The following is a 57,671-nucleotide window of genomic DNA, read 5'->3' on the forward strand; positions in this document are numbered from 1 at the left end:
AACTAGCTAAGAATCCCAGTCCCTTTAGTGACCTTGCCCCTTTAGGGGTGGGAGTGTCAATTATGTAACGATTATGGGCATTATAAGCGTACTTATCGGCATGTTTTTCGATGAATCTATGCGTTCCCAGTTTTATATGACTTCGCTGATTACGGTCTTTGTTATTGTCTCGTATTTTGTAAGGAAACGAAAGTTCATGTACATTCAATCGAAGAAGGAGTCAAAAATAAAAAAAGTGTCATAAAAAAGAAAATAGTAAGATGAATCTCACGACTGTTACGTTTATCCTCCTTAAAGAACCAGCTTCGTATCAATCCGCATGACACCCCCGCTAAAATCGAAACTGCCCGATTGCTTATGGAGAAACGGCAATTCAGTGAGGCATTATCCTATCTGGAAGGAATTTCATCATTGATGCAGGATTCTCCTGAATATTTGTACGACAAGGGCAGCTGTCTCCTGAAGGTGGGCAGCATGGAAAGGTGCTGGGCTCTTCTGGCGTGGTTGAAAAAATGATCACTAGCGGGAATATCGTTGGCAACTTCACATGAGATCTGGGCGATATCCGGAGAACAGCATGAGAATTCTCCTTTCAGGTAACGAAAAATCAAGTAGATGATTCATTAAAAGGATTCAACTAACAGGGATCGGATAGTTGAATAACAGTTCAAAACCAAAGCTGCCTTCATGGGCAGCTTTATTGCTAAGCTAACAGGCAGTTAGATAGTGGAATAGACAACTTCAATAATTTGGATAGATGGAAATGTAATTAATGGTAAAATAAAGGAAACTCGGAGGTTTAGTCTTTCCCAGCGGGATTCGATTGTTCGATAAGAGGTTGTATTCGGATGATTACAGAGCGAAAGAGGAGGAATTAAATGGAGATAAATGTAAATTATAATGCGATCGAAGCATTAAGTGTAATTTTAGGGTGGGTTGTTATTGTTTTTTTTGCCTATAGAATTTATCAAAAACATATTGTAAAACCGAAAGTATGGAAGATTCCACTAATAATACTTGCCGGTCTTTTTTCCTTTTCAATTAATTGGAATATGTTTGATACGATATTTAAGTTGCCAATTTTACCTCTTGGTGTATGGATCTTGTATTTTGTTTTTAAAGGAAAAGATGAAAGGTGGCAGACTTATCGATCTTTTGCTTGGTTAGGCTTTGGGGCGAATTTTATTTTCTTTGCATCAACTTTAATAACAATACCACTCCATCATGTGATATACCCCAAAGACGAGCTATCAGTCTATATCTCAAATGTTGAGAATGCTTCCATTATAAATATTCACCCATCAGCTAAAGACAGATCACTAAATAAAGATAGCCTTCTAAAGCAACTCGATACATTGAGACAGGAAGCAATTTATAGTGATCAGTGGTACAAAGAGACCTATATTAATACTGAATCGAATAAAAGAAACGAACGGTTTCCATATCAACTCATTGGAACTTCATCAAAATGGGGTAGTGGTCTTCATACATTGATTTATATTGAAGACGATGGTAAAGGAATTTTATTATCAACACCGAAGAAGCAACTTTATTTTCGCTCCAATGATTCGCTAATAGAGGGGGGAGAATAAAAATGACGAAAAAAAAGTTGTGGTCTCTTGGTATTTTTATTATATTGCTATCAATCATTGTATACTGGTTCTATTTTTCGATGCCTACTTCTTTTCCAACAAATGAACAATTGGTTGAAGAGATGAATAGTATCTTTCCAGAAGCGACCGCAAGTATCATTCAAGACACGATTCCTGTTGACGAACGCCACGTGTTAGTGCCTTTTATTTCCAAGAAAGATGACTACGGTCTTAGCTATTGGGTATGGAAAAATCATAAATGGAAGGTTGCCTCGATTGATACAAAGGGGGAACCAATGCTATGGAAGTTTAATATAAACGATCCTTCATCGTTATATCTCGTGTGGAATATTCACCCAAAAGATCAATTGAGTTCTATTCATTTTTATTTAATTAGAGACAGAGGATATCGTATCACAGAAGGGATAGAGCATTACGATCCAAGAGTACAAATGGAGAAGAGAGTCTTTGCTCAAGAGAAATCTTATGGATTGATGCAACTGTCCGACGATTGGGTAACATTTATGAATGCATACATAAAAGTAGAATCAGCAAAACAACCAAATTTGTTTATTAATAATTTTTCTCCCAAACAAGATATGTTTTTTGGTTGGATTCCATATGATCAGACGAATAAAGAAACCTTTCCAGAGAGTTCTGTAAATGGAACTAGGTATTCAGATGGTGAAGTGAATTTGGAATATGTGATGATATTAGATAAGGGAGACATCGAGATTCCAAGATAGCAATGATGAACTAGAAAAAGACTACTGGTTCGTGTTGACTGAAGAAGGGAAAAACAAGCTGAATAGAGGATAGCGGAACAAACCGAGGTTTAATACTGGTAGCCTTTGCTAAACTAACGGGCAGTTTAGTTAATAAGAAAATAAAACCACAATTTTACCATATATTGTGATACTGTTTTTGGGGGGATTAATAATTTTGAAAAGGTGGGGTGTACATGGGATGGGTTATACTCGTTGTTATTGCATATCTGCCAATCATATATAGAATACACAAACGTTTAAATTATTTAGAAAACGAGGTCAAAAGATTAAACCGTGACCAGGACATTATTTAACTAAGTTGAACAACTGTTCCGTGAAAATAAAGTTGTAGACTGAAATATAAAGTATTAGACCGAAAAATAAAGTGCTAGACTAAGAAATAAAGTGTTAGACTGGCGGCCAGTTATTCAACGATTGGGCAGGATATCGCAGCAGAACGAAGCCGCAATAGTGGAAAAACTGCTAGGGAAGCTTTACACAGTAACTAATGTGGCTCAAATGCTAGGCATCAACGTTAAAGTTATCTACAAGTGGATTAATGAAGGTAAGCTAACCGCTATAAAGTTAGGCGGCACAACATGGAGAGTCAGGGAGCAGGACTTAAAGCTGTTCAGTATGAACAGTATTACATACGTGGTTGAGAACATAATTATAGTTGTAAATATGTTTGATACAAAGGCCAAGGTATGTTACCGTCAATGGTAATAATTGTTAAATCGGGCGTTTTTTGTGAGTAAACAAATGTTAACAAAGGGCAATTTATTAAAGGGAACTCGCATAGCTAGCCCTCTAAACTGCGAAATCCCCTATTTCTGAGAGGGGTATTATTTTGAGCCAATCATCAACAGAAATTTTCATACGTAATTTCCAACATGGAGACATGCCATTGCTTGGCGAGTTGTACCAATCAGTAACAGCAAAAGAAAATGCAACATTTTGGTGGGTCGGGGACGAAGATAATTGGGGTAACGTTTATTGCGCATTTGAAGATGGGAAAATGGTCGCTAAGGGGCAAGTTAGCATCATTAACGTTGTACCTCCTGGTCGTTCAAAAGAGAACAATCACTCTATATACATCAATCTTAAAACCGTTCCCGAAAGAGAAAATGACATTTCTTTGCTCGACAACGTCTATCAGTATCTTTTCATAAGAGCAAATCATTTAAAAGAAACTTTGCCTAAAGAATATGGAACAATACTTTGCGTTGGTAACGATTCGACAGAAACAGCAAACAATCAGTTTTTTATCCAAAAAGGATACCTTCATCTGAATAGTTTGTATCGCATGAAACGAGATTTGAATGAACCGATCCCTGAGTTAAAGCTACAAGAGGAGTTTCATTTCTCATACTGGAAGATGGAGACATCTAGCGAAGAAAGAGATTACCTTGACGTAGAAGCCGAAATTTGGCCTGACACTCCACTAGGACTTAACAGGTTATCTGAGTACAAGAATAACAAACTATGGACATCCATGGTAATACGACAATTTGAAACCATTGTTGGTGGATTGATGTCGTGGCAAGAGGAAGACCATGGTGTAATAGAAGATGTTTATGTGCGTGAAACATGGAGGAAGCGAGGAATTGCCAAGTTTTTGCTTACACAAGCTTTGAGATATCTCAAAGCTAATCAGCTACAATATGCTAACCTCATGGTATTAACTACAAATAAATCCGCCTTGTCTCTATACGAATCGGTTGGGTTCTGTGCGGATAAAGAAGAAATAAGGTACTTTACAAAACTGAATTAGGCAACAAAAAAGAGGGGTTCTCCGCCCCTTTTTTCTAATTCCGCCAATACTTCTCCGAATTAATTGTCTTTCCTCACCAACAGTGAACAGCACTCCACATAACTGGACACGGTATGGCTTTTCGTACCCTTATTGGTGAAATAGCAGCTAAACCACATGCCTCAATAACTGAATTTACGAGAAAGAACATAACATGTTAAGCTAACTGAGAACGATAGCCCAATAAGATAAGGTGCAGTCTACAACTTTATTTTCTTAGAACAACAACAACAGCGGCAGTCTAAGACTTATTAACAAGGTCTTAAACCACCGCTTTTTCTTTTATTGGAACAGTCTATAACTTATTTTCAAAAGCTACAAAATTATCAATCGAAGAACGTTGTAAGATCAACGATTCCAGTCTAAAACATTATTATTGTCAGACACAGTTCAGTCAGTTGTACGGAAACATTAGAAAAAGTTCCCCGTCTAATAAGCATATGAAAGGTGGGGGGATCAAAATAGATGTCGATTATAGAAAAAGGTAGGCTGCATATGGTGGTTATTCTGCTAGTTATGTTTGTGACTGCGTGCAATCACTCTTCTGCAAAGTTGATATCTTTGGAGAATCGCCAAGCGCTGGCGGCAGAGGTTGATGCACGTATCGTGAAATCAAGCAACGATTTCGGGATGCAGCTCTATCAGCAACTTGTACAAGCAAAAGAGAAACAGCAGAAGAACATAATGATTTCGCCGATCAGCATTTCAATGGCGCTCGCCATGACTTACATCGGCAGTAACGGGGAATCACAAACTTCGATGGCCAAAATAATGGGTTGGCGAGACATGTCTCTTGATGAAGTGAATCGGGGTAACAAGTCGTTCATATCTCTTTTGAATCAGCCGAGCAGTGGCGTTCAAATGAGTATTGCCAATTCACTTTGGTTACGTCATGGAACATCGCTCCACAGTGATTTTACGAAAGCAATTCAGGAGTATTACTATGCCAAAGTAACCGAACTGGATTTTAATGATCCCGAAGCGCCAAATACAATTAATGATTGGATAAACAAGAATACAAACGGAAAAATTCCCAACCTTATCGAATCTATCGATCCCATGGAAGTCTTGATCCTGATGAACGCGGTCTATTTCAATGGAGGTTGGAAAAAAGAGTTCCAACAATCCGCAACGAAAGAAGAAAGCTTCAGGCTGCCTGACGGTTCCACTAAGCAGGTGCAGATGATGGTCCAGACAGGCACCTACGAATATTTAAGTGATGAGGAATTTCAAGCCATTCGCTTGCCATACGGAGAGGGGCAGATGGACATGCTGATCATTGTTCCAGCCGAGACTTCATCATTGGATGACCTCCATAACAAGCTTTGGTCGGATCACAATCGCTGGCGACAACCGTTCCAACAGAGCCAGGGCGAGATCAAGCTTCCCCGGTTCAAGGTCGAATACGAACAAGAATTGAAAGAACCGCTTAAGTCCATGGGCTTGACTGTCCCTTTTGACGAAGTAGAAGCAGACTTTTCCAGTATTGCTCCTGTTCCACCGAATCTGTTCATCAGTGCGATAACACATAAAACGATCGTCGAGGTCAATGAAAAAGGAACTGAGGCGGCTGCAGTCACTTCCGTTCATATGGCACAGGCTTCCGCTCCGATCGATACGCCGTTCCAAATGACGATAAACCGACCGTTCTTCTTCGCAATTGAAGATCGTCAGACAAACGCATGGCTTTTTGTAGGGTCAATAGTTGAACCATAAGGTCAGTGTAATCAGAGAAAATAAAGTATTAGACTGGCTAAGGACAAACCCTGTTCAAGAATTCTGGCGGTGTACAGGGTCCCGGCCAAGTTCGATTCTGGGACAATAAAGTGTTTCGAGGACCGAATGGCAGCGGAGCAACGATTTATCAAGGGCCGTGGCCTTGGTTAACGGCCGTTTGCCCAGATATGTTCAGCTATGAGGAATACGGGAACCTCGAAAGTTTCAAACCCGTCCCGGGTGGCGAGCATGTTTGGCAAAATTACCAGTACGCTCAGGAATGCACCTACAAGCCGAATGGTACCGGAAGTATTCTGGCGACATGTGAGCGCGTGCATCCTGCGCCGGCGCCGCCCGGAAGTCTTTTCGGCAACAACTGCGAGGGCGGACCGAACTATACGAAAGGCAATGAATGCCTACGCATTCCCGCGCATATGCCCGGGGGATCGATCAAACTGCGGGGCTTCAATTTCATCACGCCGACGGTCAAAGTCCGTCTCGTCCTGACGACCGATCCGAGTGTTATCATCGAGCAGGAAGCTGCCGTATGGGGCGATCAAGAGACACCTTTGAAGGATGCGACGGATCATTTTATCGTGGACGAGCGCGTCTACGATTGGATTGACCTCCCAATTCCCTCCAGTCATCCTGTGATCCCGGGCGCACCGCTTCCGCCGGGTATTTATGAAGTTTCGGTCATGGTCGCGAACGTCACCAACGCTATTTACGACAGTAGTACACCCCCTGTGCTAATATCCAATAAGCTCCTGCTGCGGATCGAGGCAGACCCTAACGTTTGTTATCAGATGTGGAGCGAGCGCGGGCGATGCAATCGCGAAACGCCGGGCTGGGGCTCCGATGAAATTTGGTGGGACGCTTTTATCGGACATATCGTTCCAAACGCCGTGCCCGTACCGCCTGCTGGAGCCTCAGGGCTTGAAATAAAAATGATCGACCGCAAGTCCTTCCCGCGTCCTCCTTGGGAGGACATGGACGATGGGGAGTCTTCAGGAGCTTATAATCGCGACATATTCGGACCGGCGTCATTCGAGCTGTATGGTGTAAGAGTAATCGCTATACTCGGCTTTGAGGTAGACAGCGAGTCAGCCGCCCGCGATCAACTTCAAGGATTTTGGGACGCTTGGGTTCACGTCTTGAAGGATGTCGTCTCACTTGCCGTTTCCGGTGAAGGTCTCGTTGCCGCATTGGCCAAACTTGTAAATGTCGCTTTATCCACTGCGCTCATTGCTCTGGCGGTGGTAGCCGCGTTAACGCTCATCTCCACCGCGCTTTGGGCTGCCTGGGCACCGGCCGATCTGATTGCCCTTGATATTTTTCATCTGGACGCCCTTACGGCTTGGAACAAAACGGACCCAGGGAAGCCGCTCCCTGCGGAAGCGGTGCGTCAGTTCACGGATAGCAACGATTCGGATAACGTCGTAACGGTGACGGAACGCGCGCTGACAAAGCTTCATAACCTGGGAGACGCAGCGGCAACCTGGGTGCAGGAAAATCAATACGACACCCCAGAAGATGGCGAGGATGCCAGCTACACGCTTGAATTCCGATTGGCCAGAAGCTAGCGGGTATTGAGACGCTACCAAATGTCGCGATCTATAGCGCTAAGCACATTGACGCGGTAGTGGCTCGGGTGGCGTCCCTTGTAGCTAATACTCAAATTCTAGTGATTTAGAAGACCGGAACTCCTTGTACCATAAGGGGTTCCGGTCTAATACTTTATTTTCACTGAACACCATTCTAAAGAGGGGACTCTCTTTTCGTTACTACTAACGGGAGAACAACAAGTTGTAAGGTTTTGCAATACAGACAAAAGAAAAAGGGCGTCGATAGCATTTCAAGAAGCTTATTTGTAACGATCGCCCGATTATTGCCAATTGATAGTAAATAATTGCTGTCTCCATTGTGTCGCACATTTTTCTCGCTTCCATATACACGTCCAAGCGGTGGGAAACTTCTTCTCATAACCTGTCTACATAAAAGAAAGGGGGGAGTATTTCTTGAATCAGAAAAATCAGGGATACAACAATGCATATAGTGGTTCGTCACAATATACCAATAAGCGTGTAGGTGGATATCCGGGGCCATATGGATCACAAGGGTCATATGTAGCTCAAGGACCATATGGAGGACAAGGCCCATGTGGAGGACAAAGACTATATGGAGATCAAGGAGCATATGGAGCACAACAAGGAGCACATGGAGGACCACAAGGAGGACAAGGTGCATATGGAGGACAAGGACCATATGGAGCACAAGGAGCATATGGAGGACCACAAGGAGGACAAGGTGCATATGGAGGACAAGGACCATATGGAGCACAAGGAGCACATGGGCCACAAGGAGCATATGGACCACAGGCAGCATATGGACCACAAGGAATGGCTGCGCGTCTAAATGGGGAGTGTATCTGCACGAATAATCGAGCAACCACAAAGAGAAGACGCAAACTAAAAAAACGAAATCTAAAAAAACGAAATCTAAAAAAACGAAATCTAAAAAGACGAAATCTAAAGAGACGAAATCTACAAAATCAAAATATAAAAAGACGAAATCTAAAGAGACGAAATCTACAAAATCAAAATATAAAAAGACGAAATATAAAAAGACGAAATATAAAAAGACGAAATCTTAAAAATCTACAGCAGGGTTAATCGCCCTGCTTGTTCGTTGATATATTCAGGAAGTCGATCCGCACGACCGTGTCTCGTGCTTGTCAATTGTAGGCAAAACGAACGCACTCTGTAGGGGTCCCGGCGAGGGGAGACGAGATAGATAATGAAGCTCTATCCATGCGCAGCACGGAAAACGCCTCTTATGCACTCTCAGGGTGGTACTGAAAGAAGCTTTCTACAAAGCCAGGCAGAACCCACACAGGCAGCTGTACAATTCCCAGCTGTCCAGAGATAATAAAGTTTTAGACTGGGGCCAAGTTAAACTCCCATGAAAATAAAAACGCAAAAAGGCAATAAGAAAGTGGACCCAGCTTAATGGTTTTTAAAAAAAGCTGTGCCTATTCCAAGCATTAAATTAGTCGGCATAAAAATCGAGTTTGCTTTAAACATAAAAAATGGGCTTGGCTGGTGCAGCAACCAAAAAGGATTAATCTCCCATACGTGCTACTCAAAATTGAGTGCGACAATCTGTGATGCACCGTGGTCGCCGTAGTCAGACTAACGGGTGGGCACTAGGCACCATGTTGAAACGACCTTCTTCGCCAGCTTATGCATTGAACCATTTTCATTATCTGTGGTGTAGCAGCGCTGCGGGAACGAGATATCGATTACCGTAATATCGGAGCCAGTCATTATCCGGAAATTTCCTTTGTGCTCTATAAGAGAAAGGATGAAAGCATATATCGGATGAAGAAAGATGCTATACCGAATACGTAAAAAAGAAGTCGACCATCTCGCTGGTCGGCTTCTAATTATTCTATTGCTCCGTCAGGATTTGTGGACCTTCAGCCGTGATGGCGATCGTATGCTCGTATTGGGCAGCGAGCTTGCGGTCCAGCGTCCGCGCGGTCCAGCCGTCCGGATCGATTGTCATGTAGTAGGTGCCTTCGGTGATCATGGGCTCGATCGTGAACACCATGCCTTCCTTGATGCGGGGGCCTTTGCCGGGATTGCCGACATGCGTATAGTTCGGATCCTCGTGCAGGTCCCGGCCGATGCCATGAGCGAGAAGGTCGCGCACAACGCCGAAGCCGTTCGATTCGGCATGCCGCTGGATCGCGCTCGTCACGTCGCCGAGCCGATTGCCGGGCTGCGCCTGCGCGATGCCCAGGTCAAGGCATTCCTTCGTGACGCGCATCAGATTCTCAGCCGTAGGCGAGATCTTCCCGACCGCATAGCTCCAGGCCGAATCGCCGAGCCATCCGTCGAGCTCCGCGACCGTGTCGATCGTCACAATATCGCCTTCCTCGAGTGGCTTATCGCTAGGAAAGCCATGCGCGATCACGTCGTTGACGGAGGCACAGGTCGCATATTGATAGCCCATGTAGCCCTTCGTGTATGGCTTGGCGCCGTGCTTTAAAATAATATCCTCGAATATGCGCTCAATATCGTTCGTCGTGATGCCCGGTTTGATGAGCGGGGCGATCGTGCGATGACATTCGGCCACTACTTGGCATGCGTTGCGGATGGCCTCAATTTCATGCTTGCTTTTTAGGATGATCATGTTCGTATTAGGACTCCTTCGTAATAGCTTGCATTGCGAGGTGGGCGATTCGATCGACGTCCAGCTTGGAAGTGACCGCATAGTAGTGCAGCCCGTAGCAGCCAACCAGCACAGCAAGCATATGGTCGACGCTGTCGTCTTCGCGCTGGGCGATCGATTGGAGTGGAACGTACAGCCGTTCCATGAATCGTCTCTTGGCGGGGTGCCGATCCTTCTCAGGCAAGCCTGCATAATGTTCCGCCGCCATTTTGTAGACTAGATATGCGCGGGCGTCCGACTGCCACAGCCGGAGCAGCGCTTTGCAATACGTCAACAGCTGCTTGTCATCCGGGCTGCCGCCGCAGATGTTTGCCCATTCTGCCAGGGCTTGCTCGCATCGCTCGAAGCCGCTGCCCAGCACATCTTCTATTAATAAATGCCGGTTGGGGTAATAATGGTATACCGTGCCGTAACCGAGCTCGGCCCCACGGGCGACGTCGCGAATATCAAAGCTGCCACCCGTGCGGAAGTAGGCGCGCGCGGCGGCGTCCAGGATCTGTTCTTTGCGCTGCATGCGGATGAGCTCATTTTGTTCTTTGGTACGGGGGCACATGGGCGTGTGATCCTCCTTGTATAGACCTGCAAATTTGTCGATGTAAAAATGGTAACGCATGGGGCGTGGATATGCAAATTATTTTATCTGGTGGCGAAAGAAAATAAAGTTCTTTAATTGAAATAAAGTTGTTTAGTGAACTGAACAAAGCCATGCCTCCAGGCAGGTAGTTTCGGAGGCGGCGGTTTTCTGGGAGTGGCGATCCGTGGTGATTTAGAATCACCGCGGGTTATGTTTTATCGCAAGAAAAAGGAGATACATGGTAAAGTGGAGGAGGTGGGTGCGCGACGGTAGCAGCATTAAGCTCCTATGAAAATAAAAACGCAAAAAGGCAGAATAAAATGGACCCAGCCAAAGGGTTTTAAAAAAAGGGCTGTGCCTATGCTAAATATCAAATTAGTCAGCTTTAAAATTGCGCGTTCCTTCAACATAAGAAATAGGCTGAGCTGGTGCAACAACCAAAAAGGATTAATCTACTATACGTGCTACCCATAAAGGGTGCTACAATCTGTGATGCACCGTGGTCGCCGGAGTCAGACTAACGGATGGGCTCAAGGCACCAAGTTGAAACGACCTTCTTCGCCAGCTTATCAATCATTATGGACGCACTAATCCATTTTCATAATCTGTGGTGCAGCGAGCTGCATGATTGGCTAACGGGATCGATAGCGTAATACACACGTAGAACAGCAGCCGCTGTAATTGGCTGCTGTTTTCAAAACTAACGAGCAGTTATCTTCAACTATTTATATTAAAATATGTGAGGTCAACTATACGGACATAATAAGTAAAATCTATAATTTTATGATGGAGGGATAACATGAGTACAGACACGGTTGTGACACATGACTTACTCCGTATAAGTCGTTGATATCCATTAAACTTATACGGAGTTAAATGAGAATAGATGGATATGTACCGACTTTTTATAAAGAAGTATTGTGTTATAAAAAGGAGGAACTTCACATGTCAATGATTCAAGTACAAAACCTGACTTTTTCTTATCCAAGCAGCTTTGATAATATTTTTGAAGATGTTAGCTTTCAAATAGATACGGATTGGAAGCTTGGATTTATTGGTCGAAACGGACGAGGCAAGACAACTTTTTTTAATCTATTATTGGGAAAATATGAATACAGCGGAAAAATTGTTTCTTCGATAGAATTTAATTATTTTCCATATCCAGTCTCGGATAAAAGCAGATTCACACATGAAATATTAGAAGAGATATGTCCCCAGGCAGAAGATTGGGAGTTTCTTCGTGAATTATCTTATTTAGATGTCAATGCTGAAGTGATGTACCGGCCATTTGAAACATTATCGAATGGGGAACAAACGAAGGTTCTACTTGCTGCACTGTTTTTGAATGAAGGGCAATTTTTATTAATTGATGAGCCGACCAATCACCTAGATACTCCTACACGAAAGATGGTTTCAAATTATTTAAAAAGAAAAAAAGGATTCATTTTAATATCACATGATAGAAATTTCTTGGATGGCTGTGTTGATCATATCTTGTCACTAAACAGAGCCAATATAGAAGTTCAAAGTGGTAATTATTCTTCTTGGAAACTGAATTTTGACAGGCAGCAGGAACATGAGAAAGCAACAAATGAGCGTTTGCAAAAAGATATTGGGAGGCTGCAACAATCTTCAAAGCGTTCAGCCAATTGGTCTGATCAAGTAGAAGCTTCCAAAAATGGTACAACAAATTCTGGTTCTAAATTGGACAAGGGCTATGTAGGACATAAAGCTGCGAAAATGATGAAACGTGCAAAGAACCTGGAGTCAAGGCAACAGAAAGCTATTGAAGAAAAGTCAAAGTTGCTAAAAAATGTGGAAAAAACGGAGTCATTACTGTTAGAGCCATTGGAATACAAATCTAAAGAACTAATTCAGTTAACGGATGTGTCTGTTATGTATGATGGTGAATTAGTTAATACGCCAATAAGTTTTCATGTTGAACCAGGAGACCGAGTTGTTCTTGTTGGAAAAAATGGTAGTGGAAAAAGTAGTATCTTAAAACTAATCCTAAGGAAGCCACTCCAGCATACAGGTGCTTTGAACGTTGATTCAAGCCTTGTCATTTCTTATGTGCAACAAGATACCTCTCATTTAAAGGGAAAGTTATCTGACTTTATTGAAGAAAATCAGATTGATGAACAGTTATTTAAATCTATTCTACGAAAAATGGATTTTGACCGTATCCAGTTTGAAAAAGATATATCCCACTATTCTGGTGGACAAAAGAAAAAGTTGCTTATAGCTAAAAGTTTATGTGAAAAAGCACATTTATATATTTGGGATGAGCCACTAAATTTTATTGATGTTTATTCACGTATGCAAATTGAAGAGCTTCTTCAAAGCTTTAATCCCACAATGGTTTTTGTTGAGCATGATCAGGCATTTCAAGAAAAAGTGGCTACGAAAACGGTAGCCTTATAGATATTCTTGGAGCATTGCATATTATTATCATTTAGATACTGAAAAGTAAACCCGCTTTCCATTGCTCTGGAGCGGGTTTTTTAATATTTCCTAATGGATTACACCTGGAAAAGGATGAGTTATGAAAGAAGCCTATATGCCGGTCACTTGAATATTTCTGCCCTTTTGCGAGTTTCCCGAACATTAGCAGACATGAGGACGGGATAAACGGGCAGGATCGAATAATCATTTCGGCGAATAGCTCGTATGGAATCTCTGGAATAGATGACCATTATGCTCCCATGAAAATAAAAACCAAAAAAGGCAATAAAAAAGTAAGCCCAGCCAAAAAGTTTTTAAAAAAAGCTGTGCCTCTACTTCATAATTGAAATAAACAACCGACAAAATAACTCACTTCATAAATGAAAAGGCAGGCTGGTGCAACAACCAAAAAGGATTAATCTCCCATACGTGCTACCCAAAAAGGGTGCGACAATCTGTGATGCACCGTGGTCGCCGGAGTCAGACTAACGGTTGGGCTCAAGGCACCATGTTGAAACGACCTTCTTCGCCAGCCTACCTGTCATTATGGACACACAGATCCATTTTCAAAATCTGTGGTGCAGCTGCGCTGCATGGTTGGCTAACGGGGTCGATAGCTTAGCAAAAAAATTAGAGGCTGCTTGATATGATCTGGCGGCATCGTTTACTATTTGGCAGGATAATTGAAATTGGGTATCTATGACATGGCGGTTGATACTTCGCTTCTTACCGCCGAGAAGTGTGCCAGACTGATCCGTCAGCGCCTCAAAGAGGGGGCCGTCGTTCTCAGCTTTCCAACGTCTTGATGTAATAAAATTTGTGGCGTTACACCTGTGAAACTTCTCATTAAACGCAAAAGTACCGAATCTGCTATGTGGTTAGAAATCAATTTAGAAAATTATAGAGAGGTATTCAGGAGCTAAAAAACACATTCCTGAATACCTCTTTTTTTTAGGGCGCTTATTATGACCAAGCCTTTTTTAAAAGTTGTACGCCCAACTTGATTTCCTCACAAGTAAGATTACTAAATCCAAGTTTAATTATGGGTTCATTGGAATGATTTTTTATGAAATAGATGGAGGTAGGATACACTTTAACCCCGTAAAAGGAAGCACGCTCGATTAACCATTCTTCTGATCGTTTTAGATGCACCTTAACTAATAAGTACAACCCAGACTGCTCCCCAATAATAGATACATCTTGACTGAATTGTTTTTTTAACTCTGAAACTATACAGTGCATTTTTCGCTTATAAACAAGACGCATCCGTTTAATATGGCGATTCCACTCCCCTTCTTCCATAAATTTAGCCATTGTGAGCTGGCTAAGGAGTGAAGTGGTACTTTCGAAATGAAGAAATTGATTTTTATATCGGTCTAATAGTAGTTGTGGAAGCACCATATAACTTAGACGGATTCCTGGAAGAAAGGACTTTGAGAAATTCCCTAGATAGATAACTCTAGTTGAATCAATGGAAGCGAGTGCTGGAAATGGTTGTTGCGTATAGCGAAATTCACTATCATGATCGTCTTCGATAATATATCCATGCCTCTTGTTAGCCCAATGAATAAGCATTTGCCTTTGCCCAATGGACATGCTTACTCCTATTGGACTCTGGTGTGAAGGTGTTACATAGATTAAACGTGACCTCATTTCTTCTAAACATGAAAAATCAGCACCTGTTTCATAAACCGGTAAAGTTTCAAGCATGAAACGATGGAAATGAAAAGCTTCCCAAGCTAAATCATACCCTGGGTCCTCTACGATAATGCTAGGGAAATCATCCTTTAGAATTTGCCCAAGATGAATCAATATTTGTTGGGTACTACTGCCGATAATAATCGCATTTGGATCAGTTTTCACACCACGAGATTGAAGTAAATATGTGGCAATTTGCTCACGCAAGCACAGTTCACCGAAGGGTTCCCCGTAACCAAAGCTCTCTTGTAATGTTAAAACTTGGTTGGCTATTCTCCTCCAAATTATCAGGGGAAAATGGGTTTGATCTACGGCACCTGCTCTGAAATTAATGAGGACTGGTGTCACCGACTTTGTTTGATTTTTTTTAGGAAGAACGAAAGCATCTTGAAATAAAAGCGGCTCTAATTCATTTACAAAAAACCCTTTTCTACCTTCTCCACGGATATAGCCTTCAGCAACAAGTTGCTCATATGCCGTTAATGTCGTATTGCGGCTTACTTGAAGGGAGTCTGCAAGTTGACGTATGGAGGGCAATGGATCATTAGCTGGAATGTCGCCACGCTCAATAAATAATTTAAACTGCTCGTAGATTTGTTTGTATTTGGGAGAGTCATCTTTAAAAGCAAAAATGGTATTCTTCATGTCAGTCACCTTTGACACGTTCATTTTTAAATAATTGTACCTTTTTAGATGTCAGAATGCATTATACAATATCTCATATCCATCAATCACATAGGCTTAATCAAAGAGGAGCAAAATTATGAGGGATACAAAATAGATTCCGGCTTAAATAAATGGAGGTGTGTAATTGGAATGTCGGAATGGAAAGAGTACCACCCAGTAGTGAAAATCATGATAATAGGAGCTTTCTTAACTCATTTAGTGGATGGTATGATCGTTCCTTATTTCGCTATTTATCTAGGGAAATATACCAACCTTTCGATTGCAGAAATTGGTTTTATCATAGGGGCTAGTTCTATAACAGCCATGTTTGGAGGGTTTTTAGGAGGGACTTTATCGGATCTAATTGGAAGAAAAGTAATGATCTCATCCTTATTTCTTTCCGCTTTTATCCTTCTTGGCTTTGCATTTCAATCCTTCGGTATTTTGCTTATCATATTAACTGTTGTAAAAGGCTTTACGCTATCGCTTTTTGATCCATGTTCTAAGGCATTGATTGGGGATCTTACAGAGAGCGATAAGCGGATGAAGGTCTTTTCAGTGACATATTTTTGTAGGAATTTGGGTTTTGCAATCGGACCGATAATCGGCATCATTTTAGGATTACAAGTTACCAGTGCAGCACCATTTTATATTGCTTTTGGTATTTTTCTATCCTATAGTCTTATTTTAAATATTTTGCTAAAGAAATATAATATTCAACGTATTTCTGGACAGCAGGAAAATTCATCAATTAGATCATCTATTAAGGCTGTTTCGAAAGACAAAGTTCTTTTACTCTTTCTTATTGGTGGTTTACTGTTTACTACAGTATATGGCCAGTTTTCGGTCACGCTTTCCCAGTATTTTTATCAGGATTTTAAAAGCGGAATCGAATTCTTAGGGATTTTATGGTCCGCCCATTCCCTGACCATTATTGTATTAAGTATTCCTTTTTCAAAATTTATGGAAAAAAGAACACCGTTACAATCAGTTGTTATTGGCACCCTATTGTCTAGTGCAGGAATTATTGGTTTTGCCTTTTCCTTGAATTTATTTACATTTATATTATCGATGGTTGTTTTTACGATGGGGGAAATCTTCCTTATTCCAGCCCAATATGCCATCATTGATGAAATAACTCCTAATCATATTCGAGGAACTTATTATGGAGCTGTAAGCCTTACCTCATTAGGTTCATTTTTTGGTCCTTGGCTATCAGGTTTTCTATTGTCCGAATTTAATAGTTATATCATGTTTTTATTTTTAACAGTTATCTCACTAAGTAGTGTTGTGTTTTATTATTGGGGTAATCGATTAAATGTTACTGAAAAAACAATAAAGGAGACAAAAATTAGTATGTAACACTAATCCAAGCGGTTTTCCACTGAATAGTTAGAATCCGTAAACTTAGTTATCACTTATTCATACGAATAAAAGAGACTAACCAAGGTATACTCACTATCCTGCCCGTTACTTCAATAACTGGTGTCTAGTGTTCTAGTTGATTGATTCAGACTTGTATTCCAGTTTTGGTAATGATAAATTCACAATTGTATCAGCTATACTACTGAGTCTAATGTGAAAGCCATTTTTTATGGACTCCTATTTCTTGGACTTTTTATAAAGAATTGGGGCACTTAACCAATATGGATGGCACTGCACTATAACTTAATTAACTTAGACAGGCATTTGCCTGTCTTTTTTTAATTTTCTTGCAAAAATATCTTAAAGCATTATAAAGAGCAGTAAACTTATTGTCTGTGCAATGACCGTATATCTAGAGGTGCAAATAATAAAGGTTACGAACTTTACCAAGTAGAAAACAAAGCAGTAAAAGATTTTCGAGAAAGGCAGCTCGGTATTACAGAAAAATCAGATGACATAGACGCTCGGATAATGTCTTGGCTGGCTATGGATTGAATCCGGAAGATACGCATTTCATAGAGGCCACGCTGAAAGAATTGTTGAACATCTAGGGTAATAAAAGAGAATGTAAGTGCCTCTATGCCGACACTTACATTCCGTGTTTTTTCTAAAATTTCGATACCCGATAACGAATCCACGACTGAACGAAAAAGATCATTACCGTCCCTGCAATGAGTATGGTTGAAACAACGGCGATCGTTGGATCTATTTGGGTACGAAGATTTTCCCACATCACGACAGGAAGCGTTTTCGTTTTTTCACCTGCGATAAAGATGGTGACCACCACCTCATCAAGTGACGTGATCAGAGCGAACAGCGCTCCTGATAAAATCGACGGGCGGATCAAGGGAAAGGTCACCTTGAAAAAAGTCCCGAGCGGCGTAGAGCCGAGCCCCATCGACGCCAATTCCAAGCGTCGATCTATTCCCTTTAAACCGGTCGTGACGGTTACAAAGACGATAGGAACGGCAAGCACAGAGTGAGCCAGTACGAGTCCGCCAAGCGTATTTGTTACATGCATCGGGGCAAAGGTGTAGTACAGGGCAATGGCAACAATGATGACAGGAACAACCATGGGAGCTACCATTACAGCCATAAAGGCTTTCTTTCCCCAAAAGTTGATTCGTGTCACGGCGGTTGCGGCCATAGTCCCTAAAACCGTAGCTAATAGGGCTGTCAGGCAAGCCGTGTATAGACTTCGGATGAACGCACTGATCCACTCTTGGTTGTCCAAGAACACGCCATACCATTTTAGCGAATATCCCGACGGAGGAAATTGAAAGAAGCTGCTCGATGAAAAAGAGAGCGGAATAATGACGAGAATCGGCGCGATTAACCCAAACAGAATCATACCTGCAAGGAGTTTTAGCCACATCCTACGACATCTCCTTTACGGCAGAGTGATTTTGCACCAGCAAATAGGAAAAGGCGAGCAGTAGCATCGTGACAATAAATAAAAGGACAGCAATAGCGGCTGCCAGATGCCAGTTTAATGTTTTCACGATATTATTTTCGATCAACATGGAAATCATCATGTTCTCCGGCCCGCCTAGCAATGCAGGAGTGACGAAGTAGCCGAGACTTAGAATAAAGACGATCAGAGAACCAGACAGGATACCCGGCAGCGACAAGGGGAGAAATACGTGAAAGAACGCTTGCCACGGTCTGGCTCCCATTCCTGCCGCGGCTTGAATCAGCCGTTGATCGATTCCTTCCATGACGGAATACAAGCTTACTACCATATACGGAATCAGGATATGGGTCATCCCGATCACAACGCCTGGCGTATTGTAGAGCAAGGACAAGGGCTTTTCGATAATGCCCGCGCCTATGAGAAGCTTGTTGATAACGCCTTGGTCCTGTAAAATAATCGTCCACGCAAATGTTCGCACGAGCAGGCTTATCCAAAAAGGGACGAGAATCAACCCGAAGACAAGCTTTTTCCAGATGCCATCCTTCAGTTGAACCAATAGTTTCGCAAGCGGATAAGCGAGCAGCAGGCTGACAATCGTCACGAAACAGGAGATTTTTATCGTTAACCACATGACGTGCAAATAGATAGAGTGAGAAAAGATATAGTGAAAATATTGAAATGTAAAGCCATTTTCGTCATAGATGCTCAGTTTGAAAAGGCCGAACAAAGAATAAATCATGAGGAACAGAAGGTAGCCAAGCGGCACTATCACCAATATCCAATGGACCCCGGGTATCCTTGTCAATAAATAAGGAAAAGATACCCCACCGCTCAAGGCTCCCCAGGATGCTTTCTTTGCAGTGAGCATAAAAAAGTCCTCCTAGACCATAATAAACCCTTCATGAAACGGATCTGCTTTTTCGATGACGAACTGATGCATGCCGGTAATCCAGGCAGAACCAATGATTTCCGGAATAATCCCTGAATGCGGTCCGACTTTGACTGTTCCCAAAATACGTCCTTCAAAAGTGGAATTGATCACGCTTTCATGGAAAAACGAATGTCCGATATCCAGTTTGCCAGCCTGATGCAGCACGGCCATTTTCGCGCAAGTTCCCGTTCCACATGGAGATCGATCGAGCTGACCGCTTCCGAATACAACGGCATTGCGGTAGTCGACCCCCTGATGGAGTGACGGCAAGCTGAATTCGATCAGATCAATGCTGTTGATTTCCGGGAGGAGCGGATGTTCAAAACGCAATTGTTCATTCGCCGCTTCCTTGATCGCCATTCCTAGAGAGATGATTGTTTGCTGTTCTTCTCTTTCCAGTTTGAGTCCGAGCGGCTGGGCATCGACAATCCCGAAAATACTGCCGCCAAACGCAACATTCATAGACACTGTTCCGATCTCCTTCACTTCAATCTGCGCTCCCTGCTGAAACACAAAAGACGGCAAATTGGTAAAGGCAACCCGTTTCACCGAATGACTGTCCATTTCCACACGGCACGTAACAATCCCAGCCGGAGTGTCTAGCTTGACAACCGGTTTCGCCGGGATGATTCCCAAGTTGATCGCAGTGGTCACTGTGCCGATGGTTCCGTGTCCGCACATGTTGAGATATCCTTTCGAATCCATAAAAATGACGCCGAGATCGCATTCATCATCGCATGGGTCGGTCAGGATGGCCCCAAACATATCACGATGTCCGCGCGGTTCGTTCATCAGGAGCTTCCGCAGCCAGTCCAGTCTTGTTTCCATATCACGCTTTTTTTCCATCATCGTTTTGCCGAAAATCCGGGGTGCTCCACCGGTTACGATACGAGTCGGTTCCCCCATGGTATGGGAATCGACGGTTTGAATGTAGTGAGATAGCTGAATCATGGCAACCTCCCGTTGTCTGTGAATTGCTGTGCTTATTTGATCAACCACTGTTGAAAGCGTTCGTTTACCTGATCATAATGGTCAACCCACCATTGATCGTTGAGGATAATCTGATGTCCCACTTTGTCAGCTGATTGTCCCAACCGCTTCTTTACTTCATCGGGCAGAAGCTCCAAAGCTTTCGTATTGGCAGGAGCATAGTTAATTTGAGAAGAAAACGCTGCTTGTTGCTCCGGTTCCACTGCAAAAGCAATAAACTTCATGGCCAGGTCCTTGTTAGGGCCTCCTTTTGGAACAACCCAGGAGTTTGCTTGGATAATCCCCTGATTGTATTCCAGTTCTTCAGGGGCTCCTTCTGCTATGGCCTTTTCAACTCGTCCATTCCACGCTGCTGCGAGCGCGACTTCACCGTTGGCCAAGAGTTGCGGCGGTTGTGCCCCAGCTTCCCACCAGACTTTGACATTCTTTTTGAGCTTGTCAAGACTTTGGAAAGCACGATCTACATCTAATGGGTATAAATTCTCTGGTTCAACGCCGTCAGCCAACAAGGCTATTTCCAACGTGTGGAACGGGGATTTCCACAAGGCGCGTGGGCCCGGGAACTTTTCAGTATCCCAAAATTCTGACCAATTTTTTGGATGGCTTCCAGCCGGGAATTGATTTGTATTATAGGAGATCACTGTGCTGGTTAATTCAGCGCCAACACCATAATCCTGTGCGTACTCTTCCAGGATTCCCTCGCGATTAATTACGTTGTAGTCCAGCTTTTCCAAAAGCCCTTCATTCGCGCCACGGATGACAAAATCACTGCTTACGCTGGCTACGTCTATGGAAACATTTCCGCTCGTCACCATTGCTTTCAACTTTCCAAAGTCAGTCGGCGTAACGACAGTAATTTTGACTCCGTATTTTTGCTCGAACGGTTGATACATCGCTGCCATGTGAGCAGCTGTCGTCGCGCCGCCCCAGTCCATCACGACCAATTGCTGTTTCGATTCGCTTTCACCAGAATTTCCCGCTTGAACGCAACCAGCTATACTGAAAAAAAGCAGGAGAGAGGCTACACATAATCCGATTCTCTTCATCAATTTTTCCCCCTTACATGTAAGCAACTGCAGACTCCATTCACTCATCGTAGAGCAAGGAAACGTCGTGTCTATTCCAGCCAAGCAGAATGTCTTCTCCACGTGAGAGAGAATGTGCTTGAAGCGCAGGAACTTTTACCGTTATGATCTCATCTGTAGAAGTCAGGGCTTTCACTTTCACTCCTTCTCCGACGTAAATCAGCTCATTCACTGTAACCGTTATCGTATTGTCGTACATGGATTTTTCCGTTGCGATGCGAACATTTTCCGGACGAAGAGCCATGTGAACGGTTTTACCCCTCGCGTCGGGATGATTGCCTTCCACCGAGACAATCGCTTTTTGCTGATCAAAAATGACTAGCTTTGCTATCCCATTGGTTACCTCAACCAGTTTCCCTTGTATCAGATTGATTTCACCAATAAACTCTGCAACAAAACGATTCTTTGGTTTTTGGTACAGGTTTTCCGGGGTATCAATCTGTTCGATACGACCGCGATTCATTACACAAATCCTGTCTGACATCGTCAATGCTTCTTCTTGATCATGGGTAACGCAAATCGTTGTGATCCCCACTTTTTCTTGAATCTGTTTTATTTCCAATTGCATCTGTTGGCGCAAATTTTTGTCCAGCGCCGCCAAAGGTTCGTCCAAGAGCAGCAGTGGCGGATTAAACACAATCGCTCTGGCCAATGCAACCCGTTGTTGTTGGCCGCCGCTCAGCTGCTTGGGATATCTCATTTCGTATGTTTCGAGGTGAACGAGTTTGAGTATTTCTTTTACCCTGTTGTTTACGTCTTCTTTGCGGGTTCTCCGGATTCGAAGCGGGTAGGCAATGTTATCAAAGACAGTCATATGGGGGAAAAGGGCATAATTTTGAAAGACCATCCCGATGTCCCGCTCGTACGCTTTCTTTGCGGAGATGTCTTGATGATTGAGCAAGATCGATCCGCTATTCAGAGTCTCAAAGCCGGCGATTAAAGTAAGCAAAGACGTTTTCCCAGACCCGCTCGGCCCTAAGATGGTGAGAAATTCCCCATTGTTAACTGAAAGATTGATATGATCAACAGCTTTCGTTTTTTTATACCATTTACTTGCATTGACAATATCCAACCGATGTCCAGGCATTACTCGGTTACCAGCCAAATGTTTTCCTCCTTTGTTTCGTTTCGGGCCCATATCAGGAAAAAGAGCAACATTCATGCCAGTCATTTTCGCAATAAACCAAAACAGCATTGTACGAAAATTAATAAGCAGTGTAGTAACTTTTGAAATATGTACGAATTTTCGCACACGCTCGCTTCTGGATCATCCTGTACAAAATTTTGTGCTACAGTAAGATAAGGGTACCCATCTTGTTTCAAATGGAGGATGACTATGAAACATCTGCTTCCCGGAATCGAACCTCTTTTGCGACATACATTTGTAATCCTAGAAGAAGGTACTCATGAAATAGTCGGCAGCGCTCATCTTCTCGATCAACATAAAGCGCAAGATGTCATGTATTTTTATCATAAAAGCGGTCAATTGTACTATTTACCCGCTTCCATTCCACTACCATCTAACGCCTCGGTAGATCATTTATCCTGGATGAAAACAAAGTCATTGCCGCATACCGTTCCTTTCGATATATTCATGCGTGAGATCGAAGCATTCGGCGTTGTGTTAATCACAGATGAATCCGGTCTAGCCATTGGCTACGTGGCTGGAAATGATGTACTGCACGAGGTCTATCAAGCTTACAAATATGTAAAAGTTTATTTTGATTCTGTTTTGGAAACAACGGAAGAATCGATCGCGATCATTGATGAACAAGCGACTACCATCGTCTGGACGCATGGAGCAGAGCAAATGTTCTCGATCAAGAAAGAGGAGATTATCGGGAAACCGATATTCGACTTTTTTCCTTATGAAAATCTGAACACGTTAAGAACGCTGAAAACCGGCGAAAGACTGCACCGTTTAAAAAGCCAGCCGCGCAACGATGTTGTTTTACTGCTAAACGTGAATCCAATTGAGCTGGATGGCAACATTATCGGGGCGGTCTCTGTAGATACCGACATCTCCAATGAGGTCAGGCTATATCAGGAGCTATTCGATTCGACGAAAAAGATCGAAGATTTAAGAAATGAAGTCATCCGCTTAGATGCCTCCCACAACCCGTTTTATTCAATTAAGGGCAAGAGCAGAGCGATCATGAAAACGATCGATTTGTGCAAAAAAATTGCTTCGACGAATGCGACATGTCTGATTCACGGTGAAAGCGGGGTGGGCAAGGAACTGTTCGCGAAAGCCATCCATGTCATGCGTGAAAAGCAGGACGCTCCGTTTATTGCCATCAACTGCGGCGCCATCCCGCCAACCTTATTTGAAAGTGAGTTTTTTGGCTATGAGAAGGGCGCTTTTTCCGGGGCTAATCAGAAGGGAAGCAAAGGCAAGATCGGCCTGGCCCAGAATGGTACGTTATTTCTTGACGAAGTCGGGGAATTGACGTTGGACATGCAAGTGAAACTGCTGCGGGTTTTACAAGAAAAAAAATACTATCCTGTTGGTGGCTCAAAAGAGGTTGAAGTAGATTTTCGCGTCATTGCAGCAACAAACCGGAACCTGCAAGAGATGGTCGATAAGGGGGAATTTCGGGAGGATCTCTATTACCGCTTGCACGTCATTAGCTTAACGATCCCTCCACTCAGAGAACGCATGGAGGACATCCTGGAGATCACGAAGCTGTTCTTATATGAATTTTCTATTCGCTACAATCGGTTTGTGAAAGAAATCCCCGATGGGGTCATGGATAAATTAGTGAGCTATCATTGGCCCGGAAACGTGCGGGAGCTGAGGAATGTGATTGAACGTCTCGTTGTGTTTTCCACTGACGGAAAAATATTGGAGGAACACTTACCGCTAGATTTTGAAAACGTTGCATGCCAGGACGCAAAAAAACATCTGGAGCGAACAATTGCCGATAATCGGAAGGATGATGAATCAGAATTCCCTTTGCCCACAGCCAACACCTTGCAGCGTGAATTGGATTTATATGAAAAAAAGCTCATTTTGCAAGCATTGTCGCTAGAAGGAGGCAACAAGCTTTCGGTAGCAAAGCGCATGGGAATCTCTCGCTCTACGTTATATTACAAAATGCATAAACTAGGGATCGAGTAAAGTATCCCAATGATTTAGCCGTTATGTTCTTCGCTAAGAACATGGCGGCTTTTTTAACTTATAAGAATTTATAAGCGTGGGGCGGCGTTATTAATTTTCGCACACTGTCCGACTATTCGGACACGTAATTTCATAATTTCGCACACGATGCCTGAAAAAAACGGCTAGAAAAAATGGCACGGATTTTGCTGAATACATATTGCGTCATACAGAAAACAAGAAAAAGGAGAGATCTGCATGCAACAAAACGTCATCATTACTTGTGCCGTAACCGGCGATGGAGATACAGCGAAAAAAAGCAGGTATGTCCCCATTACACCGGAAGACATTGCCGAATCAGCGATTGAAGCGGCAAAAGCAGGGGCGGCGATCGTCCATCTGCATGTGCGCGATCCAAAAACAGGCGGGATCAGCCATGATCCGGCATTGTTTCGTGAAGTCGTGGAACGCATTCGCGAATCAGAAACCGATGTCATTCTCAATATCACCGCAGGGGGAGGCGGAATCTGGCTGCCAAGCGAGGATGATCCCACAGCTGGTGGCGCTCAAACGGATATTCAAACCCCGGAAGAACGCCATCAACCGGTTGGCGAGTTGTTGCCGGAAATTTGTTCACTCGACTGCGGAAGCCTTAATTTCGGCGACATCATTTACATCAGCCCAACCGATTGGCTCCGTAAGCATGCACAGCTGATTCAGCAAAGCGGTGTCAAACCGGAGCTGGAATGTTTTGATACCGGCCATATCCGCTTTGCGAAGCAGTTGATTAACGAAGGGCTGGTTGACGGTGAGCCGCTGTTCCAATTTTGCCTGGGGATTCCATGGGGAGCCGGTGTCGACATTGAGACGTTGGTCGCGATGCGCAATCAATTGCCAGCTAATGCCCACTGGGCAGCATTTGGGATTGGTCGCTGGCAAATCCCTATGGTAGCGCAATCCGTTCTCCTGGGCGGTCATGTTCGTGTCGGAGTAGAAGACAATCTGTACGTTGAAAAAGGCGTACTCGGCTCAAACGCGCAGTTGGTCGATAAAGCCGTAACGATCATTGAAAATCTCGGAGCAAAGCCAATGACACCCAAACAAGCTCGTGAGCTGCTTCGGTTGAAAACTCCGCACAGAAAGGTTGAACAACAATGAACCCAATCAAACGTGTTGCCGTTGTAGGCACCGGATTAATCGGCAATGGATGGATTGCTCGCTTTCTCGCCCATGGCTATGATGTGATCGCAACTGATCCGGCAGAACAGGCAGAAGCGAGAATGCGCCATGAGGTTGAGCGGGCGTGGCCTGTGCTTGAGAAGCTGGGACTGGCGGCGGGCGCTTCACTCGGTAGGCTTTCATTTGAGCCAGATCTGCAAAAAGCAGTTTCCACGGCTGATCTGATTCAGGAAAATGCACCTGAGCGAGAAGAGTTAAAACGGAAATTATTGGCCCAGATCGACCGCTATGCGAAACCCGATGCAATTATTGCCTCGAGTACGTCCGGTTTTATGCCGACTTCGCTGCAGGCCGACTGCGTGAATCCGGGGCGTGTAATCGTTGCTCATCCGTTTAATCCGGTGTATTTGATGCCGCTTGTGGAAATTGTTGGGGGGAAAAACACCTCCTCCGAGGCAATTGAAAAAGCGAAGGCGATATATGAATCTGTCAGGATGAAACCGCTCGTCCTGTCCCATGAAGTGGAAGGCCATATCGCCGATCGGCTGATGGAAGCGATCTGGCGCGAGGCACTGCATTTGGTGAACGATGGTGTAGCGACGACGGACGAAGTAGACGCAGCGATCGTCTACGGTCCTGGTTTGCGCTGGGCATTAATGGGACCGTTCTTAACCCTTCACTTGGCCGGGGGAGAACAGGGGATGCGCCATATGCTGCGGCAATTTGGCCCGATCCTGGAACGCCCGAAGTCGCACCTCATCGCACCAAAGCTTACCGAAGCGCTTGCTGAACGGGTTATTCACGGCTGTGAACAACAGACAGAAGGACAGTCGATAACGAAGCTTGAAAGCCGTAGGGATGACTTTCTGATTGAGCTTCTCAGACTGCTGGAAACATACTGGCCGGCAGCAAACCTAAACGGGCGAATGTAAATGGCATTGTAACGGGTTATAACCGGCGTCTTGCTGGCTTTTTCATAAAGGGGAGGTCAACATGTTTCAATCAGACAATCCATTGTACAAAGATCATGTCCATTCGGGATGGGTCGATTATAACGGGCACATGAACGATGCCCAGTACGCTCGTGTATTTAGCATCGCCGCTGAACACCTGATCGAAAACATCGGAATCAGCTCGCGGTTCCGCGAGGAGAACGCGTATTCGATCTATACGCTTGATGTGCATATTTGTTACTTGGCTGAAGTGTATGAAGGGCAAGCGTTTCGGGTAACTGCGCAATTATTGGATCATGACAGTAAACGAATGCATCTGTTTTTCGTGATGGAGAACGACGAGGGCAAACGCTTGGCCACATGTGAACAAATGCTGATGGGAATAGACATGAACGAGCGCCGTTCTGCCCCATTCCCGGCTGAAGTGAAGGAACGGATCGAAGGAATTGCCCAAGAGCACGAGCAACTGCCCATTCCAGCGGATGCAGGGCGGAAAATCGGAATCCGCAAAGGAGCACACTTCACATGAGCAAGGCAATTTCGCAAGCACCCTTGAAAGGAATTCGCGTCATTGATTTTGGTCAATATATAGCTGGTCCGGCCGTCGCGATGATGCTCGCCGAGCAGGGAGCGGAAGTGATCCGGGTCGACCCGCCGTCTGGTCCGTCCTGGCACTCACCGGCCATGGCTGTACTCAATCGAGGTAAAAAGAGTATTGTCCTCGATCTGAAGGTCAGCGCTGACAAAGAACTGGCGCGGAAGCTGATCGCCTCAGCCGATGTGGTCATTGAAAATTTTCGCCCTGGCGTTATGGATCGGCTCGGATTGGGCCCGGAAGAAATGGTGAGCATTCATCCTCAGCTCATTTATCTGTCTTTACCGGGTTTTTCTGCATATGACATGGAAAAAGATCAACTTGCCGGCTGGGAAGGCATCATTGCTGCTGCTACCGGCTGGTACAGAGGGATGGGGATGAGTCGCATCCTCATGGGGGTGGATCCATCGTATTCCCCCCTGCCTCTGGCTTCAATCTATGGAGCGCTTCTCGGGGCGCTCTCTGTTACAGTCGCGCTGTACGCGCGCGAGCAGACGGGGCGTGGTGACATCATTGAGGTTCCTCTGGCAGCGGCGCTCTCGGAAGGGCTGGCCTACAACACGATGTCGGTTGAAAACATGCCGAATCGATACAAGTCCCAGCTTGAGCAGGAAATCGAACGGCGGCGCACGGCAGGCGAGCCGATGAACTTGAGCTACGAAGACGTGCAGGGACTATTGGATCCGTTCTATCGCGACTATCTCTGCGCCGACGGGCGTTACTTTTATCATTGCTGCCCTTCGCACAAATCACATGCAATTAAAGTACTAGAGCTGCTTGGGCTATGGGAAGAGATGGTTGAGGCTGGCATTCCGCTCGTCGATCCTTATCTTCCTACGTGCGAGTGGCCAGAAGGTGTTGACTGCTCGCTTCTGGCGTTTCCCTTGTCAGCAGAGTGGGCAAAGCGTCTTTCAACCCGGATGCAGGAGGTTTTTTTACAGAAAACAAGCTTCGAGTGGGAGCGCATCTATGGAGAGGAAGGCATTCCAAGTGCAGCACAGCGGACGACAAAAGAGTGGTTAAACTCAGAGCATGCGATCGCCTCTGGATTAATTATAGATCTAGATGACCCTGTATACGGCCGAATGAAACAGCCGGGTCAGACGGTATGGTTCGAAGGTTCAACTGTCAACCTGAGCCAAAGGCAACCTGCGCCAGTACTGGATGCAAATCGCGCAGAAATTCTGGCAAGCTTGTCAGACATCGAGTCAGTATCCGAAATTGAAGTAACAACCTTCGCTGAAGTGGCTACCACCGCGCAAGCATCAGAGCTTCCCCTAAAGGGGATAAGGATTCTCGACCTGACAAATGTCATTGCCGGTCCGACGATCGCTTCCACACTGGCCCGCTTTGGAGCCGAGGTAATCAAGCTCGATCCACCCAATCCAGCGTTTGATCCTTCCATTACATGCATCCTCGGCTTACAAGGGCAACGCGGAAAGAGGAGTGCACTCATCGACCTGAAAACTCCACAAGGTCAGGAAATTCTTGCACGGATTCTGCGCAAGGTGGACGTGGTGACGTTCAATGGGCGCGAGGGGCAATTGAAAGCCCTTGGCATCGATCCCGAGCAAATTCATGCGGCAAACCCGAAGGTCATCTTGTGCAGACTGGATGCCTTCGGAGGTCCAAACGCCGGCCCAAGAAGTGAAACTCCTGGATTTGACGAGACGGTACAAGCCTCGACGGGAATGATGGCCAGATTCGGTGGCTCCTTGACTACACCCGAGCTGCACGCTAATGTCGGGACAATTGACGTATCGGGTGGTTATTGTGGTGCGTTTGCGGTTGCCATCGCCCTGATCAACCGGCTTCATGGCGCTACGCGGCAGGTTGCCCGCACCTCGCTGGCTGTCGCTGGCCAGCTCATCCAGCTTCCCTTCATGTATCATTACGAGGGACGAAAGCCTTTTGCTGAACCCAGCGGACCCAGTGTCAAAGGCGAACACGCTCTCTATCGGCTATACGAAGCGCAGGACGCCTGGTTCTTCCTCGCAGCAGGGCCTGATTCTCGCGGACGGTTGACTGCCCTCTTTGAATTTGCAGATATCGAATCCGTTGCTGAGTCAGAGCTAGTAGAGTACCTGGCAGAGAGATTTCGCAGCCAACCAGCAGACGATTGGATCAATCAGTTAGGAAAGCTTGGACTCGCTGCCCATAAGGTAGAAAACATGGCAGAGGTTCGCTCACACCATTTGCACATCGAGAGTGCGCGAGCAATTGACCTTGATCAGTCCACGATGCGCTTCATTCGCCACGATGCTCACCCCAGTGGATATGCGATAGAACTGGTGGCGCCAAACGGGATTCGGATGAAACATTCTCACATTACAATTCCTGAGCCAGCGCCAAAGTACGGGAAACACACCCGTCAAATCCTTAGACAGATTGGCTTTGACGATGCGCAAATCAACCAATTGCTTGCCGATAGCGTCGTTTCAGAAGCGTGGAGCCGCATTGGGGAATACATTCCTAGTTAATGAACGACCGAGGTCTGAGAAAGAGAGGTAACTGAAAGGAATGGTATTGATCGAAACGCAATAGGGCGTTACGGTAAAGGAAGTTAACAGCGCTTGAACGAGGAGGGGACCATGATGAACAAGACTACGGTGGCAACGGTAGCGATGGAGGTTACGTTTGACAAACAGGAAAACGCGAAAAAATATATGCAGTATATTGAAGCAGCGTCGAAAAAAGGAGCAAAACTGATTGTCTTTCCAGAACAATCTCTTCAAGGGTATTTGCCTAGTTTAATGGGACCGCTGTCCGTTGAGACATTTCGGCATCAGCATCATTACGCCGAGACGGTTCCCGATGGCGAAACGACAATGCTCATGGTGCAAGCAGCCCAAAAGCACGGCATGCACATCGTCTGGGGGATGACGGAGCGTGATCGAAATCGTTACGATGTTCTCTACAACACCGCCGTACTAGTTGGACCGACAGGATTTATCGGATCGTACCGCAAAGTTCATCTCCCTTTGGACGAATTGCACATCTATTTTCCAGGAAGTGATTTTCCCGTATACGATACGGAGATTGGAAAAATAGGCCTGTTGATTTGCTACGACAAATGCTTCCCGGAAGCCACTCGGGAATTGGCGCTAAAAGGGGCGGAGATCTTTGTCATGCCTACTGCCTGGGCTTTGGAGTGGGACAAAGAGTCAGATCCTGGCTCCAGCCGATTGGCTCTCGCTCACAATTTGTACGATCAAGTGCGTGCAAGTGAAAACCAATGCTGGTTTATTTCATCGAACATAGCTGGGGTTTGCGGCGACACTTTGTATTACGGTCACAGCAACATTGTCAATCCAAGCGGTCGAATCGTCACTACGACAGGCGGAGGGGAAGGCATCACGTTTTATGAAGCAGATCTGCACGGCGACATTTTGCGTGCCCGCACTGAAGACGAGATGGGCCTGTACTATATCAAAGACCTCAAGCCACATGCGTACAAACAATTGGCCAAAGGTTGGGAAATCGGCGGATTGACCCCATTGCAAACGAAAGATAATGCGCCACAGCCACGAGCCAGAATGATCGCAACCGATGATTTGTGAAAGCGCTATCTATTGGAGTGACGACCAAATAACCAATAAATGGGGAACAGCTTATGGAGATAATCGGTGTTTATGTGATTTATATCATTATGGCTTTTGCTGTTATCGGTGCACTCGCGGCAATCCGCAATGAAGAGCAGGGATTGGGCAAGGAATTCATGGAGGGATTGTATTCGATCGGCCCGATTTTCATTCCGGTTGCGGCAACTTTAGCTGCCATCCCGTATTTAGCTCAATTTATCAAGATCGTGTTTGGTCCTATTTTTATAGCGCTTGGAGCTGATCCGGCAATGGCTGCCACCACATTTATATCAGGTGACATGGGTGGCTACCAGCTTGCTGACGTGCTCGCGAGCAGTCGGGAAAGTTGGATTATGGCGATGATTAACGGATATCTGTTGGGGCCGAATATCGTCTTCACCATTCCCGTCGCTCTGGCCATGCTGCAAAAACGCGATCACAAATATTTGGCCCTTGGCATCATGTCCGGCATCCTTACCGTCCCCATCGGTGTGCTCGTCACGACAAGTATTCTGGCGGTGATGCATACCAAAGTGCGTGATGTCATCAGTACCAACGCTGAACCGACTTATCAGTTGACATACTCGGCTGGCATGATTTTCAGTAATCTCCTTCCCTTGGTCATGATCGCCGTCTTCCTTGCATTGGGGTTGCGCTTTGCCCCTAATCTGATGATCAAAGGGTTTATGTGGTTCGGAAAGTTTATGGATGCTGCTCTGAAGCTAGTTTTGGTATTTTCCATCGTCGAATATTTCACAGGTGCCTTTACAGCTCTGTTTGGAAGCTGGGGATTTGATCCGATTATCGCCGATAAAGAAGATCAGTTTCGTGGCTTAGAAATTGCCGGTTATATCGGAATCATGCTTGCCGGAGCATTTCCGATGGTGTATGCGATTCAAAAGTACTTCGCTCGCCCACTTGAATCGCTTGGTAAAAAGATTGGATTGAGCAGTGTGGGAAGTGCCGGAATCATCGCTACTACTGCTAATCCGTTGATCTTACTGAAAATCATTAAGGACATGCCTGCCAAAGACAAGGTGCTGACCATTTCCTACACGGTTTGTGGTGGCTGGCTAATCGGTGATTCTCTGGCGTACAGCGCTAATTTTCAACCGACGATGATCGTCCCCATCATGATTGGGAAAATGATTGGCGCGATAATCGCTATCGTTCTGGCTTATTGGATTTCCGTCCCCAAAGCGCTAGAGCTTGAGGAAATCGATCGTCAAAGCGATGTCATTGAAAAGAATGTAATTGTCGCCGACCAAAATCAACTACAAGCTACACACTAGCAGGTTTCAGTAGATGGTTCAAATCAATGTAGCGGATGCGCTGATTGCCTGTATCACTCACATACAAGTTTCCTTTCGCATCGATACAAATGCCACTTGGTTCATTGAATTTAGCAGTGATACGGTACGACGAATTGGAATTTGGGATGTGGGATAGGGCTCAAAATCGCTTGAAGATTTTGAGCCTTGTCCTGTTCGAAAGTCTTACAGAGAAGTGGGGGTCAATAGTCCTTTGTCGGCATTACCTGCGAATATTTAATTTTTTGATGTGGTATTGCAAGCTTTGCCGGGTGGTTCCTATTTTTTCGGCTGCCTTCGTGATGTTCCAGTCAGCCTGCTCTAAAACATTTCGAATGAAATTCTCCTCGAAGGCCGTGGTGACAGTTTTGAGAGGTCTGCGATTCCCGGATTTTCGAGAAGAGCCAAGCAGGTTGTTTTCAAACATATTTTCCCGCAGGTAGGCTGGGAGGTTGTTTATATCAAGCTTTTTTTGGCCTTCGTCTGCGCGGATGATTAGATTTTCAATCACGTGGTGCAATTCGCGGATGTTGCCAGGCCACTTGTATTGAAGGAACAGCTCATACAGGCGCTCCGTCAGACCATGTACGTTTTTATTTAGCTGTTTGCTGGATAGATGGATGAAATAATCGATGAGAAATAATACATCTTCTTTGCGCTCGCGAAGCGGCGGAATGATGAGGCATGTCCGGGCGATGCGATAATACAGGTCGGATCGCAGTTTGCTCTGGGCAATTAATTCCTTTGGAGCTTCATTGGAGGCACTGATGACTGTGCAGCGTACGGGAGTAACCGCGTTGGCGCCGACTCTGCGCACCATTCGTTCTTCGAGGACACGGATCAGCTTGGACTGCAGAGATATGGGCATCGAGTTGATTTCGTCCAGGAAAAGTGTTCCGTCTTGGGCATACTCAAACAGCCCCATCTGATCTCCTGCTCCCGTATAGGAGCCCTTGATCGTCCCGAAGAGCGTGCTTTCCAACAAGGTTTCTGGAATCGCTGCGCAGTTTATGGCAACGAATGGGCTTTTTGCTCTTTTGCTGTGATTGTGAATGCTTTGGGCGAACAATTCCTTCCCGGTTCCAGTCTCTCCTACGATTAAAATATCAGTGTCGTGCATGGCTACGTTTTGCGCTTCTTTAATCAGGCTTCTGAGCACCGAACTGCTGCCCTTGATACTCTCGAATGAATACGTCGTGCCATTGCTGGGCTCCTTGCTGCCTTTGTTTTGCGTGACGATTTTTCGCTTCAATTCTATCGTTTCATGCAGCAGGTTTTTTAGTTTGGTCTCGTTGTGGCTGATGGAGAGTACGCCGATCGTCTCACCATTGTGGATGATTGGATACGTGCTGTACGTGACGTATTGGGGAATTCCATTGATATGGGCGTGTGCCCGATATTGCGCGATGACGGGTTGTCCGCTCGTGAATACGCGGCGGTGCTCGGACATTTCCGGATTGTAGTTATAGGCTTCCCACAGGTATTTTCCGATGACATGTTCACTTTTTAAGCCTTCCAGCTTTTCTTGGGCTTTGTTGTACAGGATGATTCTCCCTTCGTGGTCACTCACAAGCACACCTTCATTCAGCGAATCTACGATCTGTTCTAGGCAAGCGAGTCTAGCATCGGTTGAAAGCATCCACGATCACGCTCCATTTCCTCATCACGCGATGGGGTATTTTCTGAACTTTCTAACACATAGAATAGCAGAACTACTAGTTTCCGTCACGACTCGTACAAGGTGAAGAAACAATTTGCGCAAAATTTTTCTGCGGCAGTGTTTTTCAGCGTCAAATCAAGCTTTTACTTCGCAGAGCTTGGGAGCAGACGTACAATCGCAAATGTTTTTGCGCCGAAGGGAGGCTCCATAAAGGAGTCTCTTTTTGCGTTGAACCCGTGAGAACAGCAGCAAAACACTCGATTCGAACAATTTTCTGAATGTTGGCACGATAGGTGCTATAACTACTTGACGACAAGATCATCCCTATCCCAAATCAGGAGGAGAAACGAAATGAGCAAACCCGAAATCCTTTATTCCGTAAAAGCTGGTCGAGGTTCCATACTGCGCTGCAAGGGGTGGAGACAAGAGTCGATTCTCCGCATGCTCGAGAACAACATGGAGAATGCCGAGAAGCCGGAAGAACTGGTAATCTATGGCGGGATCGGCAAGTGCGCAAGAAACTGGGAATCGTATCACGCGATTGTGAACTCGTTAAAAGAACTGGAAGAAGACGAGACGCTGGTTGTTCAATCGGGTATGCCAGTCGCTGTTTTCAAAACGCACAAATACGCACCGACGGTCGTTATGGCGACCACCAACATCATGAAGCCATCCTGGCCTGTATTTTACGATTTGCAAGACAAAAACCTGACCATCTTCGCTCAATATACGGCAGCGCCTTGGGAGTACATTGGCACACAGGGCGTGATTCAAGGGACGTTTGAGACCTTGTCCGCAATTGCCCGCCTGCATTACAACGATTCACTCGTCGGAAAAATCATGCTTACGGCAGGAGCGGGCGGCATGGGCGGGAACCAAACCCGGGCGATGACGATGCACGGTGGGGTGTGTATCCTCGTGGATGCGAATGAAACCATTATTCGCCGCCGCATGAGTGTGGGATATATTGATCTGTTGGCTGATTCCCTCGATCAGGCAATCGAACTGGCCAAAAAGCATGCGGCTGAGGGTAAATCGCTCGGGATTGCCGTGGTGGGTAACGCTGCGGACGTGTTTGAGGAAGCCTATGAAAAAGGATTTATGCCAGATATTTTAACATCGATGACACCCGCCCATGACCCGCTCTCCTACCTCCCAGCAGGCTATACACCAGAAGAAGCGGAGGAGCTGCGCCGCTCTGATCGCGACCTGTATCTGCAACTGGCACGCAAAACAATGATTCGCGAATTGCGCGTGACCAACCAGTTTTTTGACAAAGGGGTGCATGCATTCGAGTACGGCACCAGCTTGCGCAAAGAATGCCGGGATGCAGGAATGCCAGAGGATGAGGCGATGAAAATTCCTGGCTTTGTCTCTGAATATATCAGACCGCTGTTCTGCGAGGGGCGCGGACCTTTCCGGTGGACCTGCTTATCTGGAGAGCCGTCTGATTTGGAAAAGATCGACAATATGGTGCTGGAAAAATTCAAGGATGATTTGCTCGTCACCCGCTGGATCAAATTAGCCCGTAAACATATCCCAATCGAAGGATTGCCAGCGCGCATCTGCTACCTCGGCTTTGGACAGCGTAAGGAATTCGCCCTAGAGGTGAATGAGATGATCAAGCGCGGAGAACTGGCTGGACCCGTGGCATTCTCCAGGGACAACTTGGACTCTGGCTCCATTGTGAACCCTACGTTTGAATCAGAGAAAATGATGGATGGCGGCGATCTGATTTCTGACTGGCCGATGCTGAATGGTCTCTTGAATGCCGTCGGGATGTGCGATCTGATTGCGATTCAGGCGAACTACTCGATGGGCGAAGCTGTCCATACGGGTGTGACGATGATCGCTGACGGAACGGAAGAAGCCAATATGCGCCTGTCCGTTTGCATGACGGTGGATTCCGGTATAGGGGTCGTACGCCACGCCCAAGCAGGGTATCAGATTGCCAAGGATGTTGCCAATGGACAGGGTGAGCTGACCAAGGAAGGTATTAAAATCCCTCTCTGGTGGACGCCTACCGCTACATTCGGGCCAAACGATCTCAAGGAAAAAGAAGCGGATAATACGAGCCTTTCCCGATAATAACCATCGCTTGGACGCTGCTAATTTTACGGCAGCGTCCGCATGTGGGGAAAAAGGCCGAGGGAGTGGAGGATGAATGGATAGACAGGCACAGAAACAACAAGCGAGTCTCATCATCAAGAACGCTTCGGAAGTTGTCACCTGCTCGGGTACCGATGTCAGTTCGGTCGAAAGAATTCCAGGAGGATGGGTCGCGATCGCAGGGGAACAGATCATTGCGGTCGGGACTGGCGAGGAGGTCACTGCCAAAGTAGACATCGAACATGCGACTACCATAGATGCGACGGGCAAGGTCGTTGCTCCGGGATTTGTCGATTGTCATACGCACTTAGTCTTTGGCGGCTCTCGGGTACAGGAGTATGCTGCGAAAATGACGATTGATGATCCTGCGGAGCTGAAGCGACTGGGGATTCAGACAGGGATTTTGGCTTCCGTAGAGATGACCAGAAAATCAAGTGAAGAACAGCTTTTTCACGACGCCCAGGATCGTTTAGTTAGAATGCTGAACTCCGGTACAACGACAGTGGAAAGCAAAAGCGGGTACGGTCTTTCCACCACAGAAGAAATCAAGATGCTTAATGTAAATGCAAAGCTGGCGAAAGCGATGCCCGTTGATATTGTGAGCACGTTTCTCGGAGCGCATGGGTGGCCGGCACATCTTCCAAAAGAAGTATACATGGGCGTACTTCTCGACGAGATGATTCCGTGGATCAGCGGGCTTGGGCTGGCGACCTATTGCGACGTGTGGTGCGATGACGGGCATTATTCCGCGGCCGAATCAGAGAAAATTTTGAGGGTAGCAGCGGATGCAGGGTTACAACCGAAAATTCATACGGACGCCTATTCCTATGTGGGAGGGTCAGACCTCGCTTGTGACATGAAAATGGTTTCGGCAGATCATCTGAATTACACGCCGCCTGCCGTCATGCAAAAACTGGCGAATACAGGCGTAACAGGCGTACTTATGCCGGCTCTTGATTTTGCGGTGAAGCATCCGCGCCCTTTTGATGCGAGGGCCATGATTGACTCTGGCATGACGGTGGCACTTGCCACGAATCTATGTCCGGGCTGCTGGACCGAGTCGATGCAATTCGTGATGGTACTGGCGTGCCGTCTATACCGAATGACGCCGGCAGAAGCTTTGCGGGCAGCAACAATCGGCGGAGCCATGGCGCTGGGGCTTGGGGCTAATCGCGGTACGATTGAGGTAGGAAAACTGGCCGATCTGCAAATCTGGAATGTGCCTTCTTTTGAGCACGTGATCTACCAGCTTGGGGGCAATGTGGTCGAGCGAGTGATTAAACGAGGCAAACAAGTAGTAGACAGATCCGCTTTAGAAAAATGGACGGAAAAAGTCGTCTAACGGAAAGGACAGATGAAAGAATGAAAACCCAGTTTCAAGCAGCAGGAGCAGTTAATGGGGAACGTTTATTAAACAGTTTCTTAGATCTCGCCAAGATCAATGCTCCCAGCGGAGATGAGAAGCCGATCGCGGACGTTTTGGTACCGCGTCTGACAGAGATGGGGTTCACCATTCAATTTGATGAAGCGCACAAAGAGATTGGGGGAAACTGCGGGAATCTGATCGCTTGGTGGGACGGTACCGACTCGAACATCCCACCTCTCTTTCTTTCGACGCATATGGATACGGTGCTCCCTACAGCCGGACTTACGCCAGTAATCAGAGATGGCGTGATTTATTCAGACGGGACTACGATTCTCGGAGCGGATGATCGGGCAGCGCTAGCGGCTTATTTGGAGGGCATTCAGGCGATTCAGGAATCGGGTACGCCGTGTGGACCGATCGAGCTGATCTTGACGGTTTACGAGCAGCCGGGTCTTGTAGGAGCAAAATACTTGGATTATTCCAAGGTGAAAAGCAATACGGGCTATATTTTTGACAGCAGCGGTGACGTCGGACAAATCATCCTCCAAGGTCCATTCAGCAGCCGTATATGGTGGGAAATACAAGGCAAAGCCTCCCACATCGGCTTGAATCCGGAAGAAGGAATCAGCGCTATTCTGATAGCAGCCCAAGCGCTCAGGAACATGAAGCTGGGAAAAGTAGATGAAGAGACGCTTGCCAACATTGGCGTGATTCAGGGCGGAGAGATGACGTCGATCATACCGGGGACAGTCAAGCTGAGCGGCGAGGTGCGCAGCTTCACGGCCGATGGATTACAGAAGCAAATCGACTATATGCTTGCGGAGTTTACTAAGGCTGCAGAAGCGTTTGGCGGCGTGGCAAATGCCCGCGTAGAGAAAAAATATTTTGGTTTTGACATACCGGAACAAGCCGAATTCGTGCAGGCTGCAATACGTGCGGCAGAGCGGATCGGAGTGAAGCCGTATTTGACGAAAACCTTGGGTGGAGCGGATACCAATGTTCTGAGTGAAAACGGTCTGTCCTGCATCACACTTGGATTAGGGTTTCGAAACATCCACTCGTTCCAAGAGCATATCAGCATCGAGAATTTGGTGAATACGGGCAGATACGTGACTGCACTCATTTGTGAATGGTACGAGACGCACAAACCAAATTGAACACTCCCACCACCTACGTTTCTAACGTTGAGGTGGGGGATTCTTGCGAACAGAGGTGTATTCACCTCTTTCTTAGCAAGCGATCCCTGCCGTTCCGACAGTTTAGTTGACGATGGCCAACAATCGTAAGCCTTCTTAGCGTGCCAGTTGTTTTTCTCGTTTCCGCAGATGCTTTGGATTGGCTACGACTTCTTCGTTGGAACAGACCGCAAACTCCTTCAGACCCAGATCAATGCCGATTGCATTGTCTTTTTGGGGTAGAGGCTGAACATCGCATTCACAAAGAATTGCTATACTATCTACTTCTTTTAGCCACGGAAAATGTTGCTTCAAGGTGGGGATTTGGATCGCACAAGAAAGATACGACAAGCCTTTGCCTGTCTCTTGAAAGGTTTCGTTCCATTTTGCTAAGAAGTGGTTAAAAACAAAGCGAGAGCATCCCATATTCTTATGGATGAGCGCAGTTTGTTCTGGTGAAGGATAGAGGCGAAAGCGAAAGGCTTTGTGAACAAGGATGGAGATCACCTCCTTAGGAAGTGGTTTCCTATGATTATAGCACAAATGTTCGTGTTTCTACAAAAAAAGACGCCGATTCATCTCCCTCTTGCTTCACTAAAGAGGGAGCCTTCTCGGCACGGATGATAAAGGGGGATCAAGCCGTATGAAGAAGCATGCGAAAATAAGCATCCTTTCCGCCGCACTCGTCGCCGGCGCTGCACTCGGAGGTTGCGGAGCAGCGAACAATCAGGCAAACAGTGGAAGCACTCCTACCCAAAGCCCAACAACCTCTTCTCAAGGCAGCGCAACGAGTAGTGTTGAGACGGGAGGCAAGATATTGATTGCGACCCAAAGCCCACTCTCCGGAGCATCCTCTTCTCTCGGTGATGCGATCAAAAGCGGGGCCGAATACGCCCTCTATCAAAAAAAGGAAGATTTCAAGAAGCTAGGCTTTGACTTGCAGCTGTTTCCGCAGGATGATCAGGCAGACCCAAAGATGGGCGTATCGAACGCTGAAATGTTGATCTCCAATCCAGATGTGCTGGGGGTAGTCGGTCACCTCAATTCGGGTGTGGCGATCGCGGCTTCCGTCAAATACGAGGAGGGCAACCTGGTCATGGTGTCACCGGCCAACACCGCGGTAAAGCTGACCGAAGAGGGCAAAAAGACGGTACACCGGATCGTTGCGCGTGATGACGCCCAGGGACCGAAAGCAGCCAAGTACGCAAAAGCGGCTTTGGGAGTTGCGAGTGTGTTTATTCTGCATGACAAAACTTCATACGGCCAAGGTCTAACAGGGGAGGTAAAAGCTCAGTTCGAAAAAGATGGAATTGAGGTTGTCGGCTACGAAGGCGTGACGGTTGGCGAGAAAGACTACACGGCAGTTCTGAATCAGGTGATGGCGAAAAATCCGGACATGATTTACTTTGGCGGTCATTATCCAGAGGGAGGCATCATTGTAAAACAAGCGCGCCAAAAAAATTACAAGGGCATCTTCATGGGCGGGGACGGGCTTGATTCCTCTGACATGGTGAAGATTGCCGGACCAGCTGCCGAGGGTGTCGTGTTTACCTCCATTTCCGGTGACGTCACGCAGACCGAAGAAGGCAAGAAATGGGCGGAAGAGTACAAGAAAACGATGAATAAGCCGTTGGAAACACTATCTGTTTACGGCTTCGACTCGACCAATCTCCTGCTGAATGCACTTATGGAAGCGATCAAGTCAAACGGCGGCAAGAAGCCTTCGCGCGAACAAGTACTAGAAGCCGTTCACAAGACAAAAGACTTCCAAGGTCAGTTTACAAAGGTGACTTTTGACGATAAAGGGGATAACCAAACGGCCGACGTATTTATATTCAAATACGAGAATGATAAGTCCGTATATGTAGGCAAGGTAGAGTAACCAGTATCGCAAGGAAAGGAATGGATGAACCAGTGGCACCAGCAGAAAATAAGGAAGTAGTGGAACTAGACGGAGATCGGCTGGATCGCGCCGAGCTACGCCTGCTAGTGGAAAGAAAGGCAACGTGCGTCGTCTCAGAGGATGCATGGACTCGTGTTCACGAGAGTCGCAGGCGCATAGAGGAGCAGGTAGCAGGGGGCAAGATCATTTACGGAGTGAATACCGGATTTGGCAAGCTGAGCGATGTGATGATTGATCCGGAAGATGTAGGCCTTTTGCAACTGAATTTGCTGCGAGCAGACGCAGTTGGTGTAGGAGAGCCGCTGCCTACCACGGTCGTTCGGGCCATGCTGGTCCTGCGTGCGAATGCGCTTGCCAAAGGGTACTCGGGAATCCGTGCAGAAACCTTGCAAGCTTTAATCGATTGCATCAACCACGGTGTCCATCCGATCGTCCCTTCCAAAGGATCGCTAGGGGCTAGCGGTGATTTGGCCCCTTTGGCGCATATGGCACTCGTGCTCGTGGGAGAAGGCTATGCAGAGTATGAGGGCGAGCGTCTCCCCGGCAAAGCCGCTTTGGAGCGGGCAGGTCTGCAAGCGGTGAAGCTCGGAGCCAAGGAAGGCTTGGCTTTGATTAATGGAACACAATGTATGACAGGTGTAGGTGCGATCGCCATTACAGAGGCAGAGCATCTCGGGCTCGCTGCGGATATGGCTTCTTGCCTGACGATGGAAGCGCTGCGCGGTATCATTGATGCCTTCCATCCAGAACTGCTCGCGACTCGCCCGCACAAAGAGCTGGAGCTGGTGGCAGGGCGCATCCGTGCTTGGCTTTCCGGCAGCAACAGAATTACGCAGCAGGGCGAGCTGCGCGTGCAGGACGCCTATTCCATTCGCTGCATCCCGCAAGTGCACGGGGCCTCCTGGCAGGCGTGGGGCTACGCGGAAGACAAGATTTTGACCGAAATGAATGCGACCACGGACAACCCGATTGTGCTTGAGGACGGACGTGTCATATCTGGCGGGCAATTCCACGGTCAGCCGATCGCACTTGCGATGGATCTGTTGAAAATTGCGGCGGCAGAGTGGGCCAATATTTCCGAGCGCAGAATCGAGCGATTGGTAAACCCACAGCTGAGCGGTCTCTCCCCTTTCCTGGCACCGAATCCGGGCCTTGAGTGTGGGTTGATGGTTGCCCAATACGCAGCGGCGGCGCTCGTCTCTGAAAATAAAGTCCTCGCCCATCCAGCCAGTGTCGATTCGATACCGTCTTCGGCGAATCAAGAAGACCATGTCAGCATGGGAACGATCGCAGCGCGCCAATCACGTGAAATCATTGCCAATGCCGCGCGTGTCATTGCGATTGAAATGATCTGCGCATCCCAAGCGATTTATTTGCAGCAAGCAGAGGAGGATCTGGCACCGAGAACACGTCAGCACCTGGACTGGGTACGGGAAATCATTCCGCCGCTTACCACCGATACGGCGATCAGTGAGCAGATCGAGCTTCTCGCGCAGGCGTTGTTAGCAGAAGCCATCGCTTGAATGTATCAGAATATTTGTGCAATAAATTCTTTTTAAGGGGGAAGGCGTGTTGAAAAAACATTATGGATTGTTCGCCGCCTTTTTGGGATTGGCTCTCCTCGTTACGGGATGTGCAGGGGGGAGTTCCACTGGTTCGTCAGGAGAAGCAAATACGATAAAAGTGGGCTGGTTCGGACCGTTGACAGGACCGACGGCAACGGATGGCACACTCAGCCGGGATGCTGCTTTGCTGGCAGTGGAACAGGTAAACGCTGCTGGTGGAATCAATGGAAAGCAAGTTACGCTCGTGACCGAAGACGACCAAGGGAAGCCGGAAGAAGCGCTAAAGGCTGTGCAAAAATTAATCAACAGCGACAAAGTCGTGGCGATCGTGAATGGCGCCTACAGCGGTCCTGCGAAGACCGTTGCCCCCAAAGTGCAGGAAGCGAAAATTCCGATGGTGGTCGCCTATGCCGTTCACCCGGATATTACGAAAGGCGGGGACTACGTCAATCGCGTGATTTACACGGGGGATATTCAAGGTAAAGCAATGGCAGATTACGCAGTGAATGATTTGAAAAAGAAGAACATTGCCGTCTTGTATGTCAATATCGATTACGGACAATCGATTTTTCATGCATTTAAAGAAGAGGCAGAGAAGCTAGGGGCCAATGTGGCGATTGATAAACCGTTCAAGATGGGCGACAAAGATTTCAGCTCGCTCTTGACGGCGATCAAAGCAGTTCAGCCAGATGCCCTCTATGTCGTGGGTTATTACAACGAAGCGGCTGCGATCGTCCAGCAGGCAAAAGAAGCGGGAATTAGTGCGCAGCTTTTAGGCGTGGACGGATTTGATTCACCGAAATACTTGGAGTTGGGCAAATCGAACACCGAGGACTCCACCTTCACTACCTCATTCTACACCTCGGATAAGCGCGAGATTGTACAGAAATTCGTCAAAGACTATGCAGCCAAATACAACAGCGAGCCAGGCATGCTCGCCTCCCAAAGCTATGATGCAGCCATGGTCATTTTAGAAGGGATGAAAAAGGCAGGAACAGATAAAGAGCAGCTCGCGAAAGCCATCAACGAAACCAAAGATTTTGAAGGAACATCCGGAAAAATTACATTTGGACCGAACCATGAAGTCATCAAGCCAGTCATTTTCATGACCATCAAAAATGGAAAGTTCCAATTTGTCCATTCCAAAGTATACAACTGAACCAATCCGCCAGTAGGATTCAAGTAAAGAGGACTTGGGGATTGGTCCTCTTTTTTGGGCCAATCCCAGATCATGGCTACTAGCAGTAGGACGAGGGGGGGAAGCGGCGTGCTAGCGCAGCAACTGACAAATGGAATTGCGCTCGGCTTTCATTATGTGTTGATTGCTCTTGGCCTTACGATGGTGTACGGCGTATTGAGACTCTTGCATTTTGCTCATGGCGTTATTTACATGATAGGGGCATTCGCCGCCATGATTGGCGTTTTGTACTTACATCTTCCTTTTGTGTTTGCTCTTCTTTTTGCCATGGCGGTATCCGGAATCGTCGGTATGGGGATTGAACGATTTGCTTATCGGCCATTGCGGGGAACCCATCCGATCACGACATTAATCAGCGGTGTCGGGGTATCTATTTTCTTGGAAAATGTGTTTCAAGTGATGTTTACGTCCGATTCGCGGGCATTCCCCGAGACAGGACTGACAACCTCTGTCATTGCTCTCACCGATTCGCTTACCATCACGAATACAAAGCTGTCCATCATTGTCGCAGGCGTCATTTGTCTGGCTTTGCTGTATGCCTTTCTCAAGCTGACGAAGCTGGGCATTGCGATCCAAGCCGCGGCCCAGGACATGCGTGCAGCTTCCTTGATGGGGGTCAATGTGAACAGAGTAGTAGCAGTCACGTTTATGCTGGGCTCTGCTTTGGCTGCTGTGGCAGGCGTTCTCATTGCCATCAACTTTAACTCGATTTCTCCGACTATGGGGGCACTGCCTGGGCTGAAGGCGTTTTGTGTGGTCGTGCTCGGCGGGCTTGGCTCCATTCGCGGGACGATTGTCGGCGGCTTACTTCTTGGAGTGATTGAATCGCTTGGTGACGCCTTCATGACAGACCTGGTTATTGATAAAGACGCGATTGCTTTTGTGATTCTCATTTTGATTTTGCTCGTCAAACCGTCCGGGCTGTTCGGCAAGCATATTGAGAAAGTGTAGGTGATGGGCCGTATGGATGACATGTTGAATCCATATTACGTCGATATTGTCGTCTTTTTGATCATCTATCTCCTGCTTGGGCTTGGCCTCAATCTGATCACAGGCTACGCGGGACAAGTATCGCTTGGTCACGCAGCCTTCTACGGCATTGGCGCTTACAGCTCGGCTATTTTGTCAACGACATACGGAGTGAACCCGTGGGCGTCGATCGGCCTTGCAGTGCTCATTACATTTGTGATCAGTGCGATTCTAGGCTTGCCCAGCTTGCGAGTTCGCGAGGATTTTTTAGCCATCACCACACTCGGGCTTGGGCTGATCGCTCAGTCCTTCTTTAAAAATGCGGAAATCACAGGGGGAGCTTACGGGATCGACTCCATCCCCGCCCCTTCTCTATTTGGTGTGGAGCTGAAAAACGCAGGCTACCTGGTGCTGGTCGTCCTCGTACTCTTGGCGGGCATATTCATCATGCAGAAAATGGCGAAGTCGCGGATCGGGCGGGCGTGGATGACCATCCGGGAAGATGAAATGGTCGCCCAAGCGATAGGAATTAATACGACTTACTATAAAGTGCTGGTATTTGCAATCGGCGGTGCGTATGCCGGAGCAGCAGGGGCGCTTTTTGCCCACAAGGCATCGTATATCAGTGCAGAGTCGTTCGGCTTTACGGTTTCCGTTACGGTACTAAGCATGGTCGTATTGGGTGGGCTCGGTAGCATTCGCGGTACGCTGTTTGGAGTCATCGCCCTGTATTTGCTGCCTGAGTTATTTCGACTGTTTTCATTTGATTTTATGGGTATGAAAAATTTGGACTTGTATAAGATGATGGTCTATGGACTGCTGATGGTAATCGTGATGCGTTATCGTCCGAAAGGTCTGTTTGGCAAGACAGCTTTTAAAAGAAGGGTGCGCCATTCCCCAGGCAATAACACGTCGGTCAAGGGTGGTGACCAGGTTGCTTAATATCGAAAGCATAACGAAACGTTTCGGAGGCTTGACTGCGGTTGATCAAGTGAGCCTCTGCGTGAATCAGGGTGAAATTTTTGGGTTGATCGGTCCGAACGGGGCAGGCAAAACGACCTTTTTTAACATGTTGACGGGGATCTACAAGCCAGATGCGGGCACGATTACGTTTGAGGAGAAACCGATTCACGGGTTAAAACCGTTTCGTATTTCACAATGCGGGATATCGCGGACCTTTCAGAACATCCGCTTACTGAAGGAAGAAACGGTGCTGGACAATGTTAAGCTCGGCATGTTCGGCAAAACGTCTACCGGATTGTGGGCAGCGATTCTTGGCCTTCGGTCTGTCAAGGAGGAAGAAGCTCGTGTCCAGGCGGAAAGCATGCGGGTACTAGAGCTGGTAGGACTTGGCGCGTATGAGCATATAGAGGCGGGGAGCTTGTCTTATGGGAATCAGCGACGCGTAGAAATTGCCAGGGCGCTGGTAGCGAAGCCGAAAATGCTGCTATTGGATGAACCGACAGCCGGAATGAACGCAGAAGAGGTACTGGAGATGACAGAGCTGATTCGAAAAATCAATCAAAACGGGACGACCGTGATCCTGATTGAGCATAATGTGACGATGGTGACGGGGCTTTGTGACCGCATCGCTGTCTTGGATCATGGAGTAAAAATTGCCGAAGATATCCCTGAAGCGGTCATTTCCAATCAGGAAGTCATCGAGGCGTACATTGGCAAAGAAGATGATGAGGAGGTGGCGCATATTGCTGCGAATTGAACATTTGCATGTGTCCTATGGTGGGATTCAGGCCGTTCGGGACGTTTCCCTGCAAGTTGACGAAGGAGAGGTCGTCACGCTCATTGGTTCCAATGGGGCTGGGAAAACGACGACGCTGAATGCTATATGCGGGATCACCCCCTCGCGTGGAACGATCAGCTACCGAGGGATCGAGCTGCAACAAAAAGCGCCCCATCAGATCGTCCGTGAAGGAATCGTGATGGTTCCAGAGGGAAGACGTGTTTTTCCGAAGCTGACAGTCGCCACGAATCTGCTGATGGGGGCGTACGCCCGCAATATCTCCAAAGCCCGGCTGCAAGAGGAGATCGAGTCCATTTATCAATTGTTTCCCCGCTTGGCTGAGCGCAAAAACCAGTTGGCAGCAACGATGAGCGGAGGAGAACAGCAGATGCTGGCAATCGGGCGAGCTCTGATGGCTAAGCCCTCCTTGCTCATTTTGGATGAGCCTTCCATGGGCCTTGCGCCAATCGTCGTCAAAGATATTTACGAGACCATCCGCCGGATTAAACGGGAGGGCATGACGATTCTCTTGGTCGAGCAAAATGCCTTGATGGCCCTATCTGTAGCAGACCGCGGCTATGTGCTGGAAAACGGGGAGATTCATTTTCACGACACAGCTCAAAATCTGCGAGAGCAAAACAACGTGAAGAAGGCGTATTTGGGGAGGTAACCGATGATGGTAGCAATTTACTAGCAGGGATAGTTCCTATCTGTAACTGCCTTTACTATAGGTTCTCCAGTATTCGCGTGGAGAACCTTCTTTCACGTATGGAGAGGATCTGCATGTGCACTGCCTGCGTTGGCTTTTTCGGCTGTTTACAAGCGGGTAGCACCTCGGTTTAAAACAGGACAGATCATTTCTTGAACACAGAAATGTCTGATCATTTTAAAAAATCTATTGATTTTGGCACCAACTAAGAATATGATGTTTTCAGATAGTTAGTTAATCGTTATCGTATAACGATTAACTAAGGAGGCTGTACATGAAAAAGAAACTAGTAAAAGTCACAATAAAAGACGTAGCAAAGCATGCAGGTGTATCGACGACCACGATTTCCCGCTTTCTGAACGGACGCTACGAGGCAATGGGCCAGGAAACGAAGGAGAAGATTCAGAAGTCTATTGAAATCCTGGACTTCAAGCCGAATCAATTGGCGCGTGGGCTTCGCAACGACCGCAGCAATACGATCGGGTTTGTGGTAGCTGATATCGGCAATCCATATACGGTTTCCGTCATCCAGGGAATGGAAGAAATATGCAGCCAGCTTGGGTACAGCATCATCATCTGTAATGCGAACGAGGATCCCGAGAAAGAACGGGAAAGCCTCATGATGCTGGAATCGAAACAGATTGATGGCTTGATTATCAATTCGTCTGGCAAAAACAACGATTTACTGATGCGGATCGGAGCAGCTATCCCCGTATTGCTGATAGATCGTAAGTTGCCAGGAATGCCGTTTTCCACCGTGACCACCAACAACACACAAGGTACGCTGCTTGCGATCGAGCACTTGACTGCACGAGGCTGTGACCGACTTCATCTCTTCATATCTGACCCAGATGGCATAAGCCCCAGATATGAACGCATTTTTGCTTTTGAACAGTATGCCAAAACAAACAGCAGGATCCAGAGTTCATTGAACATCATCGAGGATTATTCACAAAGCTTAGTGAATGAGCATGTAAAAAATCTGGTTGAAAACAAACAGCCGCAAGAGATGATCGGATTGATTGCAGGGAACGGGAAGCTCTCCCTGATGGTGCTAAAGGCCATTCATCACTTGAATTATCAGGTGCCGGAAGATTTGCTTCTCATCGGCTTTGATGACCCGGAGTGGGCTTCCATCGCTAGACCTACCTTGACTGTCTTGGCTCAGCCTACTTATGAGATCGGACGCCAAGCTGCCGAGATGATGATCGCACAGATTCAAAAGGGACAGGAAGATCAGCCGCAAACTTTGGAGCTGATGATGCAGCTCATTCAACGAGAATCAACGGACTGTTAAATTTTTTTGACACGTTAGTTTATCGTTATACGAAAACGATCAACTAATGAGGAGGTGTCTTCTTGTACAATGAATTAACTACGCCAGCGGTGATTGTGGATCTCGATATCGTAGAAGCGAATCTGGCAAAGCTGGCAAGCAAGCTGTCTTTGCAAGGGATCAAGCATCGTCCGCATATGAAAACACACAAGTCAGTCGCGCTTGCCAGGATGCAGCTCGCGGCAGGAGCTCATGGCATCACGGTAGCCAAGCTGTCGGAAGCAGAAGTTTTTGCCGCAGCCGGAATAGACAACATCTTGCTTGCCTTTCCGCTCATTGGGAAAGAAAAGCTGCAGCGTTTTGCGCGTTTGCACCAATCGATTGAAATCATGACGGTGGTAGACAGCCTGCAAGGGGCAGTAGGGCTTTCCGAGGTGGCAAAAGAAACAGGAAAGCCTGTGCAAGTCCTGATTGAAGTCGATGGGGGACTGCATCGCGGAGGCAGGCAGCCAGGGGAAGATCTCGTTTCGTTCGCATGCCAGATCCGGGAGCTGGAAGGCATACGCATCGCTGGCATCCTGTCATACTTTGGGCAAATCTATCGGGAAAAAGGCAAAGAGTCGCTCCGGTCGGTTGTCAAAACGGAATCCGAGCTGATTCGCAGGGTCACAGGCGATTTGCAAGAAGTCGGCATTTCCTTGTCCATCATCAGTTCGGGCTCCACACCGTCCTCCTTATTGTGTGAAGATCTGCATGGGGCAACGGAGGTTCGAGCAGGCAACTACATATTTAATGATGTAACGGCCATGAAGCTTGGACTTGTGGAAGAGAGGGACTGCGCCCTGCGCGTGATTGCTACCGTGGTCAGTCTCCCGATACCAGGCAGAGCGACGATTGATGCCGGTTCCAAGACGTTGACAAGCGATCGTGCCCAGCACCATGAAGGATATGGGATCGTGGCAGGTCATCCTTTCGTAGAAATCATCGCGTTAAACGAGGAGCATGGCATGCTGCAATTTGATCCGGCAAGCGTTGCTTTTTCTATAGGAGACCGTATTGAAATCATCCCGAACCATGCGTGTGTCATTCCTAATCTGAACGATTCGCTAAACGCAGTTAGAAAGGGGAAGGTAGTAGATACGATCAGCATTGATGCACGAGGCTGCAACTATTAGGGGAGAAACCAATAAAATCGGGAAAGAAACAAGAGGATCAAATTAATCAAAGGAGTGTTTGCATATGGGAAGAATTGAGCAACGCCTGCAAGAGCTGGGCATCACGCTGCCCGAGCCGCCCCCCGTTGCAGCCATTTATGTACCGGCCGTAACAGTAGGCAACATCGTCTATACATCGGGGAACGATTGCCGGGTCGATGGCAAGCTGATGTTTCAAGGGAAATTGGGACAAGAGCTAACGATTGAAGAGGGGCAGCTTGCTGCGAGGCAAACGATGATCAATTTGCTTGCTGTACTCAAGGCACATCTTGGCGATTTGGATAAAATTGAGCGGATCGTAAAGCTACTCGCCTTTGTAAACAGTGCGCCTGGTTTCGCCGAGCAGCCTTACGTGATCAATGGTGCGTCCGCTTTGCTGGAAGAAGTGTTCGGAGAGCAGGGGAAGCATGCGAGATCCGCGATTGGGACGTCGGAGTTGCCGTTTCATACACCAGTCGAAATCGAGATGATCGTGCAGATCAAGTAACGGTAAGGTTGTTCGGAATAATAAAAAAATTCATTGACAATGCGTAGCAATGGCTAGTAGTATGATCCATAAAAACATAACTAATGCATCAGACATCAGATTTCAGTTGGGTATAATTTCCTTTCTTACTCAAGCTGCCTAATTTATGGTGTGAAAGTTGAGATTCAAATACGACATCGTGGGAGGACGACGGTATGAAGCTGCTGACTTTTCATACAGAGAAAGTCTTACGAGTAGGGATCAAGACGGAGCGGGGAATTTTGGATATCGCCAAAGCAGCAAGTAAATGGGAAAAAGACTTTTCCATCCTTCAGTCGATTGAACAGATTGTAGATGGTGGAGACGAGGTGCTAGAGTCGCTTGCCCAGCTTTTGGCACTGGCAGGAGATGCAGAGGATGACGAGCTTTGGCTTAGGGAAGACAGCATTCAGCTCGGTCCATGCGTTCCTCATCCAGGAAAAATCATCTGCGTAGGTCTCAATTATCGCAAACACGCCGAAGAGTCCAACCTCCCCATTCCCGAATCACCCGTTTTGTTTGGCAAGTTTGGGAATAGCATCGCAGCCCATGGGGAACAGATCCCGCTCCCGCAAGGTTCCAGTCAAGTGGACTACGAGGCGGAACTGGCCATTGTCATCGGGAAAAAAGCAAAGCACGTCCCAAAAGAGACCGCTTTGGAATATGTTTTCGGCTATTGCAATGCGAATGATCTTTCTGCCCGCGACCTGCAAAGTCGGACAAGCCAATGGTTACTGGGCAAAAGCTGTGACGGGTTCTGTCCGGTAGGTCCCTATCTCGTCACCTCGGATGAAGTGGAAAGCCCCAACCATTTGCGGATTCGCTCGATTGTAAATGGAGAAGTGAGACAAGATTCCAATACCGGCGATATGATCTTCGCCTGCGATGAAATTGTCAGCTATATTTCTTCGTACATGACACTTATGCCAGGGGACATCATTTTGACTGGAACGCCAGAAGGAGTCATCCTGGGGCATCCAAAGCAGGAGCAGATTTGGCTTCAGGCTGGAGACGAGGTGACGATCGAAATTGAAAAGCTCGGTCGCTTGACCAATCGTTTTCAAAACGAAGCTTGAATCACCTACACACTTAAATCCCTACCTCAAGGAGGAACAAGCGAAGATGAAGGCACTATCCCAAACGAGAAGCGCCCTGCCGCGTTCAGGCATACGTCAAATCATGGACTACTCGGCAACAATCCCGGATGTGATCCATCTGGAAGTGGGTGAACCTAATGTAAACACCCCTCTCCACATTCGAGAAGCAGCATTTGCAGCCATGAACGAAGGGTTTACGCATTATACGGCAAACGCCGGACTGATCTCCCTGCGCAGCTCCATCGCAGACCATCTGAAGCGGCAATACGAATTACAGGTAAATACCGATCAGATCGTGGTCACTGCAGGAGCAGTAAATGCGCTTGCGGCAACAATCCTATCGATTGTGGAATCCGGGGAAGAGGTCCTGATTCCCGACCCGGGCTGGCCGAATTACGAACAGATCATTTTAAGCCAGGAATCCATTCCGAAACGTTACAAGCTCTTGCCGGACTCAGGTTTTGTCCCTGATGTGGCTGAGCTGGAGAGAGTGATTACGCCAAACACCAAGGCAATCATCATCAACTCTCCTGGCAATCCTACTGGCGGCGTGCTTTCTGAAACGAAGATCAAAGAAATTCTGGCATTCGCTTCCAAACACGATATTTATGTCATTTCCGACGAAGTGTACGACGGGATTGTGTTTGAAGACAAGCATATCTCTCCGATGTCCTACGATACAGAAGGACGAGTGATCAGTGTCTTTGGATTCTCCAAAAATTACGCGATGACAGGCTGGCGGGTCGGATATGCGGTAGCACCGCAGCAGATTGCCGCGATCATTGCCAAAGTATTGGAACCGCTCGTCTCGTGCGCATCTTCGGTATCCCAAAAAGCAGCTGAAGCTGCCATCTCTTCCTCGCAGGAGTTCGTACATGAAATGTGTGAGATTTATAAGGCTCGTCGTGACAGCGCTTACAAGCTGCTCGAAGAGGCCGGCATCAAGGCGTACAAGCCCAAAGGCGCTTTCTATATGATGATTGATCTCTCCGATGTTGTGACGGATGAGGAGAATCTGGCCATAGCCTTGGTCAAGGAATCAGGAGTTGCGGTAGCTCCAGGAACGACATTTGGTTCTACTACCGCGCACATGATTCGTATCTCACTCGCGACTGAAGATTCCCAATTATTAGAAGGTGTCAAGCGAATCTGTGATTTTGCAAGAAAAAATAGAAAACAGTAACGAAAAACAAGGGGGAGTCTTAGATGTTTTTGAAAAAGAGAAGTGCCTTTCTGATTCTCATGATGTCGATCGTCCTGTTGATTTCCGCATGCAGCTCCGAAACAAGCTCAGCTCCGACTCAGGGCACAGAAAGCAGACTCGACAAGATCATCAAATCGAAAAAAATACGCATCGCTACTTATGCTGACAGTCCAGGCTGGAGTGTACTGAACGCATCCGGAGAGTACGAAGGCTTTGATCCAGACATTGCCCGCAAGCTCGCAGAATCCCTGGGTGCAGAGATTGAATTCGTGACGACAGACGGTGTGAACCGGATTCCTCTGCTCGAATCGGACAAGGTAGATGTAGCGATTTCTGTATTTACGCCAACGAATGAACGCGCGAAGTCCATCAACTTTACCATTCCGTACTCTGCGGCTGGATTGGTGCCTATGTATCCGAAAAACAAGCCGATCAGCAGCTGGGATGATGTGAAAGGAAAGAAAGTATCGGTTTCTAAAGGCTCCACAGGTGACATTGCACTTAGCAAGTACTATCCAGAGGCTCAGCTCGTCCGTTTTGATTCTACAGCCGATGCGTTTTTGGCACTGAAAACCGGCAAGGTAGACGTATTCGTAGAAGAAGACGGAATCATTCTCGACTTGCTCAAAAAGAATCAAGAATTCGAATCGCTGCCAGGACAACCGTTCCAGTCCTCCTATATTGCCATGGGTGTGAAAAAAGGCGATCAGGAGTGGTTGAATTATTTGAACCATTTTATCCGTAACCTGAACTATTCCGGTGAAGGTGCAGAATTGTACAAAAATAGATTTGGTGTCGATGCGCCGAAGCTGTTGACCTATTAATCCTCGAGAGGCTCTACATTCATCGGAACGGGGGACTCTGCTCTCCCGTTCTGATCACCCTGAGAATGAGGTGATTGGTTCGTGAACTTGGTCTTCCATGATATCATCCCGTACATCCCTTTGCTGATTAGCGGTTTGGGTACGAGCTTGCTGATTACCGTTGTATGTATGCTGGCAGGAACCGTACTTGGTCTGTTTGTCGCCTTATGCAAGTCCAGCAAGATCACGGTTGTCCGTTATTTGGGGAACACGTACATCGAAGTGATTCGTAATACACCATTAATCGTCCAGTTGTATTTGCTTTATTTCGGAATGGGGCAGCTAGGTCTCGATATCAGTCCGCTATGGTCCGCTTTGATCGGGATCACGATCAACAACGGAGCCTATACAGCCGAAATATTCCGGGCAGGATTTGGCAGCGTCCCCAAAGGGCTGAATGAAGCGGGAAGCGCACTCGGGATGAATGCAGCCCAGACGTTTCGACATGTGATTCTACCTCCTGCTTTTCGCACAGCGTTTCCGGCATTGACCAACCAGCTAGTCTTACTATTCTTGTTTTCTTCCGTCGCCTCCATTATTTCGCTTGAGGAACTGACGTATCAAGTGATGAATATCGAGACACAAACATCCAGAACATTGGAAATCACACTGATTGCCACGGTGCTTTACTACGGATGCTCGTCCATCTTTATCTACCTGTCCAACTCCTTGGCAAAGAAAGTGTTCAAATGGTAAAGGGAGGATCACAATGACTCAAGATTTTGGTTGGATACATTTCGTCCCTATCCTAAAAGGAGCGTGGCTGACGATCCAGCTTTGCTTCTTCTCCTTACTTATTGGTGGTGCGATCGGAATCATTGTCGGTCTTGGGGCATCATCCAAAAACAAGCTGGCAAACGCCCTTTCTTCCTTATATATCCGCTTGATCAGGGGAGTTCCACTGCTGATGATCATCTTCTTGATCTATTTCGCGCTTCCGATGCTCCAGATTGGAATCAACTTTTCCAAAGGATTTTCCGCTGTCATGGCCCTCTCGATTTACGCCGGTGCCTATTTGGGCGAAATTGTCAGGGGAGGAATTCAGTCGGTTCCCAAAGGGCAATTCGAGGCCGCAGATGCTTTGGGGATGACTTCTTATCAAAAATTCCGCCATGTAATCGTGCCACAAGCAATGAAGTTCATCATTCCCCCCGGTATCGGATTTTTCATCGCGCTGATCAAGGATTCGTCGCTTGTTTCCATCATCGGCTACATTGATTTGACCAAGGCGGGAAAGGTAGTCAGCAGTCTGACCTTTAACCCGATCGCCTCTTTCCTGGCAGTCGCCGCTGTGTATTTCGTACTCTGCTTCGGACTGTCCAAGGCATCTTATTACTACGAAAAGAGATTTTTGCGATCGACGTAAGGCATGCTCGTTACTTGACATGGCTGGCTAGTAAAGGGAAGGGAGATAGGAAATGAACATTCAAGTGAAAGATTTGCATAAAAGCTACGGAAAGCTGGAGGTTTTGAAAGGAATCGATTGCGAGATTCAGGAGGGGGAAGTGGTTTGTGTCATCGGTCCCTCCGGTTCTGGGAAAAGCACCTTTCTCAGATGCCTCAACCTGTTGGAGCAAATTACGAGCGGCCAGGTTCTGATTGGAGATTATGACATCTCTCATGCCAAGACAGACATCAACAAGGTACGGACAGAGGTGGGGATGGTATTTCAGCAGTTCAACCTCTTTCCACACAAGACTGCGCTGGAGAATGTCATGCTGGCACCTGTCATTGTTAAAAATGTATCCAAAGAAGCGGCGAGAGAAAAGGCCCTGGAATTGCTGGAAAAGGTCGGGCTAAAGGAAAAGGCTGACTCGTATCCAGGCAACCTGTCCGGGGGTCAAATGCAGCGTGTGGCGATTGCCCGGGCGCTGGCGATGAATCCAAAAATCATGCTGTTTGATGAGCCTACCTCGGCGCTTGACCCAGAGCTGGTCGGAGAAGTTCTGAATGTCATGAAGGATCTGGCACAAGAAGGAATGACGATGGTCGTCGTCACGCATGAGATGGGCTTTGCTCGCGAGGTAGCCGATCGGGTGATCTTCATGGACCAAGGCTACATCATCGAGGAAGGAAATCCGGAAGATATTTTCCGAGCTCCCAAAAATGAGCGGACACAAGCCTTTTTACGGAAAGTCATCTAGTGCAAGCAGGGGGTGATGAAATGCATGCAATAGGACTGCGATGTGTGTTCTGCCAAACCCTCTATCCGCTGGCCCCGCTGTATGAATGTGAAGCGTGCCAGGGTATTTTGGAAGTGACCTATGCGCAGGAGAATATAGAGGAACCGCGTGCATGGCTGCCAATCGCTGGGGAAAACCGCATTTATCTGGGCGAGGGAGATACCAAGTTGCTTTCGGCTGAGAGGCTTGCGAAAAGGCTGGGCGTAAAGTCTTTGCAGCTCAAATGCGAATTTATGAATCCCACGGGTTCTTTTAAAGACCGTCCCGTATCCATCGGGATTTCCAAAGCAATTGAATTTGGATATCAAAAGGTGATTGCGGCCTCCAGTGGAAATGGGGCAGCTTCCGTCGCCGCTTATGCTGCTCGTGCAGGGCTTGAGGCGATTATTCTTGTTCCGGATTCCACACCACTGGAAAAGGTGAAACAGACACTGGCCTACGGAGCAAAAGTCATCCGGGTCACGGGTCCGTACAGCAATTGCTTTTCGCTGGCGAAACAGCTTGGAGAGAGTCAGAACATCTTCAACCTCACGACGACCCTCCTCAATCCGTACACGGTGGAAGGAAACAAAGTCGTGGCCTACGAGCTTTATGAACAAATGAGCGGTACGATTCCGGATGTGATCTACGTGCCAATCGGTGCGGGGCCTTTGCTGATCGGCATTTATAAAGGATATGTGGAAAAAAGTCAGTATCATGTAAGCACCAAAATGCCCCGGATGGCAGGCATCCAGGCAGAGGGGAACAATCCGATTGCAACAGCCTTTGTGCAGGGAGAGCCGGTCGTACAGGCAGAGCCAGACCCGCGCACGATTGCCGGCGGGATCGCTGACGGATTGGTAGGTTATGAAAAAGACGGAACCTATACGCTTCAGATCGTGAAGCAATCGAATGGATTTGTAACAGACGTGCCTGACTCGCTAATATTGCAGGCGCAAATGCTGCTGGCCGGGGAGGAAGGTGTTTTTGTAGAACCTTCAGCGGCAGCAGGCATAGCGGGATTGATGAAAAGCTTGGAAGAAAACCGGATTACTGAAAATGATTCCGTGGTCGTCGTCTTGACCGGGCACGGATTAAAGGATATGGGAAATGTCCGCGTCGCCAGTGATGTACCTACCATTGACCATTGCATGGAGCAGCTGATTGAAGCAGTAGACATATGAAGGGGCGGGAGTACCATGAGCAACCTCATGATAGGAATTACCGATTGTGACCACCCATCGGTGGAGATCGAGCAAAAAGTCATCCGCGGGGCGTCTGCACAGATGGTTCTGCATGAGTGCAAAACGGAGGAAGACGTGATTCGGGACTGTGCGGATGCAGATGGTTTGTTAAATCAATACGCTCCCTTGACGCGAAATGTACTCAGCCAGTTGCCACGCTGCAAGGTCATCGTTCGCTATGGTGTAGGTGTGAATAACGTCGATATCGGGGCTGCCACTGATTATGGCATCCAAATCTGCAACGTGCCTGATTACGGTGTAGATGAAGTATCCGATCATGCGATGGCGCTCATGTATACACTGGCACGCAAAACATTGCTTCTAGGCAATGCGGTGCGCAGGGGAGAATGGGAGTTTAGCATTTCGCGTCCGATTCTGCGTTTGCGTGGACAAACCGTCGGTGTGGTGGGCCTCGGACGAATCGGGAGCGCTTTTGCCAAGAAGGCACATGGGGCTGGTTTCAACGTCATTGGCTATGATCACAGGAATACGGTAGCGGAAGAGCTGCCGTTTGTTGAGCGAGTCACATTTGATGAATTGCTCGAACGCTCCGATGTGATTTCGATCCATTGTCCATTAACGGAAGATACGAAAAATTTGTTTGGCAAAAGCGAACTGCAGGCGATGAAGTCTTCCGCCTATCTCATCAATACAGCACGTGGTTCGATTATTGACGAGGCGGCACTCGATCAGGCACTCACCGAAGGCTGGATAGCAGGAGCAGCTCTCGATGTCATGGAGCTGGAACCGCCGAAGCCGGATAACCCGTTGTTGCGACACGAGAGCTGCATCATTACTCCGCATGTTGCTTGGTATTCCGAACAGGCATTTGATGAATTGAAGCGAAAAGCGGCGGAAGAAGCCGTACGTGTTTTGACAGGACAACAGCCTCACTATCCAGTGAATCAGCTATAAGAGGAGCGAGTTAGGATGAGCCAGTTGTTAAACATGAAAAGCGCTGTTTACTATGGGGCAAATGACATTCGAGTAGAAGAAAAGCCTAAACCATCACCGCCACCAGGCTGGGCCTTGGTGAAGGTGAGCTATTCGGGCATTTGCGGTACGGATTTGAATATTTATGTCGGGGCGCACCCGCGTGCGAAGGGGCCACTTATCATCGGGCATGAGCTGTCCGGTACATTGGTAGAGGGGCATCCTGTTTTGCCGACGGGCACGCCGGTGACGATCCGTCCACTCTTGTTCTGCGGAGAGTGCGAGCCGTGTCAGACAGGCAAGAGCCATGTGTGCAAGAACCTCAAGCTGATCGGAATTGACTGCGACGGGGCTATGGCAGAGTATGTGGCCGCTCCACCAGAAACTATTCATGCATTGCCAGAGAATGTTTCGCTGAAAGCGGGCGCATTGATCGAGCCGCTGGCGGTTGGCGTCCACGCTGTCCGGCAATCAGGGTTTGTTCCAGGCGACACAGCGGTCGTATTCGGAGCAGGACCGATTGGCATGTGCGTCGCCGTTTCCTTGCAGCTTTTGGGAGCGGGGCGAGTAATCGTGGCCGAAACCAACCGTTTCCGCCTGCAAATGGCAAAAGAACTGGGTTTTGAAACGATTGATCCTGCAGAAGGCGACATGCTGGAGCAGATTTATTCGAGAACAGAGGGGAACGGTGCCGATTTCTCCTTTGAC

The 57,671-nt window shown here is 47.1% G+C and carries 49 protein-coding genes and 1 pseudogene (1 of these 50 running past the window's edge); 39 read left to right on the top strand and 11 right to left on the bottom strand.

Going from position 1 to position 57,671, the window contains the following annotated elements; genetic code table 11:
- Positions 1-273: 273 nt before the first annotated feature.
- The 8 genes from ACIFQN_RS24400 (at position 274) to ACIFQN_RS24435 (ending at position 8,303) form a co-directional block, all read left to right on the top strand.
- The gene (locus ACIFQN_RS24400) at positions 274-516 is read left to right on the top strand and encodes a tetratricopeptide repeat protein (protein WP_429835729.1); all 243 of its coding nucleotides are present in this window, start codon (positions 274-276) and stop codon (positions 514-516) included.
- A gap of 362 nt (positions 517-878) precedes the next feature.
- Entirely contained in the window at positions 879-1,592 is a 714-nt protein-coding gene (locus ACIFQN_RS24405) for a hypothetical protein (protein WP_429835638.1), read from the top strand.
- 2 nt (positions 1,593-1,594) lie between these two features.
- Entirely contained in the window at positions 1,595-2,338 is a 744-nt protein-coding gene (locus ACIFQN_RS24410; protein ID WP_429835639.1) for a hypothetical protein, read from the top strand.
- Positions 2,339-2,830: 492 nt separating this feature from the next.
- A complete protein-coding gene (locus ACIFQN_RS24415) occupies positions 2,831-3,085 on the top strand; it encodes a helix-turn-helix domain-containing protein (protein WP_429835640.1) in 255 nt (84 codons plus the stop codon).
- A gap of 124 nt (positions 3,086-3,209) precedes the next feature.
- Complete coding sequence (locus ACIFQN_RS24420) at positions 3,210-4,133, top strand: GNAT family N-acetyltransferase (RefSeq protein ID WP_429835641.1); 924 nt, start codon at positions 3,210-3,212, stop codon at positions 4,131-4,133.
- 504 nt (positions 4,134-4,637) lie between these two features.
- Positions 4,638-5,888: a serpin family protein gene (locus tag ACIFQN_RS24425; RefSeq protein ID WP_429835642.1), complete on the top strand. Its 1,251-nt coding sequence runs from the start codon at positions 4,638-4,640 to the stop codon at positions 5,886-5,888.
- A gap of 434 nt (positions 5,889-6,322) precedes the next feature.
- On the top strand, positions 6,323-7,471 hold the full coding sequence (locus ACIFQN_RS24430; protein WP_429835643.1) for a hypothetical protein: 1,149 nt from the start codon (positions 6,323-6,325) through the stop codon (positions 7,469-7,471).
- 577 nt (positions 7,472-8,048) lie between these two features.
- Positions 8,049-8,303: a hypothetical protein gene (locus tag ACIFQN_RS24435; RefSeq protein WP_429835644.1), complete on the top strand. Its 255-nt coding sequence runs from the start codon at positions 8,049-8,051 to the stop codon at positions 8,301-8,303.
- Positions 8,304-9,338: 1,035 nt separating this feature from the next.
- Here the strand turns inward: ACIFQN_RS24435 and map are convergent.
- A complete protein-coding gene (map, locus tag ACIFQN_RS24440; protein ID WP_429835645.1) occupies positions 9,339-10,085 on the bottom strand; it encodes a type I methionyl aminopeptidase in 747 nt (248 codons plus the stop codon).
- Between the two features lie 7 nt (positions 10,086-10,092).
- Positions 10,093-10,677, bottom strand: coding sequence for a TetR/AcrR family transcriptional regulator (locus ACIFQN_RS24445; protein WP_429835646.1), 585 nt, complete (start codon positions 10,675-10,677; stop codon positions 10,093-10,095).
- A 966-nt stretch (positions 10,678-11,643) separates the two neighbouring features.
- Between ACIFQN_RS24445 and ACIFQN_RS24450 the strand changes: the two genes are divergently transcribed.
- Positions 11,644-13,122, top strand: coding sequence for an Lsa family ABC-F type ribosomal protection protein (locus tag ACIFQN_RS24450; protein WP_429835647.1), 1,479 nt, complete (start codon positions 11,644-11,646; stop codon positions 13,120-13,122).
- 984 nt (positions 13,123-14,106) lie between these two features.
- Here the strand turns inward: ACIFQN_RS24450 and ACIFQN_RS24455 are convergent.
- Positions 14,107-15,486, bottom strand: a complete 1,380-nt coding sequence (locus tag ACIFQN_RS24455) for a PLP-dependent aminotransferase family protein (RefSeq protein ID WP_429835648.1) — start codon at positions 15,484-15,486, stop codon at positions 14,107-14,109.
- Positions 15,487-15,657: 171 nt separating this feature from the next.
- Between ACIFQN_RS24455 and ACIFQN_RS24460 the strand changes: the two genes are divergently transcribed.
- Positions 15,658-16,869, top strand: a complete 1,212-nt coding sequence (locus ACIFQN_RS24460) for an MFS transporter (protein WP_429835649.1) — start codon at positions 15,658-15,660, stop codon at positions 16,867-16,869.
- A 670-nt stretch (positions 16,870-17,539) separates the two neighbouring features.
- Here ACIFQN_RS24460 and ACIFQN_RS24465 read toward each other — a convergent pair.
- The 5 genes from ACIFQN_RS24465 to ACIFQN_RS24485 are packed head-to-tail and all read right to left on the bottom strand — an operon-like array spanning position 17,540 to position 22,457.
- Positions 17,540-18,307 (bottom strand): ABC transporter permease, encoded by a 768-nt coding sequence (locus tag ACIFQN_RS24465; protein ID WP_429835650.1) that lies wholly within the window; start codon positions 18,305-18,307, stop codon positions 17,540-17,542.
- Position 18,308: 1 nt separating this feature from the next.
- The gene (locus ACIFQN_RS24470) at positions 18,309-19,214 is read right to left on the bottom strand and encodes an ABC transporter permease (protein ID WP_429835651.1); all 906 of its coding nucleotides are present in this window, start codon (positions 19,212-19,214) and stop codon (positions 18,309-18,311) included.
- A 12-nt stretch (positions 19,215-19,226) separates the two neighbouring features.
- Positions 19,227-20,228 carry a proline racemase family protein gene (locus ACIFQN_RS24475; protein ID WP_429835652.1) on the bottom strand — a complete coding sequence of 334 codons (1,002 nt, stop codon included), beginning with the start codon at positions 20,226-20,228 and terminating at the stop codon, positions 19,227-19,229.
- A gap of 32 nt (positions 20,229-20,260) precedes the next feature.
- Positions 20,261-21,313 carry an ABC transporter substrate-binding protein gene (locus ACIFQN_RS24480; protein WP_429835653.1) on the bottom strand — a complete coding sequence of 351 codons (1,053 nt, stop codon included), beginning with the start codon at positions 21,311-21,313 and terminating at the stop codon, positions 20,261-20,263.
- A 40-nt stretch (positions 21,314-21,353) separates the two neighbouring features.
- Entirely contained in the window at positions 21,354-22,457 is a 1,104-nt protein-coding gene (locus ACIFQN_RS24485; RefSeq protein WP_429835654.1) for an ABC transporter ATP-binding protein, read from the bottom strand.
- 231 nt (positions 22,458-22,688) lie between these two features.
- Here ACIFQN_RS24485 and ACIFQN_RS24490 point away from each other — a divergent pair, with 231 nt between their 5' ends.
- From ACIFQN_RS24490 to eutH, 7 genes are all read left to right on the top strand, one after another.
- On the top strand, positions 22,689-24,473 hold the full coding sequence (locus ACIFQN_RS24490; protein WP_429835655.1) for a sigma-54 interaction domain-containing protein: 1,785 nt from the start codon (positions 22,689-22,691) through the stop codon (positions 24,471-24,473).
- A 237-nt stretch (positions 24,474-24,710) separates the two neighbouring features.
- A complete protein-coding gene (locus ACIFQN_RS24495; RefSeq protein ID WP_429835656.1) occupies positions 24,711-25,610 on the top strand; it encodes a 3-keto-5-aminohexanoate cleavage protein in 900 nt (299 codons plus the stop codon).
- Positions 25,607-26,563, top strand: a complete 957-nt coding sequence (locus tag ACIFQN_RS24500; protein WP_429835657.1) for a 3-hydroxyacyl-CoA dehydrogenase NAD-binding domain-containing protein — start codon at positions 25,607-25,609, stop codon at positions 26,561-26,563. The genes ACIFQN_RS24495 and ACIFQN_RS24500 overlap by 4 nt, the downstream gene beginning before the upstream one ends.
- A 61-nt stretch (positions 26,564-26,624) precedes the next feature.
- On the top strand, positions 26,625-27,113 hold the full coding sequence (locus tag ACIFQN_RS24505; protein WP_429835658.1) for a thioesterase family protein: 489 nt from the start codon (positions 26,625-26,627) through the stop codon (positions 27,111-27,113).
- Positions 27,110-29,659 carry a CaiB/BaiF CoA transferase family protein gene (locus ACIFQN_RS24510; protein WP_429835659.1) on the top strand — a complete coding sequence of 850 codons (2,550 nt, stop codon included), beginning with the start codon at positions 27,110-27,112 and terminating at the stop codon, positions 29,657-29,659. The genes ACIFQN_RS24505 and ACIFQN_RS24510 overlap by 4 nt, the downstream gene beginning before the upstream one ends.
- A 111-nt stretch (positions 29,660-29,770) precedes the next feature.
- Entirely contained in the window at positions 29,771-30,739 is a 969-nt protein-coding gene (locus tag ACIFQN_RS24515; RefSeq protein ID WP_429835660.1) for a carbon-nitrogen hydrolase family protein, read from the top strand.
- Between the two features lie 53 nt (positions 30,740-30,792).
- Positions 30,793-32,052 carry an ethanolamine utilization protein EutH gene (eutH, locus tag ACIFQN_RS24520; protein WP_429835661.1) on the top strand — a complete coding sequence of 420 codons (1,260 nt, stop codon included), beginning with the start codon at positions 30,793-30,795 and terminating at the stop codon, positions 32,050-32,052.
- Here the strand turns inward: eutH and ACIFQN_RS24525 are convergent.
- The gene (locus ACIFQN_RS24525; RefSeq protein ID WP_429835730.1) at positions 32,042-32,200 is read right to left on the bottom strand and encodes a hypothetical protein; all 159 of its coding nucleotides are present in this window, start codon (positions 32,198-32,200) and stop codon (positions 32,042-32,044) included. The genes eutH and ACIFQN_RS24525 overlap by 11 nt on opposite strands.
- Before the next feature lie 93 nt (positions 32,201-32,293).
- Positions 32,294-33,709, bottom strand: coding sequence for a sigma-54 interaction domain-containing protein (locus ACIFQN_RS24530; RefSeq protein ID WP_429835662.1), 1,416 nt, complete (start codon positions 33,707-33,709; stop codon positions 32,294-32,296).
- A 372-nt stretch (positions 33,710-34,081) separates the two neighbouring features.
- On the opposite strand from ACIFQN_RS24530, the gene ACIFQN_RS24535 reads away from it, so the two are divergent.
- From ACIFQN_RS24535 to ACIFQN_RS24545, 3 genes are all read left to right on the top strand, one after another.
- Entirely contained in the window at positions 34,082-35,818 is a 1,737-nt protein-coding gene (locus ACIFQN_RS24535; protein ID WP_429835663.1) for a urocanate hydratase, read from the top strand.
- Between the two features lie 76 nt (positions 35,819-35,894).
- Complete coding sequence (gene hutI, locus ACIFQN_RS24540; protein ID WP_429835664.1) at positions 35,895-37,181, top strand: imidazolonepropionase; 1,287 nt, start codon at positions 35,895-35,897, stop codon at positions 37,179-37,181.
- A 20-nt stretch (positions 37,182-37,201) separates the two neighbouring features.
- On the top strand, positions 37,202-38,362 hold the full coding sequence (locus ACIFQN_RS24545) for a M20/M25/M40 family metallo-hydrolase (protein ID WP_429835665.1): 1,161 nt from the start codon (positions 37,202-37,204) through the stop codon (positions 38,360-38,362).
- A gap of 141 nt (positions 38,363-38,503) precedes the next feature.
- On the opposite strand, the pseudogene ACIFQN_RS24550 reads toward ACIFQN_RS24545, so the two are convergent.
- Positions 38,504-38,878: pseudogene (locus ACIFQN_RS24550) on the bottom strand (helix-turn-helix domain-containing protein); the annotation flags it as partial.
- 145 nt (positions 38,879-39,023) lie between these two features.
- Between ACIFQN_RS24550 and ACIFQN_RS24555 the strand changes: the two are divergent.
- The 19 genes from ACIFQN_RS24555 to ACIFQN_RS24645 all read left to right on the top strand — a co-directional run.
- On the top strand, positions 39,024-40,262 hold the full coding sequence (locus ACIFQN_RS24555) for a branched-chain amino acid ABC transporter substrate-binding protein (protein ID WP_429835666.1): 1,239 nt from the start codon (positions 39,024-39,026) through the stop codon (positions 40,260-40,262).
- Between the two features lie 32 nt (positions 40,263-40,294).
- Complete coding sequence (hutH, locus tag ACIFQN_RS24560) at positions 40,295-41,806, top strand: histidine ammonia-lyase (RefSeq protein ID WP_429835667.1); 1,512 nt, start codon at positions 40,295-40,297, stop codon at positions 41,804-41,806.
- 49 nt (positions 41,807-41,855) lie between these two features.
- The gene (locus ACIFQN_RS24565; protein ID WP_429835668.1) at positions 41,856-43,007 is read left to right on the top strand and encodes an ABC transporter substrate-binding protein; all 1,152 of its coding nucleotides are present in this window, start codon (positions 41,856-41,858) and stop codon (positions 43,005-43,007) included.
- 108 nt (positions 43,008-43,115) lie between these two features.
- On the top strand, positions 43,116-43,997 hold the full coding sequence (locus tag ACIFQN_RS24570; RefSeq protein ID WP_429835669.1) for a branched-chain amino acid ABC transporter permease: 882 nt from the start codon (positions 43,116-43,118) through the stop codon (positions 43,995-43,997).
- 12 nt (positions 43,998-44,009) lie between these two features.
- A complete protein-coding gene (locus ACIFQN_RS24575; protein WP_429835670.1) occupies positions 44,010-44,957 on the top strand; it encodes a branched-chain amino acid ABC transporter permease in 948 nt (315 codons plus the stop codon).
- Positions 44,950-45,735 (top strand): ABC transporter ATP-binding protein, encoded by a 786-nt coding sequence (locus ACIFQN_RS24580; RefSeq protein ID WP_429835671.1) that lies wholly within the window; start codon positions 44,950-44,952, stop codon positions 45,733-45,735. The genes ACIFQN_RS24575 and ACIFQN_RS24580 overlap by 8 nt, the downstream gene beginning before the upstream one ends.
- On the top strand, positions 45,722-46,426 hold the full coding sequence (locus tag ACIFQN_RS24585; RefSeq protein WP_429835672.1) for an ABC transporter ATP-binding protein: 705 nt from the start codon (positions 45,722-45,724) through the stop codon (positions 46,424-46,426). Before ACIFQN_RS24580 ends, ACIFQN_RS24585 begins: the two co-directional genes overlap by 14 nt.
- 313 nt (positions 46,427-46,739) lie before the next feature.
- The gene (locus ACIFQN_RS24590) at positions 46,740-47,762 is read left to right on the top strand and encodes a LacI family DNA-binding transcriptional regulator (RefSeq protein WP_429835673.1); all 1,023 of its coding nucleotides are present in this window, start codon (positions 46,740-46,742) and stop codon (positions 47,760-47,762) included.
- A 62-nt stretch (positions 47,763-47,824) separates the two neighbouring features.
- Positions 47,825-48,916, top strand: coding sequence for an alanine racemase (locus ACIFQN_RS24595; protein WP_429835674.1), 1,092 nt, complete (start codon positions 47,825-47,827; stop codon positions 48,914-48,916).
- A gap of 64 nt (positions 48,917-48,980) precedes the next feature.
- Positions 48,981-49,442 carry a RidA family protein gene (locus tag ACIFQN_RS24600; protein ID WP_429835675.1) on the top strand — a complete coding sequence of 154 codons (462 nt, stop codon included), beginning with the start codon at positions 48,981-48,983 and terminating at the stop codon, positions 49,440-49,442.
- Between the two features lie 194 nt (positions 49,443-49,636).
- Positions 49,637-50,536, top strand: a complete 900-nt coding sequence (locus ACIFQN_RS24605) for a fumarylacetoacetate hydrolase family protein (RefSeq protein WP_429835676.1) — start codon at positions 49,637-49,639, stop codon at positions 50,534-50,536.
- Between the two features lie 46 nt (positions 50,537-50,582).
- On the top strand, positions 50,583-51,740 hold the full coding sequence (locus ACIFQN_RS24610; protein ID WP_429835677.1) for a pyridoxal phosphate-dependent aminotransferase: 1,158 nt from the start codon (positions 50,583-50,585) through the stop codon (positions 51,738-51,740).
- A gap of 23 nt (positions 51,741-51,763) precedes the next feature.
- Entirely contained in the window at positions 51,764-52,585 is an 822-nt protein-coding gene (locus tag ACIFQN_RS24615; RefSeq protein ID WP_429835678.1) for a transporter substrate-binding domain-containing protein, read from the top strand.
- Between the two features lie 81 nt (positions 52,586-52,666).
- Positions 52,667-53,320 carry an amino acid ABC transporter permease gene (locus tag ACIFQN_RS24620; protein ID WP_429835679.1) on the top strand — a complete coding sequence of 218 codons (654 nt, stop codon included), beginning with the start codon at positions 52,667-52,669 and terminating at the stop codon, positions 53,318-53,320.
- 13 nt (positions 53,321-53,333) lie between these two features.
- Entirely contained in the window at positions 53,334-53,990 is a 657-nt protein-coding gene (locus ACIFQN_RS24625) for an amino acid ABC transporter permease (RefSeq protein WP_429835680.1), read from the top strand.
- A gap of 52 nt (positions 53,991-54,042) precedes the next feature.
- Positions 54,043-54,768 carry an amino acid ABC transporter ATP-binding protein gene (locus ACIFQN_RS24630; RefSeq protein ID WP_429835681.1) on the top strand — a complete coding sequence of 242 codons (726 nt, stop codon included), beginning with the start codon at positions 54,043-54,045 and terminating at the stop codon, positions 54,766-54,768.
- 20 nt (positions 54,769-54,788) lie between these two features.
- Positions 54,789-55,970: a threonine synthase gene (gene thrC / locus ACIFQN_RS24635; protein ID WP_429835682.1), complete on the top strand. Its 1,182-nt coding sequence runs from the start codon at positions 54,789-54,791 to the stop codon at positions 55,968-55,970.
- Between the two features lie 15 nt (positions 55,971-55,985).
- The gene (locus ACIFQN_RS24640) at positions 55,986-56,945 is read left to right on the top strand and encodes a C-terminal binding protein (protein ID WP_429835683.1); all 960 of its coding nucleotides are present in this window, start codon (positions 55,986-55,988) and stop codon (positions 56,943-56,945) included.
- Between the two features lie 15 nt (positions 56,946-56,960).
- Positions 56,961-57,671 carry the 5' portion of a zinc-dependent alcohol dehydrogenase gene (locus ACIFQN_RS24645; protein WP_429835684.1) on the top strand. 351 nt of this gene lie beyond the right edge of the window, so only the first 711 of its 1,062 coding nucleotides appear in the window; its start codon is at positions 56,961-56,963; the stop codon falls past the right edge of the window.

It is taken from the genome of Brevibacillus sp. NRS-1366, from assembly GCF_050467985.1.

What these genes read in the sequence shown, in the direction of transcription:
- ACIFQN_RS24405 (WP_429835638.1), top strand. Translation starts at nt 879, where the DNA reads ATGGAGATAAATGTAAATTATAATGCGATCGAAGCATTAAGTGTAATT.
- ACIFQN_RS24410 (WP_429835639.1), top strand. Translation starts at nt 1,595, where the DNA reads ATGACGAAAAAAAAGTTGTGGTCTCTTGGTATTTTTATTATATTGCTA.
- ACIFQN_RS24425 (WP_429835642.1), top strand. Translation starts at nt 4,638, where the DNA reads ATGTCGATTATAGAAAAAGGTAGGCTGCATATGGTGGTTATTCTGCTA.
- ACIFQN_RS24430 (WP_429835643.1), top strand. Translation starts at nt 6,323, where the DNA reads ATGCCCGGGGGATCGATCAAACTGCGGGGCTTCAATTTCATCACGCCG.
- map (WP_429835645.1), bottom strand. Translation starts at nt 10,085, where the DNA reads ATGATCATCCTAAAAAGCAAGCATGAAATTGAGGCCATCCGCAACGCA.
- ACIFQN_RS24445 (WP_429835646.1), bottom strand. Translation starts at nt 10,677, where the DNA reads ATGTGCCCCCGTACCAAAGAACAAAATGAGCTCATCCGCATGCAGCGC.
- ACIFQN_RS24450 (WP_429835647.1), top strand. Translation starts at nt 11,644, where the DNA reads ATGTCAATGATTCAAGTACAAAACCTGACTTTTTCTTATCCAAGCAGC.
- ACIFQN_RS24455 (WP_429835648.1), bottom strand. Translation starts at nt 15,486, where the DNA reads ATGAAGAATACCATTTTTGCTTTTAAAGATGACTCTCCCAAATACAAA.
- ACIFQN_RS24460 (WP_429835649.1), top strand. Translation starts at nt 15,658, where the DNA reads ATGTCGGAATGGAAAGAGTACCACCCAGTAGTGAAAATCATGATAATA.
- ACIFQN_RS24465 (WP_429835650.1), bottom strand. Translation starts at nt 18,307, where the DNA reads ATGTGGCTAAAACTCCTTGCAGGTATGATTCTGTTTGGGTTAATCGCG.
- ACIFQN_RS24470 (WP_429835651.1), bottom strand. Translation starts at nt 19,214, where the DNA reads ATGCTCACTGCAAAGAAAGCATCCTGGGGAGCCTTGAGCGGTGGGGTA.
- ACIFQN_RS24475 (WP_429835652.1), bottom strand. Translation starts at nt 20,228, where the DNA reads ATGATTCAGCTATCTCACTACATTCAAACCGTCGATTCCCATACCATG.
- ACIFQN_RS24480 (WP_429835653.1), bottom strand. Translation starts at nt 21,313, where the DNA reads ATGAAGAGAATCGGATTATGTGTAGCCTCTCTCCTGCTTTTTTTCAGT.
- ACIFQN_RS24490 (WP_429835655.1), top strand. Translation starts at nt 22,689, where the DNA reads ATGAAACATCTGCTTCCCGGAATCGAACCTCTTTTGCGACATACATTT.
- ACIFQN_RS24495 (WP_429835656.1), top strand. Translation starts at nt 24,711, where the DNA reads ATGCAACAAAACGTCATCATTACTTGTGCCGTAACCGGCGATGGAGAT.
- ACIFQN_RS24500 (WP_429835657.1), top strand. Translation starts at nt 25,607, where the DNA reads ATGAACCCAATCAAACGTGTTGCCGTTGTAGGCACCGGATTAATCGGC.
- ACIFQN_RS24505 (WP_429835658.1), top strand. Translation starts at nt 26,625, where the DNA reads ATGTTTCAATCAGACAATCCATTGTACAAAGATCATGTCCATTCGGGA.
- ACIFQN_RS24510 (WP_429835659.1), top strand. Translation starts at nt 27,110, where the DNA reads ATGAGCAAGGCAATTTCGCAAGCACCCTTGAAAGGAATTCGCGTCATT.
- ACIFQN_RS24515 (WP_429835660.1), top strand. Translation starts at nt 29,771, where the DNA reads ATGATGAACAAGACTACGGTGGCAACGGTAGCGATGGAGGTTACGTTT.
- eutH (WP_429835661.1), top strand. Translation starts at nt 30,793, where the DNA reads ATGGAGATAATCGGTGTTTATGTGATTTATATCATTATGGCTTTTGCT.
- ACIFQN_RS24530 (WP_429835662.1), bottom strand. Translation starts at nt 33,709, where the DNA reads ATGCTTTCAACCGATGCTAGACTCGCTTGCCTAGAACAGATCGTAGAT.
- ACIFQN_RS24535 (WP_429835663.1), top strand. Translation starts at nt 34,082, where the DNA reads ATGAGCAAACCCGAAATCCTTTATTCCGTAAAAGCTGGTCGAGGTTCC.
- hutI (WP_429835664.1), top strand. Translation starts at nt 35,895, where the DNA reads ATGGATAGACAGGCACAGAAACAACAAGCGAGTCTCATCATCAAGAAC.
- ACIFQN_RS24545 (WP_429835665.1), top strand. Translation starts at nt 37,202, where the DNA reads ATGAAAACCCAGTTTCAAGCAGCAGGAGCAGTTAATGGGGAACGTTTA.
- ACIFQN_RS24555 (WP_429835666.1), top strand. Translation starts at nt 39,024, where the DNA reads ATGAAGAAGCATGCGAAAATAAGCATCCTTTCCGCCGCACTCGTCGCC.
- ACIFQN_RS24575 (WP_429835670.1), top strand. Translation starts at nt 44,010, where the DNA reads ATGGATGACATGTTGAATCCATATTACGTCGATATTGTCGTCTTTTTG.
- ACIFQN_RS24590 (WP_429835673.1), top strand. Translation starts at nt 46,740, where the DNA reads ATGAAAAAGAAACTAGTAAAAGTCACAATAAAAGACGTAGCAAAGCAT.
- ACIFQN_RS24600 (WP_429835675.1), top strand. Translation starts at nt 48,981, where the DNA reads ATGGGAAGAATTGAGCAACGCCTGCAAGAGCTGGGCATCACGCTGCCC.
- ACIFQN_RS24605 (WP_429835676.1), top strand. Translation starts at nt 49,637, where the DNA reads ATGAAGCTGCTGACTTTTCATACAGAGAAAGTCTTACGAGTAGGGATC.
- ACIFQN_RS24610 (WP_429835677.1), top strand. Translation starts at nt 50,583, where the DNA reads ATGAAGGCACTATCCCAAACGAGAAGCGCCCTGCCGCGTTCAGGCATA.
- ACIFQN_RS24615 (WP_429835678.1), top strand. Translation starts at nt 51,764, where the DNA reads ATGTTTTTGAAAAAGAGAAGTGCCTTTCTGATTCTCATGATGTCGATC.
- ACIFQN_RS24625 (WP_429835680.1), top strand. Translation starts at nt 53,334, where the DNA reads ATGACTCAAGATTTTGGTTGGATACATTTCGTCCCTATCCTAAAAGGA.
- ACIFQN_RS24630 (WP_429835681.1), top strand. Translation starts at nt 54,043, where the DNA reads ATGAACATTCAAGTGAAAGATTTGCATAAAAGCTACGGAAAGCTGGAG.
- thrC (WP_429835682.1), top strand. Translation starts at nt 54,789, where the DNA reads ATGCATGCAATAGGACTGCGATGTGTGTTCTGCCAAACCCTCTATCCG.
- ACIFQN_RS24640 (WP_429835683.1), top strand. Translation starts at nt 55,986, where the DNA reads ATGAGCAACCTCATGATAGGAATTACCGATTGTGACCACCCATCGGTG.